We start from the raw sequence: 45113 nt of genomic DNA, 5'->3' as shown, positions 1-45113 counted from the left end.
CCCTCCTGCACGTAGGTATTGGCCACGTCCAGGGAGAGCCAGTGAGTTCACAAAGGCCTTGACATAGTACTGCTCATAGAAGGAATCCCCCCCTCCTTTCCGGCCTCAAGGCCGGTGAGCGTTAGCGAGAGGTGGGGGAGGATGTCAAGGCCACGCCGTTGAGCAGGCCGGCAAGGATCGGCAGGGACAGGAAGTCGGCCAGGAAGCCCAGCCGGAACTTGCCCGCGAGCACGCAGAAAACGCCGGATCCCCGTCACCGGAAATGCGGCTACGATAGCGTTGACCCCCAATCGTTCACCCACACAGGAAGCAAGCGATATGCTGGAACTCAGACCGGGCTGCGAGCATTGCAACAAGGCCCTGCCACCCGCATCCACCGAAGCCCGCATCTGCTCGTACGAATGCACCTTCTGCGCAGACTGCGTGGATACGCTCAGCAATGTCTGCCCGAACTGCGGGGGCGGCTTCGTGCCGCGGCCGGTGCGCCCGGCACGCGACTGGAAGAACGGCAACTACCTCGGCAACGACCCGGCCAGTACCAAGGTGAAGCACCGGCCGGTGGACCTCGAGGCGCATGCCCGCTTTGCCGGGGCGATCGCCCCGGTCCCGCCCGAGCAGCGCTAGCAGTGGTCTGCGCTAGCCTTTGGATTTCGGCTGGAGCAGCTCGCCAGCCTCCTTCACATTCTGCTCGGCGCGCTTGCTGATCACCGCAAGCGCTTCGGCCTGCGCCTTCTGCGCGGTTTCGGCCAGCGCGCGCATGTTCTCCAATGCCTGGTGCAGCTGCTGCTGCACGAATTCACTGTGCTTGGCCATGGCCTCGGCGGGGTTGCCAGCGGTGCTGTACTGCTGAGCGGCCGCCTGCAACTGCTGCATGGTCTGGGCGAAGATCTCCTGCTGCTTCTGCACTACGGCCTGGATACCCTCATAGGCCAGCTTGTTGGCCTCGGTCAGGGCCTCGATGTCCTTGCGGCGCGCTTCAATTACCGCGCTCATGTCCACGCCCGGCAGGCGGAACTGTTCCATCATCTTGGTGAAGTCTGCAAAGGGATTGGGAGGCGTGGCCATGCTGGGTCTCCTTCTGGAAGGACTGGCAGGGTGGCCGGCGGCGGGGATGGAGCGTGCCCTTCGGCCGGGTTCCTGTCCACTATAGCCGGTATCCGCACACTTCTGGCCGTCAATCGAGGAAGACCCTAAAGTTTCCGGACCCCATGCCGTTGGCATCCATAGCCCGCAAGTGCGTCGGCCCGACCGGGCCCGTCCGCGGACGATGAGAGCGAAGAACGCCGCGCCGCTCCCAGGCGCGGACCGGATCTTTGCCGTAACCAGTGCTAATCAGGTAGAAGACATGAAGAATCTAGGCATCGGGGTCCGCCTCGGCATCGGCTTTGGGGTGGTATTGCTGCTTTCTGCGCTCATGACGGTATTCGGCATGATGCGCCTGCAGCAGGTGGCTGAGCGCACGCACGCAATGATGCAGCAGCCGCTGACCAAGGAGCGGCTGGTCAGCGACTGGTACCGCCTCATGCACACCAGCGTGCGCCGCACCACGGCGGTGGCGCGCAGTGCCGACCCGTCGCTCGGCGCATTCTTCGCGGCCGAGACCAAGGCGTCGATCGAAGGCATCGCCGCGCTGCGTGACAAGATCCAGCCGATGCTCAGCTCGGCCGAGGAAATGGCCGCATTCCAGAAGATCCTGAGCGTGCGCGACCCGTACAACAACGGCCGCGACAAGATCACCAGGCTCAAGCAAGAGGGGCTGACTGAAGAGGCCAACCAGGTGCTGGAGAAAGAGTTCGTTCCCGCCGGCGACGCCTACCTGGGCGAGATCCAGAAGCTGCTCGACATCCAGCGCGCCAGCATCGACGCCACTGCGCGCGAGATCAACGGCATCTACGTCAACGCCCGCAACAGCCTGATCGGGCTGGGCGTGGTGGTGCTGGCGATCGGCATCGCGTTCTCGGTATGGCTGACGGCGGGCATCACGCGGCCGCTGCATCGCGCCGTGGCGGTGGCGCGCACCGTGGCGTCGGGCGACCTGACCAGCCGCATCGACGTCGACAGCCGCGATGAAACCGGACAGCTGCTGCAGGCGCTGGCGGACATGAACGCCAATATCCTGCGCATCGTGCGCCAGGTGCGCGCGGGCACGGAGTCGATCGTGTCCGGCACCAGCCAGATCGCGGCCGGCAACACCGACCTGTCGCAACGCACGGAAGAACAGGCCTCGTCGCTGCAGCAGACCGCGGCCAGCATGGAAGAGCTGACCAGCATCGTGCGCCAGAACGCCGACAACGCGCGCCAGGCCAGTACGCTGGCGGTCAATGCCTCGGACATCGCCGAGAAGGGCGGCGACGCGGCGGGCAAGGTTGCCGAGACCATGGAAGAGATCAACGGCGCGTCGAGGAAGGTGGTCGACATCATCGCCGTGATTGAAGGCATCGCTTTCCAGACCAATATCCTGGCGCTCAATGCCGCGGTGGAAGCGGCGCGTGCCGGCGAGCAGGGCCGCGGCTTCGCCGTGGTCGCGGGCGAGGTGCGCACGCTGGCGCAGCGCAGCGCTTCCGCCGCCAAGGAGATCAAGGCGCTGATCGGCGATTCGGTCGATCGCGTCGAGAAGGGGTCCATGCAAGTGACGCAGGCCGGCCAGACCATGGTGGAGATCGTTGCCGCGGTCAAGCGCGTGACCGACATCATGGGCGAGATCAGCGCGGCCTCGGCCGAGCAGAGCGCCGGCATCGAGCAGGTCAACCAGGCGGTGACGCAGATGGATACCGTGACGCAGCAGAACGCGGCACTGGTGGAAGAGGCCGCTGCTGCAGCGGGCTCGCTGGAGGAGCAGGCGCAGCGGCTGAAAGAGGCGGTGTCGACGTTCAGGCTGGCGGTGTAAGCGTACCCTGCTTGTTTTCTCCCCTCTCCCGCAAGCGGGAGAGGGGAGCACCTCCATCACAGCGGACGCTCACCGCGCCTTCAAGAACTCCCCCACCTCCAGCAACACCAGCTCATTGTCGTCCGCCTGGTTCGGCTCGCGGCTGCTGCTGAAGGGCAGGTTGTTGTCGTTGCCCACCACGATATGCGTGGCGTCGACCACGTCGACGTTCTCGATGGTGAAGAACGGGAACGCCAGCACGCCATCCGTCAACGGCTTGCGCGCAAGCTTGCCCGGATCGGCAATGCGCAGCAGGTCGATATAGCCGATCTTGCGCAGCGGCCCACCGGCGTTGGCATCGCTCAGTTCGACCTTGTACACGCGCTTGAACTTCGCCACGTCGTCAAAGCAGTCCGGGCGCTTCTGCTCGGCCGGGCAGGCCTTGTCCGGCGTGCCTTCGCCATTGTCGCGCTCGATGATAAGGCCGGTGGTGGCATCGATCATGTTGAAGTCGCCGATGGCATGGCTGGCGCCTTCCGGCACGTATTTCCAGTGGCGGCCGGTCCAGGCCTGCTGCCTGACATCAAACTCCAGCACGCGCAGGTAGGGCTTGCCGCCTTCGTTCTCGTAGCCCTTGGCGGCCTCGTCCCACAGCGCGCCTTCCAGCAGCGCGTACAGCTTGCTGCCATCGGGCGACGACGCCATGCCCTCGAAGCCCTTGGAGCGCCGCACCTGGAACTTCACGCTGCCGTCCGGTGCGCCAGGCGCGGTGATGGCGGGATGGTCGGGCGAGCGCACCACCTTGCCGTCGACCATGGTGTCGAACACGGCCAGCACCTTGCCGTCCATGTCCGCCTTGATCAGGAACGGGCCGAATTCGTCGCCGATCCACAGCGCGCCGCCGGCGAACTGGAAGCTTTCCGTATCGAAATCCGATCCCGTCAGGTAACGCTGCCTGGTGCCCTCATTGACGATGCGGAACGGCACCTTCTTGTCCGGGTCGTGCAAGAAGATGGTCTTCAGGCGTTGCAGGCGGCCGCTGGCAAAGTCCACCTTGTAGTGGTTCAGGTACAGCATGAAGTCCGGCGAGTTGGCCTTGGCGCCGGCGCCGTTGTCGGTCAGCACCCAGAAACTGCCGTCGGCCATGCGCTTGATGCCGGAATGCCCCTGTGCCGGCTGGCCGCGGAACGGCAGCGACACGCCGGTGGGGCGGCCATTGGACTTGCCTTCGACCGTGCCCGGCGTCTCCACGCGCTGGGCGGTGGTGAACTTGCCGCTGACCTGCAGGTCTGCGGGCGCGTCCTTCGGCACGGCAAGCAGGGTCTGGGCCGGCAGCACCGCGTGGCCGGCCAGCGTGGCGGGGTAGGCAGCAGGGGCCTGCGCCCACGCCTGCGCCGCGCCCAGGCAGCCCAGTGCGATGGCCGCCGGGGCCAGCAGCAAATGACGAGACATTGTGGTTTTCCTTGGCGTTGAAGAGGACAAAACCCTGCATTGTCGGCGTCAAGTTTGACAGAACTGTGATCCGCGGGCCGCACGAACCTGGTCATGCTGCGCTGCAGCGTAACTACGATGCGGGCACTGTGTCGGTGCAATCTGCGAACGGTCGTGCTGCGTAGGCGGCGAAACGCGGGACTGGCGCCCGGATTTCTGCCGATAGCCGCGCAAAAAGCAGTGGGTTTTCAGGCCCCTGAAAGCAAACTGAGGCAAAATTCTATTTTTCGCCTAGTATGCTGCCGCGCTGTGACCCAGCAGGCGGATGTCCCACCACCCGTTCGAGGATCTGAGAGAAGCAATGAGTAACCAGCAACCCACCATCATCTACACGCTGACCGACGAAGCTCCGCTGCTGGCGACCAGTGCGTTCCTCCCGATCGTCCAGACCTTCACCAAGCCGGCCGGCATCGACGTGACCACCAGCGACATCTCGGTGGCGGGCCGCATCCTGGGCGAATTCCCCGAATTCCTGACCGAAGCACAGCGCGTGCCGGACAACCTGGCCGAGCTGGGCAAGCTGACGCAGCTGCCGGACACCAACATCATCAAGCTGCCGAACATCAGCGCCTCGGTGCACCAGCTGGTGAGCGCCATCCGTGAACTGCAGGGCAAGGGCTACAAGGTGCCGGACTATCCGGAAGACCCGAAGACCGACGAAGAAAAGGCCATCCAGAAGCGCTACTCCAAGTGCCTGGGCAGCGCCGTGAACCCGGTCCTGCGCGAAGGCAACTCCGACCGCCGCGCACCGGCAGCGGTCAAGAACTTCGCGCGCAAGCACCCGCACAGCATGGGCGAGTGGAGCATGGCTTCGCGCACGCACGTGGCGCACATGAAGCATGGCGACTTCTACCACGGCGAAAAGTCCATGACCCTGGACAAGGCGCGTGACGTCAAGATGGAACTGGTCACCAAGAGCGGCAAGACCATCGTGCTCAAGCCCAAGGTCTCGCTGCTGGATGGCGAGATCATCGACAGCATGTTCATGAGCAAGAAGGCGCTGTGCGACTTCTATGAAGAGCAGTTCGAAGACGCGCGCAAGACCGGCGTGATGCTGTCGCTGCACGTCAAGGCCACCATGATGAAGGTGTCGCACCCGATCGTGTTCGGCCACGCCGTCAAGATTTTCTACAAGGAAGCCTTTGCCAAGCACGGCGCGCTGTTCGATGAACTGGGCGTGAACGTCAACAACGGCCTGGTCAACCTGTACGAGAAGATCGAGGCGCTGCCCAGCTCCAAGCGTGAAGAGATCATCCGCGACCTGCACGCCTGCCACGAGCATCGCCCGGAACTGGCGATGGTGGATTCGGCCAAGGGTATCTCCAACCTGCACGCGCCCAACGACGTGATCGTCGATGCGTCGATGCCGGCCATGATCCGCATCGGCGGCAAGATGTGGGGTGCCGACGGCCGTCCGAAGGACACCAAGGCCGTGATTCCGGAAAGCACGTTCGCCCGCATCTACCAGGAGATCATCAACTTCTGCAAGACCAACGGCAACTTCGACCCGACCACCATGGGCACCGTGCCCAACGTGGGCCTGATGGCGCAAAAGGCCGAAGAATACGGCTCGCACGACAAGACCTTCGAGATCGCCGAAGACGGCGTGGCCAACATCGTCGACCTGGCCACCGGTGAAGTGCTGCTGACGCAGGACGTCGAGCAGGGCGACATCTGGCGCATGTGCCAGGTCAAGGACGCGCCGATCCGCGACTGGGTCAAGCTGGCCGTCACGCGCGCGCGCAACTCGGGCATGCCGGCCGTGTTCTGGCTGGACCCGTACCGTCCGCACGAAGCCGAGCTGATCAAGAAGGTCGAGGCCTACCTGAAGGACTACGACACCAACGGCCTGGACATCCAGATCATGTCGCAGGTGCGCGCCATGCGCTACACGCTGGAACGCGTGATCCGCGGCCTGGACACCATCTCGGTGACCGGCAACATCCTGCGCGACTACCTGACCGACCTGTTCCCGATCATGGAACTGGGCACCAGCGCCAAGATGCTGTCGATCGTGCCGCTGATGGCGGGTGGCGGCATGTATGAGACCGGCGCCGGCGGTTCGGCGCCGAAGCACGTCAAGCAGCTGGTGGAAGAGAACCACCTGCGCTGGGATTCGCTGGGCGAGTTCCTGGCACTGGCGGTGTCGCTGGAAGACGTCGGCATCAAGACCAACAATGCGCGCGCCAAGATCCTGGCCAAGACGCTGGACGCGGCCACCGGCAAGCTGCTGGACAACAACCAGAGCCCGTCGCCCAAGACCGGCCAGCTGGACAACCGCGGCAGCCAGTTCTACCTGGCGATGTACTGGGCGCAGGAACTCGCCGCCCAGTCCGACGACGCGGAACTGGCCGCGAAGTTCGCGCCGCTGGCCAAGACGCTGACCGACAACGAGCAGAAGATCGTTGGCGAACTGGGCGCTGTGCAGGGCCAGCCGGTGGATATCGGCGGCTACTACATGCCGGAAGCCGACAAGCTCAGCGCCGCAATGCGCCCGAGCCAGACGCTGAACGCCGCGCTGTCGACCGTGACGGCCTGACCGGACTGGCCCGCCTGGCGGGCCGGCAGGTGTCGCAACCCCGGGCCTTGGCCCGGGGTTTTTCTTTGCGCCGCAGAAGGCGTTATGGCTGCTGCGCTTCCATATGGATGTCCCACCCCTGTTCCGGACCGCTCTTCTGGTCCCGGTACGTCCAGAGCGCGCCGCAGTCCTGGCAGACGAAGCTGCTGATGGTGATGGCGGCGGAACCGGCGGGCTTGATGCGTCGGGTATCGGTGATGCGCAGTGCCGCGTGCCCGGGGGCGCCGCGCACGTGGCGTTCAATGGCCTGGCAGGCAGTGCAGAGTGTCATCCGTGTCTGTTCCGTTCGATCGGCCACTGTAGCATGCCGGCGCCTTCGGGGCCGGAAGTGGACAGGTGCATGCGGCGCACACGGGGTTTTCGCCCGGCGAGACCCTCAACCCGCACTTTCCACGTGATTTGTGCCCGATCCGGTGAAGTTCATTGACATGCCTGAGTGGGACCTGTATAAGGATGAGTGCAGGATCTTTCAAGCAGCAACCTAGAAGTCCAGGTGCTTGCCCACACGGCGCCACTTTTTCTCCTTGTGTCTTCCTTGATCGTCATGCCTTGCCGGCGCTTTTGCCGGTGAGAAAAAACTTATTGAGGAATCCAACATGGAAACCGGTACCGTCAAGTGGTTCAACGATTCGAAGGGTTTTGGCTTCATTACGCCTGATGCAGGCGGCAACGACCTGTTCGCGCACTTCTCCGAAATCCAAGGCAACGGCTTCAAGTCGCTGCAAGAAGGCCAGAAGGTGCGTTACGTCGCTGGCGTCGGCCAAAAGGGCCCGGCCGCGACCAAGATCGAGCCGATCTGAATCGCACCGACCTGAGTTGAGCTGAGCGCCGAGGCGCCAGTCCAATGAAAAAAGCTCCGCCAACGCGGAGCTTTTTTATTTCCGTTGCCGCAATTCCCCGCAACGGTGAAATAAAGTCACAACATAGGCTCCGCACTGGCGGGCCTATCGGCTTGGATGCAGCTTGCTGTAGCGGGTTGTCCGCAAATTCAACGCCTTAGATCATATCGCGGTGCGCGATGCAAATCGCCCCAGTTCTCTTTCGCTTGGCTCCTGGCCGGCCCCTGGAATCGGGGCCTCTCAGGAGCACCACATGGCGAAGATCAAGCTGACGAAGAGCGTTGTTGACGCTGCAAAGGCGCAGACCAACGACATCGAACTCCGGGATACGATAGTTCCTGGCTTCATATGTAAGGTAACACCAACCGGCCGCAAGGTGTTCATGCTTCAGTACCGCACGAACTCGGGCATGCGCCGTAAGTCGGCACTCGGACAGTTCGGCGAGTTGACCGTCGAACAGGCGCGGTCGCTGGCCCAGGATTGGCTGGCCGAAGTCCGGCGCGGCGGCGACCCTGGACATGACAAGGCGGAAGCCCGCAAGGCGCCTTCCGTCAAGGAGCTTTGCTTCCGGTTCATGGAGGACCACTCCAGGGTCCACAACAAGCCGAGCACGCAGTACGCCTACCGGCGCCAGATCGACCGCTTTGTCATTCCGGCCTTCGGCAGCAAGAAGGTCCATGAGGTCACACGCCAGGACATCACCGCGCTGACGAAGCGCATGGAAAAATCCCCCATCCTAGCCAACCGGACGCTGGCCTTCATCTGCAAGATGTTCAATCTGGCTGAGCTGTGGGGCTACCGGCCCGACGGCTCGAACCCCTGCCGTCACGTTCCCAAGTACCCGGAGAAGGGCTCGACCCGCCTCATCACCGATGAGCAGATGGTCAAGCTGTTCGCCTACCTGGACAAAGCCGAGGTGGAGCGGCTGGAGCATCCGATCCACCTGCTTGCTGTCCGGCTGCAATTCGAGTTCGCGGCGAGGATGTCGGAGGTCCTGCTTTTGCGGTGAGATTGGCTCGATCTGCCCAACGGCCGGGTGGTGTGGCCGGACAGCAAGACGGGCGATATGTCCAAGCCCTTGAGCGAGGAAGCCCATCGGCTTCTGTCGAACGCGCCTCGCTATGGCGAGTCACCATATGTCTGCCCCGCAATCCTGGATCACAGCAGGCCGCTCAGTCGGGGATCCTACTATGGCGCGTGGCAGCGCATCCTCGATCGCGCCGGGGTTCCAAAGGTCGGCACTCACGGCATTCGCCACCGCGCTGCCACGGATATCGCCAACTCCGGCATCCCGGTCAAGGTCGGTATGGCGCTGACAGCACACAAGACCGTGGCGATGTTTATGCGTTACGTCCACACGGAAGACAATCCTGTCCGCGAGGCTGCTGAACTGGTGGCGAGCCGGCGCAAGATGCTCACTGGGGCGCGGCAGTAGGAAGGAGCGACGACGTGAACCGGCGCAAGGCACCCTTTTCCCTGGCCGCAGCGCCGTCGACCCCGCTAGGCGAGATTCGGGCGATGATCGAGGCGGCACGGCAGCGCGCCGCCTCGGCGGTGAATGGCGAACTGACGATGCGTTACTGGCGTGTCGGCCACCGCATCCATACGCAGGCCTTGGAGGGTCGGCGAGGAAGTGCTGCCCGCGCTGGCAGTGCAGTTGGTAATGGACTACGGCAACAGTTTCGCCGAGAAGAACCTGCGCCGCATGGTGCTGTTTGTCGCAACCTTCCCGGACGAGCAGATTGTCGTATCTCTGATACAACAATTTGGAGCTATACCTGCGCTGGCTCGATAGGAATGAGCGGGAACCGCAGGAGGCCTCGCCGCTGGGCATCATCCTCTGCACTGGCAAGAAATCCGAGCAGATTGAGTTGATCGAGCTGAACAGGTCGGGCATCCATGTAGCCGAGTACTTGACCACCTTGCCGCCACGCGAGTTGTTGGCCGAGCGGCTACAGCAAGCGGCCGCGCGTGCCCGGTTGCAGATCGAATAGCGCGACGATGAACAGGGGAAGCACCGACCAGAGGCGGGCGTATTCGGATGAACCGTAGATTGCTGGCAGCAGCTTGGTGGTCCACTCCGGCGGATAACATTCGCTAGTCTTCGTCTCGCGGCAAGTGACTGCACTTCGCGAATCATTCCCGCCGGAGAACCTTCCGGCCGCGGCGGTACGGAGCCACAGCACCGCCCATTCTATGGACACGATGTCCATAACACATTGCGCCAGATCCTCGTTTGCTCAAGGGTCAATTTCAACAGCCTGCCAAACGAATGTTCGATGTATATCGAGGAAGACGCGCGGACCGGGCGGCGCTTTCATCCCAGGTGTTGATCTGGCCGGCCAACCTCCGTCCGCAGGAATAGTGTAGGTCGCGCACATGCGTGGATTGAAAACTATTGAAGCCTACACGGTACTCAGCTCCTGAAAATCCAAGTGCGGTGGGTACGCTGCCCTTTGTCACTGATATATTGCTTCTACCGTGGACTGCAGCATTAGCGTTGGTCGTTGCTTACTCATGTATTTCCATTTTTTAAGGTTATTCGTTGTCTGATGGATCATTGATGCCCTTGAAGAAGGTATAGGTATTGTATGCGTATACCGTGTTGACCGACGCTTCTAGTCCAGCGCCATAGGGATGAAAAGGCCGAGTCCGTCGAAGATCAGATATTTGCGAATTCATGCGCCAAAGACAAAAAAATCATCGCTAACTTAGCGAAACCCACCGGATTTTTGGCGGCACAGACCATCAAGACATCGTCGACAAAAAACTGGGTTTTGAATTGCTCGAGAGCTCGGAATTATACAATATCAGAAACATAAGATTAATAGAAATAAGCGAAGTTATGTCTAAAGTATTGCCATGAAAATCGGATATAGACCGTATTACGTTGTAATATTGAACATCACTTTTCAGTTTTTTCCCCCATGCCCGCTGCCGACCTGGATCTGACCGACGCCGCGCTGCAGGCCGAACTGGCCGAGTTGCGCACGCGCTTTCCCGAGACCCGCGCGCTCTACCGCGAGGTTTGCGGCCTGCTGTTCTTCCGCTACGGCGTCACGCCCACCGCCAACAAGCTCTACAGCCTGGTGCGCAAGGGCAGCATGGGCACGCCCGCCGAGGTGTTGCAGGCGTTCTGGCAGGAACTGCGCGGGCGCACGCGCGTCACCATCGACCATCCCGACTTGCCGGATGCGTTGAAGGAAATCGCGGCCGGGGCGGTCCAGACCATCTGGCAGGCGGCCAACGAGGCCGCCACCGGCGAGCTGGCCACGCTGCGCGCCGAGGCCCGCCATGCGGCCAGCGTCGCCGAGGCCGAGCGCGACGCGGCACTGGCCGAGACCGCGGCCGCGCGCGAGGATGTCGTGGCGATCTCGGCGCAGCTGGCCGAGGCGCGCGAGGCGCACGACGCCGTACAGGCGGACCTGGCCGCCGAGCGGCAGGTCCACGCGGCGACCCAGGCGCGGCTGGAAGCGGGGCGGGCGGAACTGGACGCCGCCGGGCGGCAACTGGCGGACCTGCGCACCCAATTCTCGACCGAGCTCGAGCGGGCCCGCGAGCAGGTGACGCTCGCCCAGGAACGGGCCGAGGCCAGTGAGCGACGGAGCCTGCGCGAACTGGACGCGGAGCGCACCGCGCGCCAGAAGAGCGATCGCACGGCCGAAGCGTTGCGCGGCGAACTGGTGGCGGCGCGCAGCGAGGCGCGCGACGCGGCCGTGGCGCAGGCCGAAGTCCGCGCCCGGCTCGAGGCGCAGGGCGCGGCGCTCGCTGATCGGCTCGCGAGCGCCGAGCAGGTACAGCGCAAATCGGCGCACGACCTGGACGCGGTGCAGGCGGAGTTGGGCGCGGCGCAGCGCCGGGCCGAACGGGCCGAGGCCGAAGCGGCGCTGTCGCGCCAGCTGCTGGCAGAATTGCGGGTGGCGCCACCCGGGCGGGGGGAGAGTGGTGGCGGGCGGCGGCGCAAGGCCGGCGGCCCGGCGCCAACCGACAAGGCGGCGCCAGGCGAAAAGCTGGACGAACAGCAGGAAGACAAGCAGGGCGCGCCGAGGGCCGCCTCCAACCCGGATGACGGCAGCGCCAGCAGTGACGACAACGATGACAGCAAAAACTGAGCGGGCGGCGGCGATCCGCTGGATCCAGAATGAGATGGCCGACTACGGACTGACCATGGAGGAGCTGGAAGCGGCGGGGTGCTTCGATCCGCCGCCCCCTCCGCCACCGCCGCCACCCGCACCAGCGCCACCGCCCGTGGTCTGCTACCGCAACGCCGCGGGGCAGAGCTGGGACGGGCAGGGCGAGATGCCGGACTGGCTACGGCGGGCGGTCAATGCGGGGCAGAGCGTGGAGTTTTTCCGGGTCGGATAGTCACCGGGTTCGCCGCTTGCCGCTGCCCGCGCATTCCGGAGCACCTCCCTTGCGCTATCATCCGGCCCATCTGGTCCACAGCAAACGACAGGAGCAGCCAATCATGCGACACATCGGTCAGACCGTCTCGTTCATCCGTCCCGACGGCCAGTCGGTCAACGGCTACCTTGCCAGGCCGGATCTCACCGACGGCGCCCCGGCCATCATCGTTGTCCAGGAGTGGTGGGGGCTGAACAACCAGATTCGCGGCGTGGCCGACCGCCTTGGGCGTGCCGGTTACTACGCGCTGGTGCCTGACCTCTACCGCGGCGCCAGCACGGCCGAGCAGGAAGAGGCCCACCACCTGATGTCCAAGCTGAACTTCGGCGACGCCGTGGCGCAGGACATCCGTGGCGCCGTGCAGTACCTCGGCACCCTGAGCAGCCGCATCGGTATCACCGGCTTCTGCATGGGGGGTGCGCTGACGCTGCTGTCGCTGAACGCCATCCCCGAGCTGAAGGCAGGTGTGCCGTTCTACGGCATGCCGCCGCTGGAAGCCATCGACCCTGCCAATATCAAGGTGCCGGTGCTTGTTCACTCGGCTACGCAGGACGCGTTCTTTGCGGCCGAGGCCTTCGACAAGCTCGAGGAGAAGCTGCGCGCCGCAGGCGTCGACGCGACGTTCCACCGTTACCTCGCGCACCATGCCTTTGCCAACGAGGAAGCCATCGGCGACGGCCGCATCGCCGGTACCCAGTACGACGCTGCTTGGGCGCAGGTCGCCTGGGACCGCACGCTGACGTTCTTCGCGCGCCACCTCTGGCGCTGATCATCGCCAGCCGGGAAGCATCCCGTCTGCGGCCATGCCGCCCTGAACCCGGATGACGGCAGCGATGGCAACGATGACAGTGAAAAATGAGCGGGCGGAGGCGATCCACTGGATCCAGGCCCGGATGGCGGAGTACAGGCTGACCATGGAGGAGTTGGAAGCGGCGGGGTGCTTCGATCCGCCGCCCCCTCCACCACCACCGCCGCCACCCGCGCCCCCGCCGGTGGTCTGCTACCGGAACGACCAGGGAATGAGCTGGGACGGGACCGGAGAGATGCCTGACTGGCTGCGGCGGGCGGTCAATGCGGGGCAGAGCGTGGAGTTTTTTCGGGTCGGATAGAACTGACCGAAAGGTTGCAGCCTTGCAGCGGGCCGAATCCGAGGGGGCGTTCGAACGCCAACTGCTGGCCGGGTGGGGGATGCCAGATCCAGCAGGACTGCTAAGTTCGGTCTAGCGTCGTGCTTGTCAGAGCCAAACTTCTCCCTATAATGCGGCGCCTACAACGATCGACAACATCGAACATGAAGCGCTGCATTTTTGCCTTGGGACTTGTCGTCCCCGTGACACTGCTTGCTGCCCCGGCCAAGCCATCAAACGCCAGCGCAGCACCACGCAATCCTCTGGCCTTTTGCTACCTAGCTGGCCTGGAATACTCCGAAGGCGCCTATGTCGGCAACGCCACGTGCACGCGCACGGCGCAGGACAAGCTGGACGACGTCCGCAAACGGCCTCTGGTGTGGGAGCGCGCCGGTAAGGCCGAGCGGCGGATAGCCAAGCAGAAGTAGCAATTGTCGGCGCCGCCTGCACCTCACCTCCGGGCCGCCGACGCACAGGTGTTCAGCCCCGGATCCCCAATGAATAGTTTCACAATCACGAAATTATTGGGTTGTGACGATGGACCCCGCGGGCAGTCGACGGTCGTCTCTAGTCGACCCTTCTCCGACGTTCGTTCTGGCGAGGTTGAACGGCTGCAATGGCTGATGAGCGGGGATCCTGGCTTTGCCTACCGGAAGGTCCGGTGAGCGTCCGTGAGCGGTCATTCAAGGCGGTGCGTTGGTCGTCTTTTCATCTAGGCCGAACCGGATCCTCGAGAATGCTTTGAAATATAGCGCGTGAACGCCAGCGCGGGAGCCGGCGCGCAGCCGATCGATGGCCTCGGCCGGAAGGGAGAACGACGTGGGCAGTTTGTTCAGGTAGGCCAGTTCCGCTTTGTCCGTCAACTATGAGCGGGTAGCAGGAGCAGCCTGGGCCGGAGCAAGAGCTCTTCTTAGGGAAATCGCCGTCCGCCTACCATGCCAACGACGCCAGTCCGCGGAATTCTGTGCGGTATCCCACATAGCACCGAATAGTTGGTGACCGTGCACTCTTAGCCTAGATGGGTGCACGGCGTAGTAATCCTCCCCGGAGCGCGGTGCATCCTTACCCCGCCGGCTGGGAGCCGGCGGGGCATTTTTTAGAAGAGGTTGGAACTTCCTCTTCTAACGCACCTTGCGTTCGCATCGGCGAGTAACCCAACAGTCAGCGCGAGTATGTACAAGGATTGACGCGTCATTCTCATGCCCTCCTTTTAAGCTTGAATAGAGCGATCTGCCTTCACCGGCGATCGGCCAATCGAGGCAGCAACGTGTCCAACGGCCCAGACAGCAAATGCGGGGCTAATTCCAAAGTTCGCTACTTCCCTTCCGGTATTGCTGGCGCCTTCTCCGCCCGCGTTGGGTCAGCTACGATTCTGGCGCCGACGTCCTGCAGCAGCCGTTGGAAATCGGGCGATGCCATGATGATCTTCCCAGCGGCGGCGCGCAGCCGATCGACGGCTTCGGGCGGGATGGAGAACGACGTAGGCAGTTCGTTCAGGTAGGCCAGTTTCGCCTTGTCCGTCAACTGGGCGAACGACACGTCGATGGCATAGATTGTCGCGTCTGGCGTGCGTAACGCGGTCGCTACTGCGGCATCCTTGTTCGCGGCAAATGCGGAGGACTTTCGGACTTGGCGCATGGATTGGCCTCCTCCTTCAGATGACGAGTCGCGCGCGCGGCCGGACGGAGCGGGTCGCTGGCATCGACAAAAGGCTTGATCCATGCGGGTGGCTCGTAGCCGCAGGTGCCGCCGTAGTTGTTCAGTGTAATAGGCGTGAGCACCACTGGTACTGCCGACGACGCGGCAGCGGCACGGGAAAGCCGAATCGCATTCAGATCCGAGCAGAGCACGTCGAAGGTGGCCTGTGTAAAGGGCAGGCGAGCCCCAGTGGAGATGTCCGTGGCCGACGCAATGATGAACGGACCCTTTCCACGATTGAGGTCGCCGAACGTCGCGCCATGGAACAAGATCTCGTCGTACAGGTCTGCCGCCAGCTCCGAGCGGCCCCAGCCGCTCGACCAAAGGGATGGCCAGTAGGCCGGATTGAGCGTGCGCCATGTAATCGTGCCTTGCACGTCGCGCTTGAGGAAGCGTTGTTCGTAATCGTCGAACAGCTTTTCGCCATATAGGCCATAGGCGAGCGCCGTAAAGCTTCCGCCCGACACGCCGGTGATGACGCCGACGTGGTCGAGCAGGCGAGACCTCTTGCCTGTCGGTCCGACGACTTCGGTATTACGCAGGAACTCAAGGACGCCGTACGAGAATGCGGCAGCGCGTGTTCCGCCGCCCGAGAAGGGCAGAATCACCAGGTTCTCGTTGTCCGTTGCGTACTGTGGGCGCGTAAAAAGCCGATGGCCGGCATTGGGGTCAGCGTGGGTGATCGGCGGGTTGACAGGCCGGCTGGCGCAGCCGCCCAGCAGGAGCAACAACGCAAGTATCAGCAATGCAGGCATCTGCATTCGTGTCATGGATACTCCGGATCGGCCCATGCATGCCTCGCTGTCACGAGCGAGTGTGCGAACCTGGAAATCGGTTGCTACCGCCAATTAGAATAGTCGGAAATCCGGTGTGGCTGCTAATGCATAAGCCAAATGGCGGGCGCTACCGCAAGGAGAATCCGATGCGATTCGGAATTGGAGGAAGCCAAACCTCGTTGGCGTCCCTCGGATATCGGATCCGTATGTTCTTATCCGCACTCTATCGGGCTGCCCCCGGCTTTCCCCCGGTCTCGATCAGCGGAATCGCGCCTTCCTTTTCCGCCAGTTCCGGCAGTTCGTGCATCGGGCCTGCGGGGCGGCCCACCAGCGAAGCGGCCAATGGGATCCTGATGTTCGGCGTCTCGACCTCGGTGATGACCGCAGCGGTGATGGATATGATCACAACATGGCCAGGCTGCCGCAGGGCGAACGGCCGTAGGTCAGGAAGGCAGAAGCCGGGGCCAGAGAGCCTTTGTGGTTCCCTTGAGTTTTCAGCAGGTGGCCACCCAAAGCCTTTTACAAAGCTGATTCCGGCGCCTAAGCTCTTTTACGTGCGTACGTACCCCATTCCCCGGGGACCATCATGGCCACGCCAGGCCGCGCGAAGATGTCGAATGCAATCGCGGATGGCGGCAAGTTCGTCCAGGCTCTCGTCTTGCAAGGTCGCGGCGCGCTGGGCGCGCACCAGGCAGGCATCTAACGCAGGTTTCGCGGAAGCCGGCTTGATGCCTGACTGGATTGCACGTGTATCGTGCTCACGCCTTTCCCCATTCCGATCCAGACGCCCGGCTTCGCCGGCCAGAAGGAGAGCGCGCCATGAGCAATGAAGCAGAGAAGGACCGGCTCGACGAAGCGCAGGCGGGCCGCGCGGCCTGGAAAAAATGGGGGCCCTACCTCAGCGAGCGGCAATGGGGGACGGTGCGCGAGGACTACAGCGACAACGGCGACGCCTGGAACTACTTCACCCATGACCAGGCCCGCTCGCGCGCCTACCGGTGGGGCGAGGACGGCCTCGGCGGTATCAGCGACGACCACCAGGTATTGTGCTTCGCGCTGGCCCTGTGGAATGGGCGCGATCCGATCCTGAAGGAGCGCGCCTTCGGCCTGGCCAACAGCGAGGGCAATCATGGCGAGGACGTGAAAGAATACTACTTTTATCTCGATTCCACGCCGACGCACTCGTACATGAAGTATCTGTACAAGTATCCGCAGGCCGCCTATCCATACAACGACCTCGTCCAGACCAACCGCAGCCGCAGCAAGCACGAGGCCGAGTACGAATTGCTGGACACCGGCGTGTTCGACGACAACCGGTATTTTGACGTCTTTGTCGAATACGCTAAGGCGGCGCCTGAAGACGTGCTGGTGCGAATCAGCGTCTTCAACCGCGGCCCGGACGCGGCGCCGCTGCACCTGTTGCCGACCCTGTGGTTCCGCAACACGTGGTCGCAGCGGGGCGGCGGTTCGAAGCCGATCCTCGAGCGCGTCGATTCCTCCGGGCAAGCGGCGGTCCGCGCCCGTCACAGCGACCCGTTGTTTCAGGAATCGCTGGGCGAGTATTACCTCTACTGCGACGCCGACGTGCCGCTGCTCTTCACCGAGAATGAGACCAACAACGCCCGGCTGTTCGGCACGGACAACGCGTCGCCCTACACGAAGGACGGCATCGACAACTTCATCGTGCATGGCGAAGCCGCGGCGGTGAATCCGGCGCAGCACGGAACCAAGGGGGCACTCCACTATCAACTCAACGTCGGAGGCGGCGAGTCGCAGGTCGTCCGCTTGCGGTTGACGACCCGGGCGCCGGCCGCGGCCACCGCGCCCTTTGATGATTTCGACGCGGTGTTCGCCGCAAGGCTGGAGGAAGCCGATGCCTTCTACGCGTCGATCACACCCGTTGTGATTCGCGACGACCCGGACCGTGTGAGCGTCATGCGCCAGGCGCTTGCCGGCATGTTGTGGACGAAGCAGTACTTTTACTATGACCTTGGCCTCTGGCTCGACGAGCACGGCGCGGGTGCCCGCTTGCCGCAACTGCAACGCAAGCGAGTGCGCAACAGCGAATGGGCGCACATGTTCAACGACGACATCATCTCGATGCCGGACAAATGGGAGTATCCCTGGTACGCCGCGTGGGACCTGGCGTTCCACATGATTCCGCTGGGCATGGTCGATCCCGACTTCGCCAAGCAACAGCTCGACCTGATGCTGCGCAACGACTACCTGCATCCGAACGGCCAGCTCCCTGCTTACGAGTGGAACTTCGGCGATGTCAACCCGCCCGTGCATGCGTGGGCGACGATGCAGCTCTACTTGTTCGACAAGGAGCGTCACGGTGGCAGGGGCGACGTCGAGTTCCTCAAGTACGCCTTCTCCAAACTGCTGGTCAATTTCACGTGGTGGGTCAATCGCAAGGACCGCGCCGGTGCCAATGTCTTCGAGGGCGGTTTTCTCGGGCTCGACAATATCGGCGTGTTCGACCGCTCATCGCCACTGCCCACTGGCGGATACCTGGATCAGGCCGACGGGACCGCGTGGATGGTGTTCTTCAGCGAGCAAATGCTGCGCATCGCGGTCGAGCTCGCGTTGCAGGAGCCGCTCTACGAGGAGTTCGTCGAGAAATTCTTCCAGCACACGGTGCTCATTGCCGGCGCGCTGGACCGCGTTGGTGAGCAGAACGACGAAATGTGGGACGAGGAGGATGGCTTCTTCTACGATGTGTTGCGTTTCCCGGACGGCGGCGCCACGCGCCTCAAGGTGCGCTCCATCGTCGGGCTGCTGCCACTGGCCGCCGTGGCCGTGTTCGAAGAGGACATCCTCGCGAAGATGCCGAAGTTCCGTGAGCGTGCAGGGCTGTTTCTGAGACGCCACCCCGAGCTCGCCGCCAACATGCATCTGCCCCAACAGCCCGGCGTAGCCAATCGCCGCATGCTGGCGATCGTTGGCGAGCAGAAGCTGCGCCGCATCCTGGCGCGCATGCTGGACGAGGGCGAGTTCTTCGGCCCGCATGGCATTCGCGCGCTGTCGCGCTTCCACCTCGAACACCCCTACGTCTTTCACCACGCGGGCCAGGAGCATCGCGTGGCCTATGTGCCGGGCGATTCCGACACTGGCATGTTCGGTGGCAATTCCAACTGGCGCGGGCCGGTGTGGATGCCGATCAACTTCCTGCTCTACACCGCGCTGATACGCCTGTACGCCTATTTCGGCGAGGATTTCAGGGTTGAGTGCCCAACCGGCTCGGGGCAGATGATGACGTTGCTCGAAGTGGCCAAGGAATTAGGCGAACGCCTGAGCCGGATCTTCCTGCGCGACGGCGACGGCCGCCGACCGGTGTATGGCGCGGCGAGCAAGTTCCGCGACGACCCACACTGGCGCGACCTGGTGCTGTTTCATGAATATTTCCACGGCGACACCGGTGCCGGGATCGGCGCGAGCCACCAGACCGGCTGGACCGGTTGCGTCGCGCGCATCATCCAGGCGAATTCCGTGCTGTCGAAGGACATGCTGCTCATGCCGGGCGCGGAGGTGGCGGCCTTGCGCGCGCTGAGAGCCCCGCATAGGGCCCCGGGGTCTGCCATCCCCGGCAAACCTGTCAGTCCCGAGAAGGCTACGTAGGCCACGCAAGCCACCAAGGCGACCAAGGCCATCGCGGCCGGGAAGCGACGAAACCCGCGGAGCCCGCGCGATGCCCCGCCTGCCGGGCCAGGGAACGAAGGAGCACACCATGGAAAGTTACTACGCCAGCAGAAACCTGCCCCATCCGGCGATCCCGGAGCTGAAGCCGCTGGGCTTGCTGAAAGGCCAGACCGCGCTGGTGACCGGCGCCAATTCCGGCATCGGCCGCGCCATCGCGGTCGCGCTCGGCAGAGCTGGCGCCAACGTGGTAGTCAACTACGTGGCTAACCCCGCGGACGCCGAGGCGGTGGCCGAAGAGATTCGCGGCGGCGGGCAGCGCGCGATCACCGCACTGGCCGATGTAGCGGATGAGGCGCAAGTACAAGCTATGTTCGCCACGGCAGTGCAAGAGTTCGGCACTGTCGACATCCTCGTCAGCAATGCCGGCATGGAGCGCAACGCGCCGTTCCACGAGATGACGGTGGCGCAATGGGACGCGGTGATGAGCGTCAATCTGCGCGGCGCATTCCTGTGCGCACGCGAGGCGGTGCGCGAGTTCCTCCGCCGCGGCGTGCGCCCGGGCATTTCAGTGGCGGCCGGCAAGATCATCTTTACCAGTTCGGTGCACGAGATCATCCCGTGGGCCGGCCATGTCAACTACGCAGCCTCCAAGGGCGGCCTGATGCTTCTGATGAAGAGCCTGGCTCAGGAGGTTGCCGAGAAGCGCATCCGCGTCAATTCCATAGCGCCGGGCGCAATCCGGACGCCGATCAACACGGCGGCATGGTCTACGCCCGAGGCCTATGCCGAACTGATGAAGCTCGTGCCCTACAAACGTATCGGCGAGATCGAGGAGATCGGTCATGCCGCGGTCTGGTTGGCGTCGGACTTCACCGACTACATTGTCGGCACGACACTTTTCATCGATGGCGGGATGACGCTGTACCCTGGGTTCGAAACCGGGGGTTGACGGCCGTGCCGACGCCTCGCTATCCGGCGCTGTACCAGCTCAACACCCGGGTCCGGCTGACCGAGTTGTCGCTGTCGCTCGGCCGTGCGGCCACGCTGGATGACATCACCGGCGCCGAACTGGACCGTCTGGTGGAGATGGGTTTCGACTGGCTCTGGTTGCTGAGCGTTTGGCAGACCGGACCTGCGGCGCAGCGCATCTCGCGCAGCAGCGCGGCGTGGCGGCATGAGTTCGAGCAAACGCTGCCCGACCTGCGGGAGGAGGACATCGCTGGATCCGGCTTTGCGATCACGCGTTACACCGTGCACCGCGACCTCGGCGGCGACGAAGCGCTGGCGCGCCTGCGCACGCGCGCGCGACAGCGCGGGCTACGCCTGATGCTCGATTTCGTGCCGAACCACATGGCCCCGGATCACCCATGGGCCGACGAGCACCCGGACTATTTTGTCCATGGCAGCGAGGAAGATCTGGAGCGTTCGCCCCGCAACTATTGCCGCGTGGCAACGAAGAACGGACCGCTGCTGCTTGCCTACGGCAGGGACCCCTACTTCGACGGCTGGCCCGACACGCTGCAACTCAACTACGGCAATCCGCAATTGCAGCAAGCGATGATTGGCGAACTGGAGCGCATTGGCGGCCAGTGCGACGGCGTGCGCTGCGACATGGCCATGCTCGTACTGCCCGAAGTGTTCGAGCGCACCTGGGGTATCCGGCCCGACCTGTTCTGGCCGAAGGCGACCGAGTCGGTGCGGCGCCAGCATCCCGACTTCCTGTTCATGGCCGAGGTTTACTGGGATATGGAATGGACGCTGCAGCAGCAGGGCTTCGACTACGCCTATGACAAGCGCTTGTACGACCGCCTGCGCGAACAGCGCGCCCGGCCCGTGCGCGAGCACCTGTGCGCGGAGATGGAGTATCAGGACAAGCTGGCGCGATTTCTGGAGAATCACGACGAGCCGCGCGCGGCATCAACTTTTGCACCCGAAGTCCATTCGGCTGCCGCGGTACTGACCTTCCTCTCGCCAGGCTTTCGATTCTTCCACCAGGGACAGTTCGCGGGCCGGCGCACACGTATCTCGCCGCATCTGGTCCGCGCCCCGGAAGAAGCGGTGGACGGAGCGCTCGCGCAGTTCTATGACCGGCTGCTTGCCGTGTTGCGGCAACCGCTGGTTCGCGATGGAAATTGGTCTTTACTGGAATGCGTTCCGGTCTGGGCCGACAACACCACGTCGGACAACTTCATCGCGTTCCGTTGGATCCGGGCTCCGCACGAGTGTATGTTCGTGGCCGTTAACTACTCGCCGCAGCAAAGCCAATGCTTCATGCGAACTCCCTTCACGGAACTGGGGCAGGGGACCGTACGACTCCAGGACCGGCTCAGCCCCGCTGTCTATGATCGACCGGCAGACGACCTGCGCGACCGTGGTCTTTTCCTGGACATGCCGCCCTGGGGCTACCATGTCTTTGATGTGCAATGGATTGACTGACGGGGGAGTTTGGCCGCGGGGACTGCATCAACCAGTCTCGCAGGGCGCGCTCCGGCGCGGTCGCCCCCGCCAAGCTGCGAGGGGCCGGAAACGACTCACTGCTGCTTTCCTCCCTTGATGTTGCCGGCCACGCCTCCCGCGACGGCACCTACTGCGGCGCCGGTCCACCCGCTTCCTCCCGCGATGGCGGCAATGCCTGCACCGGCTAACGCACCCACGCCCGCGCCGGTCACCGTCCCTTGTTGTTGCGGCGTCATGTTGGTGCAGCCGACAACGCCGGCGAGGACGAGCGCCATGCCAATCCCTTCGAGTCCTTTCATGTGTGTCCCCTACTTGTTGCTCTGCAGTCCGGGCACGACCATTTCGAACCATATCGTTTCGATGACCGGCCGCTGCAGCCGATCCGAATGCGCGGCGTACCAGCGGTCGAGTCCTTCGCGCACCGTGTCGAGCGTCTGGCCCTTCAGCCCCCTCGCAAGACGCGGAATGACGCTTTGCGAATCGGCTGGTGGTTTGCCTGCATGAAAGGCGATATCAACCTGGGCGAGATTGGCGATGCCGACGAGGTAGGCCTTTTTCGTCTGTTCCGATGACTCGGTCCACTGCTTGCCGGTGATCAGGGGGATTTCTTCCGCGCGGAGAGTGCCCGATACCATCGCCAGCGTCACGCATCCCACGGCCATCGCCGCGCGCAGTTTCAGTTTCATCAACATCGCGTTCTCCTCGGCGTTTAAGGCGGCGAGCGCGTCATGTCCGTATGATGGCCCTGGCACACCGAGACGAAGCAATCTCATTGAGGTCGCACCGAATCCTAGGCCATGGGATTGATTTGCCTCGACGTTTAACTATAGGAGCCAGGCAGGCGTTGAGTTAATAAATCGCAAGGTAAACACGCGGCCCCGAACCATTGATATGACGGCGACGGTACGCGGCTTCCCGATGCCGGAGAAGCGCCGTGCGTAATACTTTTCGCTCGCCGGCCGAGACCGATTGAGCCTTGGTGCGGCAGCTCGCAGTGTGGGAGCCTGGCGCGGTGGATGCGCGGCGGACGCTATGATAGCGTGGCCCCCACGGCGTCGCGAACCTCTGAATCCAAGGCGCTTCTGTGCATCAACTTTCAGATCGCGCCATGCAAAGGACCGACGCCTTGATGGCTGTTAGCGGCTAATCCCCCGTGATCCAGCAACTAGCGCAAGACCGGTGGTTGTCATGTTCTAGACTCAAGGTATCGATGGTCAGGCGCGGAAGGGCTGACGGGCGCGCAACGACCTTCACGGAAGGCTGGCGGCGCCCACCGTGTGGCTGGGCGTTGCCGCCATGCGCGCGGAGTTTTTCGTCATGAACGCGTCCCGGCTGTTCGATATCCTTGCTGGACTCCTGTTCATGCTGGCCTTTGCCTTACAGGGTGTCCAGGGCGCTGAACCGCAATCGCCGACAGGCGCCTCCGCTCCGGCCGCTCCCCCACCCGCACTCATCGTAGACGCCAAGGCAGAGCGGAACAAAGCCATCGAGAAGGTGCGCCAGTAACGTAGGCTTTGAAGAGAAGGGGGAGTCAAGGTGAACGCAAAGAAGTCGCGGGGAAAAGCCAAGGCGGCAGTCGCCGAGGTAGAGGAGGAGGCCCCGGTATTTCGCACACGCGCAGAGCGTCTAGCCGCCGGTAAGGCTTTGCGCGATAGTGTTTCGCGCGTCAGTCACGCGGACTGGACACCGCCAGCCCATGGCCGGGACCCCATAGAGCTTCTCGAAGCATCGAGTCAGGACCGACTGCCGGAACTGGTACCAATCCGCTACGGCCGCATGCTCCGTAGCCCTTTCACGTTCCTGCGCGGCTCCGCCGCACTCATGGCGCACGATCTCGCCACCACCCCAAGCACAGGAATTCGGGTGCAAGCCTGCGGGGACTGTCACCTGCTGAATTTTGGTTTGTTTGCCACGCCGGAGCGCAATCTAGTCTTTGATCTGAATGACTTTGACGAAACCCTGCCCGCCCCCTGGGAATGGGATCTCAAACGGCTGGCAGCCAGTTTTGCGGTCGCCGCACGCGACAACAAGTTGTCAGATGCGGATGCCCGGAAAGCCGCCCTGGAGTGCGTGCGTGCGTATCGGGAGCGTCTGCGGGAGTATTCCCGGATGGACCCTCTGGAGGTCTGGTACGCGCGCCTGGACTCGGAAACCCTCATTGCGATGGCGCCCGATGAAAAGGCGAGGAAGTTCCGGGAGCAAATGGCTGCGAAAGCCCGCCAGCGTGTCGTCGAACACCTCTTTCCCAAGATTGCCGAGGAAGCGGGTGGGCGACTCCGCCTTGTCGACCAACCACCCCTTGTCTATCACGTCACTGACGCTGACATCGAGGAAGGGTTTCGTGAGGGGCTGATCGACTACCGGCAGACGCTTTCCGACGAGCGGCGCGTCCTGCTGGATCGCTACCGCCTGGAAGACTTCGCCCTGAAAGTGGTGGGTATTGGCAGTGTGGGAACGCGCTGCTTCATGGGACTGTTTTCCGACGAAGAAGGGCATCCCCTGCTCCTCCAGATCAAGGAAGCCTGCCGGTCTGTTCTTGAGCCCTACGCGGGCAAGAGCCGCTATGACCTACAGGGGCAGCGCGTCGTCATGGGGCAACGGCTGATGCAGTCCTCCAGCGACATCTTTCTGGGATGGGCGCGGGGGCGACAAGGCAATGACTATTTTTTGCGCCAGTTGCGCGACATGAAGATGTCTTTTCCCGTCGAAGGCATGGCTCCCGTGCAGTTCAACCGCTATGCCGAGGTCTGCGGCTGGACGCTTGCACGTGCCCACGCCAAGTCCGGGGATGCCACGACCATCAGTGGCTATCTGGGCAAGGGCGACACGTTTGACCAGGCAATGGGCGCGTTCGCTCTTGCCTATGCGGATCAGACGGAGCATGACCACGCGGCCTTGGTGAAGGCGGTACGCACAGGACGGGTCGCGGCTCTCGTCGAGGAGGAGTAGAGATCAGAACGCAAGCCGCCATGAAAGCCGCACCCAAAGAAGATCCTCCGGCCGCCGCGCCGCCTGACTCCCTGACTCTTGCTGCAATGAGGCTAGGGTTGTGCATTGGGGCGGTGGCGCTGTTCACCGGTTGCGGGTCTATCGGCCCCAAAACCATTCCCATGGATCGTTTCGATTACAGCACGGCGGTCGCCGATTCGTGGAAGCAGCAAATGCTCTTGAACATTGTCAAGCTGCGCTACATGGATTTGCCGGTCTTCGTGGAAGTCGCGTCCGTCGTTAGCGGCTACTCGCTGCAAACCGGCGTGACCGTCGGCGGCACGCTTTCGTCGGAGCGGGCGGTCCAGGGCAACTTCTTCTCGTCGGGGGTACAGGGCATCTACACTGACCGGCCCACCATCACCTACACGCCGGCGACCGGGGAGAAGTTCTTGCGTGGACTCATTACGCCAATTGACCCAAAGAACATTTTCTTCATGCTCCAGGGAGGTTATGCGGCGGACTTCATCCTGAGTCTGACCGTCGAGTCGCTCAATGGCGTGCGTAATCGCTCGATGGCTGGCGGCGCGCTGAGGGAGGCGGATCCTGAGTTCCGGCGCGCGCTCGCGTTGATGCGCGAAGTGCAGGCCGCAGGTGCGGTCGGGATGCGGGTGGAGGAGGACAAGACCAAAGGCTCGACCGCTGTGCTGTTCTTCCGGCGTGACGACGTGCCGCCTGACATCTTGGAAAAGACGGCTGAAATCCGGCGGTTGCTCAAGCTCCCTGCCGACGCGCAAAGGCTCACGCTCACCTATTCCCCGGCGCGCGGAGCGGCCAACGAACTGTCAGTGAACAGCCGCTCGATGCTACAAGTCATGATCTCCTTTTCGAGTTACCTGGACGTACCGGAAGCGCACTTGAAGGAACACAGCGCGGTGCCCGCGTTCGAGCACGCGTCCACGGAGAGCCGGGAGGATAGGGTTCGGATTCACAGCGGCAAGGACAGGCCGCCTGACACGTTTGCCGCCGTGCACTACCGCGACTATTGGTTTTGGGTCAACCACGGCGACTTGCAAACAAAACGCGCCCTCACGGCGGTCATGTTTTTCTTCACGCTGGTCGAAACTGGCGGCAACGAGAGGCTGCCGTTAATCACAATCCCGGCACAGTAGGAGCGCATACGGTGCCGATTTTACGTGTACCTCAGTGGTCGGCGGTGACGCAAGAAGTATGGCGATTTCATGCAGGACACCAGGGGCAGTGGCGCTCCAGCGCGCCCGGTTTCATCGCTCCTGCCGCGCTCGCCACTGAGAGACGCTGCAGCCAAAGTGCCCGTTAAACCAGCGCGAGAAGGCACTCAGGGACGCAACACCAGCCAGATGAACATCATGGAGCTGATGACGCCCGCTGACGTGGCCGGCACTTCGCTGACCAATCCGGCGATCCAGGCGGCTTACAACGACATGATCGTGCCGTCGAACCCGTCGTGGCATGTGGAACACCTGAAGCGGCTGACCGCCGCCGGCATCCAGCCGCACTTCATGCTCGGCAGCCTGACCCAGTTGGAAACGGTTGAGCGCCTGATCCGCCGCGGCGTGTACACCGGGCCGCTGGTCTTGAACTATGTGGCGATCGGCGGCGGCCAATCCGGCCTGCATCCGGCCGACATGATCGAGTTCGTGCGCCGCACCCCGGATGGCGCCGTGCTCACGCTGGAGACGCTTAATCGCAATGTAGTGCCGATGAACACCATGGCCATCGCCATGGGCCTGCACGTGCGGGTCGGCATCGAGGACACGCTGTTCGGGCCGGACGGCGAGCGCGCGACCTCCGTGCAGCAGATCGAGAAGATGGTGCGCATCGCACGTGAGCTCAACCGCGAGGTCGCCAGCAGCGAAGACGCCCTGGTATTCGGCTAGAGCCAGGCGCAATCTGCGAACGACTGCCGGAACATGTCGAATCGAAGCGAATCAGCAAATATGCCGTCCCGGAACTGGACCGCATAGCCTTTGTTTCCGATATTCCGCGAAGCAGTGTCGGCAAGATCAATAAGAAAGAACTACGCGAGCGCTCTGCCTGATCAGGATGGGGCGGCTTTGATATACCTGGCCCCTCAATTTCTTCTCATCCAGCCCTCCCCGGCCGGTGAGGTGCGAAGAGCGGTCATGCAGGGGGGGCTGGCAATCGTCTCTTCCTCGGCCGATTCTGTCGCTCGTTGAAGGATCCATGAGCGGCGGAAACTGGCACAGCCGACGTTTGAATGACAAGGTGACGGTGTGGGCGAGTGGCTCGTCAGGGCAGGCTACGGCTTTACGCTGTCCCTGATCGCGATCAATGGGACAGACTGTAAGACGGTGGGTGAGCAGGATGACACGCCGTCGCGTCGGCGCGATAAGGCACGATAACGGTGCCTTATCACGATCCGTTAGGTTCCGAAGGAACCCGCGCAGATTCGACCAGATGAATGGCAGGCTGCGCCGCACGACCTGAGCCCTCGGAAGGGGGGGCAACAAGGTTGCCATGTTTGTTAGCTCGTGCGCTATCTGCGCATGGACGCAGGCCGTATTGCTTCATAGGGTAATCGCCTATGTTCGATATCGGAAAACTGCGCCGGATCAGCTACTATCAAATGCTGCGGGGGTCCATTCAACGAACTCGCTTTCATTCCTCTCGACACCGTTGCCATGCAAGACAAGTCTGACGCGACAAACTTCGTGCCGTTCAACGTGCCCCTGTGCGATGGCCGGGAAGTGCTGGTGCGGGAGATTACCGAAGACGACAAGGTCGGCCTGTTGGCGGCATTCAACAGGCTTTCTGCCGATGCGCGTTACGCCAGATTCATGGCTGCCATGCAACAACTGCCGGAAGCGATGCTCGAACAAGCGACGCATCCGTCGGTTGAGCGCGAGATTGCGCTGGTAGCGCTTGCCACGGAAAACAAGGTGTCGTCTATTGTGGGTGGAGCACGCTACGCCGCGGCGCCGGGCAGCGATACCTGCGAGTTTGCGGTGACTGTCGCCGATGACTGGCATCGGCTCGGCCTGGCCAGCCGACTGCTGGGTACACTGATCGACATCGCTCGGAGCCGCGGCTATCGATGCATGGAAGGGTATGTTTTGTCGTCGAATACCGCGATGCGGCGACTGGCTAAACGTTTTGGATTTGCCGATTTAGCGTGTCCAGACGATGCCACGCTGCGCGTGGTGACGCTTGCGCTTTAAGGCAGCGAGAGTAGGTGCTAGGTGCATGCGTCTTGCTGCGATGTCTTCCGTTTGAGGTGATCTATATGAACGCGTGCCCTTTGCGCTAGCTTCTCGCGTGCTCGTTTAGACAGGATGGGCTGCAGTTGTATATTCGGCCCTGTTGCAGCAGATACCGCTGCTGCGGGCTAGTCCGCGTTGCATTTGTACGACGAGATCAAGGCTGCCATTACCCACCCCGCCAAGCCTCGCTGCCCCAGCCGGCCCCAGACAAACTGGCCGATGCCACCAATAGAGCGGTGAAGAAGCTGGCCTCGGTCGAGCGGCTGAGCGCAGATGCGGCGCTGGTCGTGGGTAATCTTCCGCGGCGTTTGCGCGCTTCATTGCGCAGGAGCCAAAGCGCTGGAAGTCCTCCATACTAGGGGTGTCGCCCTCCGTCGGAACGAGCATTCGTGGGGTCGCATCGTCTTGCGATATAGGACGCCATCACCTTACATGGCCCCCTAAGACTACGAAAAGGTCAAGTCTGGCTTGCGCTAGGGCCGAGCAGCCTGCCAATCACCGAACGTAGAGGAGGAGGCGAAGCTGGAGATGAAAGCGCCAGGCTTGCTCCTCGCCCTGTCAATCGCCGTGGGGACTGAGCCGCACGCCGGTGCAGTTGGATGCGAATATGACATGCAGTGCAAAGGCGAGCGCATTTGCCAGATGGGCCAGTGCGTCTCTCCTGTGTCGACAGGCTCGAACGCAGACCGACCTATCCAACCATCTTCCGCCACAAAAATCGTCCCGACACCCGAGCCACCTGCAAGGGTTCGTCCGGCGACGGGGAATGTCCCAGCAACCGGGCAGCCAGCGAAGACTGCTCCAGCGAGGAAGATTGGCCCGGCGTCTGAACAGCCCGACCAGCCCTCGGTGGCCAAAAGCGTCCCGACGCCTCAGCAACCCGCCGTGGCTTCTCCCGCCATGACGAATACTCCAGCACTTTCGACTGAGTTTCGCTCTTGCTGCACTAAAATCGGCAAACTGCCCCTCGACCGAGAGCTGAGCTCGGAGGGCATTGCCGCTACCCCGAGTGATTCCTGTCATGGGATAACCATTGATGGAACGGCTCTCCCAGGTACTCTGTGCAATTGAAGTACTCACGTTGCGGTTCAAGTGAACTGCCTCAGTAAAGCGGCGCACAGGAGACACGCCCAACGTGACGTCAAGCTAGTTAAGGCAGAAGCATCCGTTGGCCGGCCTGCTCCGCGCGTCGCCACCGATGGCCTGGACGATGATCATGGTCCGGTCACGCCCGCCGCGTCCGTCAAAATTCTGGATGGACTCGCGCGGTAGGGCAAAGCGAAATATCCTGCTTGGTCCAGCCCCCACAAGTGCCAGTAGATTTCTTTCTCGGTCAACATCTGCCGGAACTTTGTCGGCTTGCCGTTTGCGTCAACGCCTGCCGCGTAGATCTTGAGGCCGGGCGGCTGCTTCGAGTAAATCTAACAAGTGGTGCCGCATGATCGTTCTCCACTGGGTCGGCGGATCCGCGCCAGTTCAGCATAGCGCACGCAGAGTCCGATACGATTGGTCATTCATCCGGCGGTCCGTGGGGGAAATTTTTCTTATCTCGTCATCCGAAAAAATTCAGTTCTGTTGCGTCCGGGGCTGACGTTAGAGTTCGGAACAAGACGCACATCGGGGCCTGGCTGCCGCGCTTCCGCCGGCAGTCATTGACTGCCTCAAGGGCATGACGTGCAGCCGGACGATGCTCGCCAGTCGGAAGAGGGAGGTTGGTCATGGAGACTCGAAGGCGCTGGTGGCACCCATTGCGCTCACTACCATGGCTACCGCTACCAGCGGCTGACCTCGCAGGGCCCGCATGCGCCGGGCGGCAAGTACGATTATGTCGTCAACGGAAAGCTCTTCGGCGGCTTTGCCGTGATCGCCTGGCTGCTCCGGTACGGGAATACCGGCATCAAGAGTTTCATGGTCAGCCACGACGGGCGTGTCTTCGAGCGGGATCTCGGCGCGAGCAGCGCTGCCAGGGCGGCGGCGATCGAGTCATTCGACTCGGGGCCGGTCTGGACCGAGGTGACGCCATGACACGCGGCTTGCCTGCCGTCGTCGATGCTGTCGACGGCATATTCCGACGACTGGCCTAACTGCGGAGGTGAGTCATGTCTATTTTGTTGCTTGGAAACCTCGACGCCAAAGCCACGGATGAGGAAATTCGCGCCTTCCTGGTGAAATATGGATTTCCGGAATACCACAGCATTGAGCATATGGAAGGCGACGGCACCCGACCCGCTGTCAGGCTGGCCTTCGACACGCTCGACGACGTAAGCCTGGAAAAGCTGAAAGGCCGTATCCACGACATGTTCTGGAGAGGCCACAAGCTAAGTGCGCTTGTGATGAGAGAGCGCTTCAGTTGAGGCGCGACTGGAAGCGTTGGCTGGTGACCTACTGCAAGGCTAGCAAACGGAGGATGGCATGAAAGGCAAGACACTACTGACCGCGGCGGCAATGCTGGTGGCAACCACGGCAACGTGGGCGCAACCCGAAACCCGCGTGGATGTCACCCAGTCGCCCGGACAGGCGACCGCGACCGGCACCGCGAAGCTCACCGCCAAGATCGTCAAGATCGACGCGCCGACGCGAACGGTCTCGCTGAAATCCGCCGATGGCAAGACCACGGATCTCGTCGTGGGGCCGGAGGCGAGGAACTTCGAACAGCTCAAGGTCGGCGATACCGTCACGATCGAGTACAAGGAAGCCCTGACCATGAGCCTCAAGAAGGGTAAGGGGCCGCTTTCAATGAACGAGCGCGAGATCTCGGACCGTGCGGCGCCGGGATCAAAGCCAGGAGGCACAGTCGGCCGGGAGGTGACCGTCACGGCGGACGTTGTCGCGGTCAACACCAGCGCCAAGACCGTCACCCTGAAGGGTCCGAAAGGACGCACCGTGGACCTCGTGGTTGAGGATCCGGAACGTCTCAAGGGCATCAAGAAGGGCGACCGGGTTGAAGCGGTCTATACCGAGGCCCTTGCTGTGTCCGTGCAGCCGGCCGCAGCCAAGTAGCAGCACAGGATCATCCCAGGAGAGGCCAAGCCCGCTGACCGTGCGGGCCCCTTCCTTCCTAGCGTCCGCGGTCGGGGCGCGGTCAATGCGGTGTCGCCACGGTGAACCGACCCCCGCTTACTTGGCCAACCGTGTCACAAAATTCCCAGCGGAGAACGGCATGGATGCAGCAAAGCAACTGGTTCACGCGCGTGAAGTTGGCCTCAAGACCGGCATGGTGCTGCAAAAGCGCCTGAAGAATGCGCAGGAGGCCTATAGTGGCCGCGTGCAGCAAGCCGTTGGGGAGCCGGGCGCCGGCCCGACCAACCCGATGGCCGGCATGGACCCGATGAGCAGCTACGCCTATGCCATCGACAGCATGCAGCGTGCCATCCTGTTCTGGGACACGCTAAGGCAACGGGGCAACAACTTTGTCGAAAACACCATGCAGGGCCTCAAGCCGGTCCTGCATTTTGGCTACGAGACCGTCTCGGATGGGCGTCAGTTGGAACGGCCCGTCAACTATGCGCTGTTGAAGATCACTCCGCCCGATGGCGTGACGATCGATGACAGCCGCCGCCCCTATGTCATCATCGATCCGCGCGCCGGTCACGGCCCGGGCATCGGCGGCTTCAAGGACGACTCGCAGGTGGGAGTGGCCTTGCGGGCCGGCCACCCGGTCTATTTCGTCATCTTCTTTCGCGATCCCGAGCCGGGACAGACCCTGCTGGACGTATGCGAGGCCGAGCAACAGTTCATCAAGCGGGTGCGCGCGCTGCATCCGCACAGCGCCAAGCCAGCCATCATCGGCAATTGCCAGGGCGGCTGGGCCGCGATGATGCTGGGCGCCTCGGACCCGGATGACACCGGGCCCATCGTGATCAACGGCGCGCCCATGTCGTACTGGAGTGGTGCCTGGAGCGAGGGCGAAGGCGACAACCCGATGCGCTATTCCGGCGGACTGCTGGGTGGGACCTGGCTGGCCTCGTACACGGCGGACCTCGGCAACGGCAAGTTCGATGGCGCTTGGCTGGTGCAGAATTTCGAGAACCTGAATCCAGCCAACAGTCTCTGGGACAAGTACTACAACCTGTATAGGAAGGTCGATACCGAGCCGCCGCGCTTCCTGGAATTCGAGCGCTGGTGGGGCGGCTACTACCTGATGAACCGCGAGGAGATCGAATGGATCACGCGCAATTTGTTCGTCGGCAACAAACTCTGGAGCGGTGATGTCAAGGGGGCCGGTGGCAAGGCGTTCGATCTGCGCGAAATCCGCTCGCCGATCGTGCTGTTCGCCTCGATGGGCGACAACATCACCCCCCCGCAGCAGGCCTTTAACTGGGTCGTGGACATCTACGGCAGCACCGAGGAGATCAAGGCCCGCGGCCAGGTGATCGTCGGCTTGATGCACCGGAGCGTCGGCCATCTCGGCATCTTTGTCTCCGGCAAGGTCGCGCAGAAGGAGCACGCGCAGATCGTCTCGGTGCTCAAAAGCATTGAACTGCTGCCGCCGGGCCTCTACGCCATGCGGATCCATGAGCGCAAGGGCAGCGCTGGCGTGGCGTACGAGGTCGAGTTCGAGGAGCGCTCGCTCGAGGAGATCGCCAGCAGGCTCAACCGCTTTGAGCGCGTGGACGAAAAGCCGTTCGAGGCGGTCGCCAATCTGTCGGACTTCACGCAGCGCGCCTACGAGCTGTTTGCGCAGCCTTACGTCCAGGCCATGTCCAACGAAATGACAGCGCGGATGCTGCGCGAATTCCATCCGCTGCGCATGCAGAACTGGCTATTTTCGGACCTGAACCCGTGGATGGCATGGTTGAAGCCCGCGGCCGACGCGGTCAGGGCCAGCCGGCAGGCGCTGGACCCGGACCATCCGCTGCGGCAGCAGGAACAAGCGGGGGCGGAAATCCTCAGCGCGGGATTGGACGCCTACCGGGCCGTGCGCGATGCCATGACTGAGTACACGTTCTTCAACGTGTACGCCAACCTGTTCCCGTTCCTGTCAGGGAGCGAGCCTCCCGCCCGCGCGGGCACATCAGCCGCTACCGCCCCGCAGGACCTGCCGGAAGTCAAGACGGCGCTGGCCGCAGTTGGGCGTGGCGGATACGCCGAGGCCCTCGCCCGGCTCGCCTGCCTGCTGAGCCGAAAGGGCGAACCACTGCCGCTGTCCAGGCTAGAGTTGCGCAAGGAACTGGTGACGGACTATGCGGATCTGCTGCCGGAACTGGCGCCCGACGCCTGGCGCAAGATCCGCGGTCAGCAGGAACTGATCGCGCGGTACGCGCCCGAGCAGGCGCTTGAGACCCTGCCGACGCTACTCAGGAATCATGCCGACCGGCAGCGGCTGCAGGCCTTGGCGGAGAAGCTGCGTACCGATGAGCGCCTGCTTGGCACCACCCTCACGCCCGAGCAGGCAGTCATGCTTGAAAAGATCCACACCGTGCTTGGCGCCAAGCCGGAACGCGTGCGCGGCACGGCCGTCGCGCTCAAGCGCGCGTCCTAGCGCGCCTTGTGTCGCCTGCATCGCGGGCGACCGACACCAATGACCCTGACGCAGGAGCAAACCGTGAACGCCAAGCATGAGAAGTACCAGCGTCTGATTGATTATTGCAAGACGATCCCGCCCACGCCTACCGCGGTGGCGCATCCGTGCGACCAGTCTTCGCTCGAAGGCGCGGTGGAGGCCGCACGGCTGGGCCTGATCGCGCCGATCCTGGTCGGGCCACGTTCCCGCATCGAGGACGCTGCGCGCGCAGCCGGCCTTGACATCCGCGATTTCCCGATCGTCGATGCCGAGCATAGTCATGCGGCAGCGGCTACGGCCGTGCAGCTGGTGCGCGAAAGCAAGGCCGAGGCCCTGATGAAGGGCAGTCTGCACACCGATGAGCTGATGGGGGCCGTGGTCAAGGCCGACAGCGGCTTGCGCACCGCCCGGCGCATCAGCCACTGCTTCGTGATGGATGTGCCGGGGCATGAGGACGCTCTGATTGTCACCGACGCCGCCGTCAATATAGCGCCGACGCTCGCCGAGAAGGCCGACATCCTGCAGAACGCGATCGACCTGGCCCACGCATTGCGGGTCAAGGAGGTGCGCGTTGCGATTTTGTCCGCGATGGAGACGGTCAACCCGAAGGTGCCGTCCACGCTCGATGCCGCTGCCCTGTGCAAGATGGTCGACCGCCACCAGATCACCGGCGCGGTGGTCGACGGACCGCTTGCCCTGGACAACGCGATCAACCTGGATGCGGCGCGGATCAAGAAGATCGACTCGCCGGTGGCGGGGCGCGCCAATGTCCTGCTGGTGCCGGACCTGGACGCCGGCAATATGCTCGCCAAGAGCCTGACCTTCCTGGCCGGCGCCGACGCCGCGGGCATCGTGCTGGGCGCGCGGGTGCCGATCATCCTGACCAGCCGTGCCGACTCCGTCACGACCCGGCTGGCGTCCTGCGCGGTGGCCGCGCTGGTGGCCAAGGTACGCCGGGAATCCAGCCAGGTGGCGGGGTGATGCCATGGCCGAATTGATTTTGGTCCTGAATGCGGGTTCATCGAGCATCAAGTACTGTGCCTACGATACCCATGACGACTCACTGAGGCTGGTGCTGCGCGGGAGCATCGAAGGGCTCTACGCGGCACCGGCATTCCACGCCACCGACGCCGTGGGCGCTGAGGTCGAGACCAGGCGGTGGGACGCCGGTACCGCGCTCGGGCACGAGGGTGCCATTGCCTTCCTGGCGGACTTCCTGCGCGGCCATGGGGAAGGGCATACGCTGAGCGCGGTCGGGCACCGGGTGGTGCACGGCGGGGTACGCTTCACCCAGCCGGAAAGGGTGACCGACGCGCTGCTGGCAGAGTTGGACACGCTATGCCCGCTCGCACCCCTGCACCAGCCACACAATCTCAAACCGATCCGCATCCTTGCCGAGCGGCGCCCGGAACTGCCCCAAGTGGTCTGCTTCGACACCGCCTTCCACCGGGCGCAGCCGGAAGTGGCACAGGCATTCGCATTGCCCGCGGAGGTAACCGCGCGAGGCATCAGGCGCTACGGCTTCCATGGACTGTCCTACGAGTACATCGCCAGTGTCCTGCCAAGGGTCGATGCAGGCGCGGCGGCGGGCCGCACTGTTGTGGCCCACCTCGGCAACGGCAGCAGCATGTGCGCGCTGGTGGCGGGACGCAGCGTGGCCAGCACCATGGGCTTTACCGCGGTGGACGGCCTGCCGATGGGAACGCGCTGCGGCAACCTTGATCCGGGTGTGATCCTGTACCTGATCAGCGAACTCGGGATGGATGCCCGCGCCATCGAGGACCTTATCTACCGCAAGTCCGGCCTGCTCGGTGTCTCCGGCCTGTCCAGCGACATGCGCGCGCTGCTCGCCAGCGACGATCCGCAAGCCCACTTTGCCGTCGAGTTGTACACCTACCGTATTGCCCGGGAGCTTGGTTCGCTGGCCGCCGCGGCCCAGGGACTGGATGCGCTGGTCTTCACCGCCGGCATTGGCGAGCATGCTGCGCCAATCCGCGAACGCGTATGCCGGCTGGCGACATGGCTCGGGGTGAGCGTCGATCCCGCGACGAATGCCAGCGACGGACCGCGCATCAGCGCGGCCTCCGGAAGTGTGCCTGTCTGGGTTATTCCGACCAACGAGGAATTGATGATCGCCAGGCATACGCGGGAGGCGATCGCGGCGCCGACGCGATGACGCCACAACCGCTGACCAAGGGAGCGACATGGTCATCGCCGGCCCCCCCGGGGGCAACGTAGCGCGTTCGGGAGACTCTCGATTCTCGATTGGTTAGCGCGCGGTTGGCCGCAGCATGTGGGCGAAAGTGAGGCCGGCGCTGCCGTAAGGTGGAGATAGGGCTTGGCAGAAGATTTGTGTTTAAGAGGTGCCAACCGCCTGTTTGACCGCTTCTACCGTGCCGACGGGGCGCGCAGCGACAGCCCGGCAGAACCTCGGGCTGGGGCTGGCCATCGTCAAGTGACCGCCACCAGCACGGCGGCCGCTTGTTCGCGCAGGTGGGACCCCACGCGATGCGGATCGGGATGATGCTGCCGGTCAGCCCGGCGGTGCCCGAAGCGAGCTCGCGCGTCCCGCCGCAGGCTGACGGAGGGCCGATTGCAAGTTTGGCAGAGTTGGGAAGTTTGGTAGCCCCGCTGCCGCGCCGCTTCAATTCTTGAATTCGTGCGGCGCATCGTATATTTTCGAGGGGCATTCCGGTGGTTGCCGCCGTGCCGGCCGGTGCGTGTCACGATGATCGGGTTCATACAAGCCGCACACGATAACGCATGCCCGGAACAACGGCTGTCAACCCCGTCCGCGCAGTGCGCGCGTGACCCTGCGCAGTTGCTTATCGCTGCCCCCTTGCTCCTGCCCATCAGAAAGGAGCTGCCATGGATGCAGTCCGGACATTGCTCGAAACCCAGCCGCTGCTCACGCTGTTCCTCACGGTTGCACTGGGCTATGTCATCGGCGAGATCAATATCAAGGGCGTGTCGCTCGGTTCGGGCGCGGTGCTGTTCGTGGGGCTGGCGATCGGCGGGTTCGCGCCGAAGTCCGCGCCGCCTGCCATCCTTGGCACCCTAGGGCTGCTGCTCTTTCTCTATGGCATTGGGATCCAGTACGGGGAGCAGTTTTTTAAGGGTCTGACCAGCCCCGATGGCATCAAGGCCAACGCCGCTGCGGTCCTTGGCGTGGTTGGCTCCGGACTGGTCGCGGTTGCGTTGGTGCCGCTGGTCGGCGTGAAGCTAGACGAGTCGCTAGGCATGTTCGCCGGCGCGGGCACCAGCACGGCAAGCCTGCAGGCCGCGATGGCGGCGATGAAGAGCGACGGCGCCGCGGTGGGCTACAGCGTCGCATACCCAGTCGGCGTGGCAGGGCCGATCCTGTTTCTGTATGCCCTCACCGCGCTGCTCAAGCCGAATATCGTGCGGCCGCCGCCAAAGCTGATCGAGACCGCCGAGATTGTGCTGTCAAACGCGGCGTTTATCGGCGCGCGGCTGTCGGAGCTCGTAGCCGCCCTGCCGGACGGGGTGGCGATTGCCGCCGTGCGTCGCGCCCACCACAACCAGCCGTCCGCCGACGACCTGGTCCTGCAGGCCAACGACGTGCTGCTCGCGACCGCCACCGACCCGGCCGTGCTGCGTGAAGCCACCTCGCTGTGCGGGGAACTGCAGCCGGGCCGCATGACGAGCCATCGCGAAGACTTGGACTATATGCGCGTGTTCGCCTCAAGCCGGCTCGTGGTCGGGCACACGCTGCGCGATATCCGTTTTCCCGAAGGCACGGTCTGCTCGATCGCCCACGTGCGGCGCGGCGATGCCGACCTGATGCCCAGCGACGACCTCATCCTCGAGTTCGGTGACCGCGTCGGCCTGCTGGTCAATCGCGCCCACATGAAGCCGATTCGCGTGCTGTTCGGCGACTCCATCAAGGGCACCGCCGAACTGAGCTTTATCTCGATCGGCATCGGCGCGGCCCTCGGGCTGCTGGTGGGGCTGATCCCGTTGCCGATTCCCGGCGTCGGCACGCTGGCGCTGGGGCTCGCCGCGCTGCTGCTGGTCGCCCTCGTGCTCGGCCGGGTGCGCCGTCTCGGGCCGTTCGTCTGGACCATGCCGCTGTCGGCCAACCTGGTCCTGCGCAACTTCGGGCTGACCATCTTCCTCGCACAGGTGGGCATTGCATCCGGGCCGAAGTTCTTCGCCACCATCGGCGTGACCGGGGTGTCCTTCCTGATCTATGGCGTGGTGATTCTGCTTGCCCTGCTGCTGATCACTGCGATTTTCTGCCTCTGGGTCTTCAGGCTGCCGTTCGACCTGGCGGTGGGCGTGATCTGCGGCGCGACCGGCAATCCCGCCATCCTTGCCTTTGCCAACCGCGTCGCGCCCACCGACCGGCCCGACCTCGGCTACTCGATGATCTTCCCGTCAATGACCATCGTGAAAATCCTGTTCGTACAGGTCGCCGCCACACTGGCTGGCGGATAGTGCAGGGCAACCTGGGCGAAGCGCGCCATGCGATTCGCCGCGGAGACACATCATGGAAATCGCCGTCTTCAGCGCAAAGTCCTACGATCGTCAACATCTCGATGCCGCGAATGCGGCCGAAGGCCATCAGCTCAAGTACTTCGAAGTTCCCTTGGACAGTGAGACGGTGGGCCTCGCCGCGGGCCACGGCGCAGTGTGCATCTTCGTCAATGACCGGGCCGATGCGACCGTGCTGGAAGCGCTCGGACGCGGTGGCACCAAGCTGGTCGCGCTGCGCTGCACCGGGTTCAACAACGTCGACCTGAAAGCCGCGCAGGCGCTCGGGATCAAGGTAGTGCGCGTTGTCGACTACTCGCCCAACTCGGTCGCCGAGCACGCGGTGGCCCTGCTGATGGCGGTCAACCGCAAGATCCACCGGGCCTACAATCGCACGCGGGACTTCAATTTCTCGCTCGAAGGCCTGATGGGCTTCGACCTGTGCGGCAAGACCGTGGCCGTGATCGGCACCGGCAAGATCGGGCGCGTGTTTGCGAAAATCATGGTCGGGTTCGGTTGCAACGTGATCGGCTACGACAAGTACCCGTCCCCGGAATTCGAGGCCCTTGGTGGACGCTACGCGTACGAGGGAGAAATCGGCGCAAGCGCGGACTGCATCTCGCTGCACTGCCCGCTCACGCCCGAGACCCATCACATCATCAACGCCGAAACGCTGTCGCGCGCCAAGCCGGGAGCCTTGCTCATCAACACTAGCCGCGGCGGGCTGATCGACACGGAAGCGGTCATCGAAGCGCTCAGGAGCGGGCAACTCGGCGGGCTGGCGATCGACGTGTACGAGCAGGAGGCGGACCTGTTCTTCCGCGACCTGTCCGGCACCATCGTCGACGACTCCGTGCTGCAGCAGCTAATCACCTTTCCTAACGTGATCGTGACCGGGCACCAAGCCTTCCTCACGCGCGAGGCCGTGACGACCATTTGCGAAACAACCTTGCGCAGCGTGACGGAGTTCGAAAGCGGCAAGTCGCTCACGAACGAAGTCGGCGCCAGTTGAACACGGCTGTCGGCCTCATGTCGCGCCCCGCTAATGGCTTAAACCGCTCCCCGAAAAGCCCGCCGCCCAATCCACGATCGCGCGCACTCGAGACGCCAGATGCCGGGGGAACGAATACAGCGCCACCGGCAAATCTGGCCACCGCCACGGCGCCAACAACTGCGACCACCAGCCGGCCAGCACGGATCGTGCGGCGTGCCGTGCGCGGCTAGCGAGTCGGGACTGGCACACAGCACCTCCGGCACATCCACCAGCCGCTGACCACCAGCGACGAATCGCGCGGATACCCGCGCGCACCCCCTGCCGAATACCACGTGCAAAGTCAGACCGCCGCCCGCCCCGCCTGAGCAAGCTTGGGAGAACGTTGGTCAAACCGTGGAAGTCAATCAAATACAAGGCACCGTAAATGGACGCTGCCAGGGATGCCATGCCAACGCTCGAATCGAAGCTCAACGGCGCATCGCCAGGCCCAAATCATCGTCCGGGCGTCGTCGCAACATGGCTGCAACGTTGCTTGCGCATTTCTATTCGGGCGACGACGCGCCGCGGAGAGAGGCCTACCATTCGTGGCGCAGATACGACGGCGGGGTAACCGGATTTTCATGGAAATACGGAAAACCGACCCGCAACCATCGCTTTGTTCCTACACTCAATGCGGTGGAGCATTCTGGAGAGCCACGTGTTAATCCCAAGAAAAATCCTTTCTGTCTGCGTGGTGACAATGCTGGCGTCCGCATGCTCGACCACGCCCATACCGGCGAGTGAGGCGACGCCGGTACCTTCAGAGAGACTTAGCGGTTTGCAAAGCCCACCGCCCGGCGAGTTTACGACGTTAGTCGTGACCCGAGATCAAGGGTTTTACGGCAGCGCTTGCGATACAGTCCTATCAGTTGAAGGGAAGGAAGTGGGGCGACTCAGATCGGGTGAAGTAGCTCGGTTCTACGCCAAGCCGGGGACGATCATTCTTGGCGCTCAGACTTCGGCAATGTGTCTCGGTGGGTTGAAGGAGAGGGAGGTAAAGCTCAATCCAGCCTCGACGATCCGTTATCGCATTTCGATCGATTCGAGCGGCGGCTTGGATCTGTCGCCGACCGCATTCTGACGGGAAAGTCTCTTCACGGCACGACGGACTCTGGAGCGCTGACGGATCCCTCGGTGGCGAACTGACGCGCGGGCGACCGGTTTGGCACCCACTTCGTCGGCAATGAAGATACTGCTGAGGTAGTCGCCGCTCTCGCGTGGCATGTTCCAGTAGCCTGTTGCCGAGAAAGTCCACGGTGCGCCGGTAGCCTGCGCGGCGGCGTCTGTCGTAGGCGATGGCGGTTCCTGTGCGTGGACACCGCCGACGGGAAGCGTGGTGGCTAGCAACAAGAATGCGGCTCGCATCTCAGCCACCCAGCGCAATGACGGCCGCGGTCAGCGCGACCCCCAGCGCCGTCACGCCCGAGCCAGTGACCCAAGCGCCGATGCCTGCATGGCGGCCCAGCGCCCATCCGGCGACGAATAGCATGGCGAGGGTCAGCAGGCGCGAGATGAGTAGCGCCTGGCGGACGTCTGCGAGTAGCACGAATGGCAGCGCTACCGGAAACGTGGTCAGGACGACAATGCAGAAGATTCGCACGGACGCAAGCAGGTTGGCCGCATTCAGACGCGGACGGGCTGGCAGGGCCGTGGCTCCAGCGAGCCGCGCCCGCATGGTCTCAAGTTCCGCATCGGTAACGAGCGACCTCATTTTCCGGGGCAGTGCATCACGTATAAAACCGAGGGCCGCCGTCCGGTCACCCGCATTGCTGACAGCAATGGTGAGGGAGAGTCGCTGGCCGCGACCCGCTAGTGTGCGAACCAGGAACATGACCGCGTCGACCACCCCCCAGGCCAGATTGCACCCCAACGCGGCATACAGCATGGTGCGACTTTGCATTCGGCCCGCCCGTGCCGCTCGACACCGCGCCGACAAAGGTGAGCGCCATAAAACAGGCCGAAGCACATCTCGGAGACGAGGTCCACCACATCCGGCACCGGTTCCCGAATCTCGGCATCCTCCGGCGCCACGGTCGTGTGTGCGCTAATAGTTGTCTTGGGTGTATCTGCCATGACGAACTCCCGAAACCATTATCAATGGTCGGACAGAGTGGCAGGGGCCAGTCAGCGCACTGGTCTTGGGTAATCCCGGTAGGATTGAGCCACGACAACCCGACCCAGGTTAGTTACTCGTTAGCCCAGATGCTCGAACCAGTGTGATGATTGCTAGTGGAGTTCGCTGGTTCCAGTACTCGGCCGCCTTCAGGATTTTTGTCTCGTGAGTCGAGTGAGGCCAGTCGTCCCGGCTTCGGAGACCGCGGACGCTGCGATGTTGCTGCTTCAAGTTATCGAGCCATTGCGGGCCGTTCGGTTATCGCATGGCGGATTCGACTGAGCGCGCCTGGCTCGCCAGCGATGAACATGGCGCTGCGTTGCTTGCCCGCATCTGTGCTTCTGCGCCCTGAGCATGGGCGACCTGCACCTGATATTGGCTGTTCTCGGCGGCGCGGCGCTGAAGGAACTCATTCTCCTGTTGCATGACTTGGGCGCTTTTCGCGATGATCGAAACTGTTCAGCCCGCTGCCGTCGTGATGTCGGTGTACCGCGATGGGCATCCGAGGCGATCGAGGCGCGTAGGCCCGCAATTCACGACAGCTGGCCATGCCGATGCGCCAAGTGGCTAGCTCTTCTTCGGCTCGTTACAGCGGAAGGTAAGTTCGGCCTCCTGCGGCGTCCAGCCGCGCGCCCCGCGCGTCTTGCTATCCACTTGCTCCATCTCCTTGCCTTGGCCTGCGCAGTACTCGCTCGCGCGATTTAGCGTGAGCGCGCGGACTTCGGCCCACGACGAGAAACCGCCGCGAACCTCGGAGCCAACCATGTACGTGCCATTGCCTGCCGGCACGACGCTGGAAACGCTCTGGCAGGCAACCAGCATCAGGCTCGCAGATGCGAGCGCTACTAGCAGAATCTTTTTCACTCTCCCTCCCCTCGTTTGAGCGCCAGATTTCCCCACAAGAGCACCATCGTGGCGACCCCACTTTGGTGGGGTGAGAGAAAAACAGCCACGCGGCCGGCAAAACGATCGTAGGCCCGGAAATCGAACCGACCAGGCAAACCCGCCTGACCGGATCATCAGCCCAACGTTGCGTCGACGATTGCGGCGAGCGCCGGATGTACACTGCCACCGTGGCTCTCCATCGCTCCTGGCGGTTCGTTGGACAGCCCACCGCGCTCTCCGCTGAAGCCAAGCTTCGGGGGGCGCTTCCGTTTCGGCACCAGGCAAACCCTCTGCTACCATCGACGGCATCTACCCGCCAGGAGATCTCACGATGGACCTCACGACCGCAGTTGCCAGTGCCAGCACAGCACTCGACCTTCTCAAGACCGCACTGAAGGCCCGCGACCAGGCTTTGACCGAGAAGGCCGTCGCCGACATGGTCGACCAACTGCGCAACGTCAACATGGCGGCCCTGGAAGCTTCCCAGGAAGCGCTCAAGGGCATCAGGCAAGCGCGAGCGGCTGACCAACGAATCGCGGAGCTAGAGGCCGAAGTGCGCGAGCTGCAAGCGAAAGCTGATGAGCGGGATCTCTATGAACTCATGGCCATCGGAAGCTTCTCGTTCGCATACGCGTTGAAGGAACCGCCTGCCAACGGTCAAGATCGTCACTACCTGTGCCAAGCCTGTTTCGATGCGGGCAAGAAGCTAGTCTTGCAGCGAGCCGGAGGTTCGTCGATCTTGAGGTGCCCCGGTTGCAAGGCCGAAGTGCGGAGCGGCGTACTGCAGGGCGAACTGCAGGCCGAACAAGAGCGTGCCATAGCTGCATCCCGCCGCATCAATATGGGCGCCGGCTTCTAACTCCCGCGCTCGGGTTCGTTTATCCCTTTGCGTCGAGGCGCCGATGACCACCACCGAAGATGGAGATGACCGCACCACAGCCGTAGGCCTCGCCCGGTTTGCGTATGAATACATCGCCGCCGCGAGGATTGTTGATGAGCATCTCGGCAAAGGGAGTGCCTACGCAGTTGTCTCACCGACGCCCGCTTACTTCCTGGCACTGCATGGTATCGAGCTAACGCTCAAGGCCTATCTGCGACACCACGGCGTGACCACGAAGGAGTTGCGCAACAAACCCTATATGCACGACATCTATTCGTGCCTCAACAAAGCGAACGAGTTCGGACTGCAGAACCTCTTTGCGCTCGATGAACTAGACGAGAAGGCCTTGAAGCTGCTCGTCGAGTTGAATGAATACCAGGGACTCCGATACATCAAGACTGGCGCAAAGGAGTTTCCCCTCTGGAGCATCGTGGAGCCACTGGCCGTCCGTCTTCATCAAGCCGTCGCCCCTAATGTAGGGTTTGAATCCTTCACCGTCTCGTTCTCTGGACGGACAACCCCGCAAGAGGATAAAGAGAGCGCGATCCGGACTCTTGCGGAGATCCTCGCCTCGTTCGAGAACGATGAACGAGCGTAGTGCTCGCGCTCCCACGGCGCAGCATCGAGACCCATCGTGCCGTCGATCACCAGGTCGATAAGTTCGGAGGCGTGCTCGATGACAGTTCGCGCTTGAGAAATCCGCCCATCAGAGACCTCTTTAGTTTCTAAAGAGGTTCGCTTTTTGCCAGGTTGCTTCGGCACGCGAATGGCGATGAGCATCGCCTTCTGCCCCTTCGTGAGATCGCGCCGCTCGAGATTCGCGTCCGCAATGTACGCATCCTGGTCCTCGCCCTGGGTTTGCCCGAACGAAAACGCCCACCGAGCATCGAGGTAACTCGGTGGGCGCTACGGCCTGCCCCTGCGCGAAAGGCGTGCGATGAAGGCGCGCATGACAGACGGCCGCCCTTTTTCTGCATCGGGGGAGTCAGCGGCGAGCCCCCGTCGATGCCTGGAAGCGCTGCCAGGCCTCGAGCAATCAAACCCTCAGGGCGCCGGCGCGGCGAACGTTGCCTTGCGCGTGGCGGCGAAATCGCTCATCAGCGTACCGACTCGTTCTTCGGCGCGCACCGTGACCAGGTTCTTCGAGAAGTTGTCGCCGTCGCTGTTGCTGAACTCGAGCGCGGCGCGTTGCCGATCGAGGATGGCCACGTAGCGGTTGTCCAGCACGACGAAGTCGGTCGCCGGGATCTGCGAGAGCGCGGCCACGCGCAGTGCCCAGATGACCTGTTGCGTGGTGCCGGCCGGTGCGCCTACCAGCAGGTAGTTGCCGTCGGCGTTCTTGCTGCCGCGAATCGCGCGCCAGGCGCTGGTGTGCATCAACACCGCGCTGGGCAAGTAGCCGGAGTCTTCCAGTTCGCCCAGGACTTGCAGCACGGCGTCGAAAAGCAATGGGGCGACGAGGTCGACATGACCACATTCGTGAACGCGTTCGGCGATCAGCCCGAGAAGATGCGGCTGCTGGAAGAGATATTCATCTCGCACGGCATTCCACGTATGAAACTCAACCACATTCATCTGGGCAGCGGCGACGATTGCTTCTGCCGAATCAGCAGTGAGTAATGCGGCATGGCCAGGCCAAAGGGATTGCGGTTGCTCGGTGAGGCCGGGCAGCGCCGTTTCCGCGTGCTTCTGAAAGAACGTCGGCGCATCAATGCCATCCGGCGCGCGCACCAAGGATAGCGGCCGATCTTTGAGGTGGGGCAACATCAGCACCGCCACGCTCTCGTAGTAGCGAACCAGCTCGACCTTGGTGATGCCTGTGGATTTGTCGATCACACGGTCCGGATTGGTGACCTTGATGGCGCTCACGCCGCGCGGCGTCACGGTAGTCTGGACAGCCTCTCGCCGGATCGACTTAGCTGGATGATCGGCGCGCAGGCCTTTGAACGAGGCTTGACGCACCTGGCCTTCAGGGGGTCCACTCGGAAAACTCGACTTCTGCAACGAGGGTGGGTTTTACCCAACGCACAGCGGCTTCTCGGCCTCCACCCCATCGCCGGCTGGAACGCGCCTCCGTCGAAAAGGGACTTCGCTCAATTTCCAAGGCGGCCAAGCGCCTCCTGAGCTCTGTCG

The 45113-nt window shown here is 63.1% G+C and carries 37 protein-coding genes and 8 pseudogenes; 33 read left to right on the top strand and 12 right to left on the bottom strand.

Translation table 11 applies throughout. The features are described 5' to 3' along the window. Positions 1-142 precede the first annotated feature (142 nt). Positions 143-247, bottom strand: a pseudogene (locus tag ACW4E8_RS38055) (SulP family inorganic anion transporter); the annotation flags it as partial. A gap of 71 nt (positions 248-318) precedes the next feature. Here ACW4E8_RS38055 and ACW4E8_RS38050 point away from each other — a divergent pair. Further along, complete coding sequence (locus ACW4E8_RS38050; protein ID WP_456809187.1) at positions 319-624, top strand: DUF1272 domain-containing protein; 306 nt, start codon at positions 319-321, stop codon at positions 622-624. A gap of 12 nt (positions 625-636) precedes the next feature. Here the strand turns inward: ACW4E8_RS38050 and ACW4E8_RS38045 are convergent, their stop codons facing one another. Then, positions 637-1065 carry a phasin family protein gene (locus ACW4E8_RS38045; RefSeq protein ID WP_456809186.1) on the bottom strand — a complete coding sequence of 143 codons (429 nt, stop codon included), beginning with the start codon at positions 1063-1065 and terminating at the stop codon, positions 637-639. A gap of 280 nt (positions 1066-1345) precedes the next feature. Here ACW4E8_RS38045 and ACW4E8_RS38040 point away from each other — a divergent pair, with 280 nt between their 5' ends. Further along, positions 1346-2887, top strand: a complete 1542-nt coding sequence (locus ACW4E8_RS38040) for a methyl-accepting chemotaxis protein (protein WP_456809185.1) — start codon at positions 1346-1348, stop codon at positions 2885-2887. Between the two features lie 69 nt (positions 2888-2956). On the opposite strand, the gene ACW4E8_RS38035 is transcribed toward ACW4E8_RS38040, so the two are convergent. Beyond that, complete coding sequence (locus tag ACW4E8_RS38035) at positions 2957-4318, bottom strand: esterase-like activity of phytase family protein (protein WP_456809184.1); 1362 nt, start codon at positions 4316-4318, stop codon at positions 2957-2959. 340 nt (positions 4319-4658) lie between these two features. On the opposite strand from ACW4E8_RS38035, the gene ACW4E8_RS38030 reads away from it, so the two are divergent. After that, a complete protein-coding gene (locus ACW4E8_RS38030; protein WP_456809183.1) occupies positions 4659-6896 on the top strand; it encodes an NADP-dependent isocitrate dehydrogenase in 2238 nt (745 codons plus the stop codon). 82 nt (positions 6897-6978) lie between these two features. Here ACW4E8_RS38030 and ACW4E8_RS38025 read toward each other — a convergent pair whose 3' ends face one another. Further along, positions 6979-7206 carry a hypothetical protein gene (locus ACW4E8_RS38025; protein ID WP_018308943.1) on the bottom strand — a complete coding sequence of 76 codons (228 nt, stop codon included), beginning with the start codon at positions 7204-7206 and terminating at the stop codon, positions 6979-6981. A 325-nt stretch (positions 7207-7531) separates the two neighbouring features. Between ACW4E8_RS38025 and ACW4E8_RS38020 the strand changes: the two genes are divergently transcribed. From ACW4E8_RS38020 to ACW4E8_RS38000, 5 genes and pseudogenes are all read left to right on the top strand, one after another. Then, positions 7532-7735: a cold-shock protein gene (locus ACW4E8_RS38020; RefSeq protein ID WP_010812830.1), complete on the top strand. Its 204-nt coding sequence runs from the start codon at positions 7532-7534 to the stop codon at positions 7733-7735. Between the two features lie 292 nt (positions 7736-8027). Then, positions 8028-9209, top strand: a pseudogene (locus tag ACW4E8_RS38015) (tyrosine-type recombinase/integrase). 83 nt (positions 9210-9292) lie between these two features. Continuing rightward, a pseudogene (locus ACW4E8_RS38010) lies at positions 9293-9479 on the top strand (hypothetical protein); the annotation flags it as partial. Then, entirely contained in the window at positions 9408-9569 is a 162-nt protein-coding gene (locus ACW4E8_RS38005; protein WP_456809190.1) for a hypothetical protein, read from the top strand. The pseudogene ACW4E8_RS38010 and the gene ACW4E8_RS38005, both read left to right, overlap by 72 nt. After that, positions 9535-9768, top strand: a pseudogene (locus ACW4E8_RS38000) (PDDEXK nuclease domain-containing protein); the annotation flags it as partial. The gene ACW4E8_RS38005 and the pseudogene ACW4E8_RS38000, both read left to right, overlap by 35 nt. On the opposite strand, the gene ACW4E8_RS37995 reads toward ACW4E8_RS38000, so the two are convergent. Next, a complete protein-coding gene (locus ACW4E8_RS37995) occupies positions 9727-9987 on the bottom strand; it encodes a hypothetical protein (RefSeq protein WP_456809182.1) in 261 nt (86 codons plus the stop codon). The pseudogene ACW4E8_RS38000 and the gene ACW4E8_RS37995 overlap by 42 nt on opposite strands. Before the next feature lie 714 nt (positions 9988-10701). Between ACW4E8_RS37995 and ACW4E8_RS37990 the strand changes: the two genes are divergently transcribed. The 5 genes from ACW4E8_RS37990 (at position 10702) to ACW4E8_RS37970 (ending at position 13733) form a co-directional block, all read left to right on the top strand. Further along, positions 10702-11886: a DNA-binding protein gene (locus tag ACW4E8_RS37990; RefSeq protein WP_456809181.1), complete on the top strand. Its 1185-nt coding sequence runs from the start codon at positions 10702-10704 to the stop codon at positions 11884-11886. After that, entirely contained in the window at positions 11870-12139 is a 270-nt protein-coding gene (locus tag ACW4E8_RS37985; RefSeq protein WP_456809180.1) for an H-NS histone family protein, read from the top strand. The genes ACW4E8_RS37990 and ACW4E8_RS37985 overlap by 17 nt, the downstream gene beginning before the upstream one ends. Positions 12140-12242: 103 nt before the next feature. Next, entirely contained in the window at positions 12243-12947 is a 705-nt protein-coding gene (locus ACW4E8_RS37980; protein WP_456809179.1) for a dienelactone hydrolase family protein, read from the top strand. Positions 12948-13020: 73 nt separating this feature from the next. Beyond that, the gene (locus ACW4E8_RS37975) at positions 13021-13287 is read left to right on the top strand and encodes an H-NS histone family protein (RefSeq protein ID WP_456809189.1); all 267 of its coding nucleotides are present in this window, start codon (positions 13021-13023) and stop codon (positions 13285-13287) included. A 182-nt stretch (positions 13288-13469) separates the two neighbouring features. Then, entirely contained in the window at positions 13470-13733 is a 264-nt protein-coding gene (locus ACW4E8_RS37970; RefSeq protein WP_456809178.1) for a hypothetical protein, read from the top strand. An 886-nt stretch (positions 13734-14619) separates the two neighbouring features. Here ACW4E8_RS37970 and ACW4E8_RS37965 read toward each other — a convergent pair. Beyond that, entirely contained in the window at positions 14620-14943 is a 324-nt protein-coding gene (locus ACW4E8_RS37965; RefSeq protein ID WP_456809177.1) for a hypothetical protein, read from the bottom strand. Beyond that, the gene (locus ACW4E8_RS37960) at positions 14889-15773 is read right to left on the bottom strand and encodes a patatin-like phospholipase family protein (RefSeq protein ID WP_456809176.1); all 885 of its coding nucleotides are present in this window, start codon (positions 15771-15773) and stop codon (positions 14889-14891) included. Before ACW4E8_RS37960 ends, ACW4E8_RS37965 begins: the two co-directional genes overlap by 55 nt. 338 nt (positions 15774-16111) lie before the next feature. Here ACW4E8_RS37960 and ACW4E8_RS37955 point away from each other — a divergent pair. From ACW4E8_RS37955 to ACW4E8_RS37940, 4 genes and pseudogenes are all read left to right on the top strand, one after another. After that, positions 16112-16183, top strand: a pseudogene (locus tag ACW4E8_RS37955) (two pore domain potassium channel family protein); the annotation flags it as partial. Between the two features lie 415 nt (positions 16184-16598). Further along, entirely contained in the window at positions 16599-19400 is a 2802-nt protein-coding gene (locus ACW4E8_RS37950; RefSeq protein WP_456809175.1) for an MGH1-like glycoside hydrolase domain-containing protein, read from the top strand. A gap of 70 nt (positions 19401-19470) precedes the next feature. Beyond that, on the top strand, positions 19471-20370 hold the full coding sequence (locus ACW4E8_RS37945) for an SDR family oxidoreductase (protein ID WP_456809174.1): 900 nt from the start codon (positions 19471-19473) through the stop codon (positions 20368-20370). A gap of 5 nt (positions 20371-20375) precedes the next feature. After that, entirely contained in the window at positions 20376-21857 is a 1482-nt protein-coding gene (locus ACW4E8_RS37940; protein WP_456809188.1) for an alpha-amylase family glycosyl hydrolase, read from the top strand. Positions 21858-21952: 95 nt separating this feature from the next. Here the strand turns inward: ACW4E8_RS37940 and ACW4E8_RS37935 are convergent, their stop codons facing one another. Both ACW4E8_RS37935 and ACW4E8_RS37930 read right to left on the bottom strand, forming a co-directional pair. Beyond that, positions 21953-22177: a hypothetical protein gene (locus ACW4E8_RS37935; protein WP_022539972.1), complete on the bottom strand. Its 225-nt coding sequence runs from the start codon at positions 22175-22177 to the stop codon at positions 21953-21955. A 9-nt stretch (positions 22178-22186) separates the two neighbouring features. Next, positions 22187-22570: a hypothetical protein gene (locus ACW4E8_RS37930; RefSeq protein ID WP_456809173.1), complete on the bottom strand. Its 384-nt coding sequence runs from the start codon at positions 22568-22570 to the stop codon at positions 22187-22189. A gap of 583 nt (positions 22571-23153) precedes the next feature. Here ACW4E8_RS37930 and ACW4E8_RS37925 point away from each other — a divergent pair. The 14 genes and pseudogenes from ACW4E8_RS37925 to ACW4E8_RS37860 all read left to right on the top strand — a co-directional run bounded on the left by ACW4E8_RS37925 (position 23154) and on the right by ACW4E8_RS37860 (position 39846). Further along, a complete protein-coding gene (locus tag ACW4E8_RS37925) occupies positions 23154-23384 on the top strand; it encodes a hypothetical protein (RefSeq protein WP_456809172.1) in 231 nt (76 codons plus the stop codon). 30 nt (positions 23385-23414) lie between these two features. Beyond that, a complete protein-coding gene (locus tag ACW4E8_RS37920; protein ID WP_456809171.1) occupies positions 23415-24827 on the top strand; it encodes a DUF2252 domain-containing protein in 1413 nt (470 codons plus the stop codon). A gap of 20 nt (positions 24828-24847) precedes the next feature. Beyond that, a complete protein-coding gene (locus ACW4E8_RS37915) occupies positions 24848-25978 on the top strand; it encodes a hypothetical protein (protein WP_456809170.1) in 1131 nt (376 codons plus the stop codon). Between the two features lie 207 nt (positions 25979-26185). Further along, positions 26186-26725: a 3-keto-5-aminohexanoate cleavage protein gene (locus ACW4E8_RS37910; RefSeq protein ID WP_456809169.1), complete on the top strand. Its 540-nt coding sequence runs from the start codon at positions 26186-26188 to the stop codon at positions 26723-26725. Positions 26726-27490: 765 nt separating this feature from the next. Then, positions 27491-28027, top strand: a complete 537-nt coding sequence (locus tag ACW4E8_RS37905; protein WP_456809168.1) for an N-acetyltransferase family protein — start codon at positions 27491-27493, stop codon at positions 28025-28027. A gap of 1794 nt (positions 28028-29821) precedes the next feature. Continuing rightward, positions 29822-30094 (top strand): annotated as a pseudogene (locus tag ACW4E8_RS37900) (DUF2950 family protein); the annotation flags it as partial. A gap of 74 nt (positions 30095-30168) precedes the next feature. Further along, positions 30169-30423, top strand: a complete 255-nt coding sequence (locus ACW4E8_RS37895) for an RNA-binding protein (protein ID WP_456809167.1) — start codon at positions 30169-30171, stop codon at positions 30421-30423. Between the two features lie 58 nt (positions 30424-30481). Beyond that, positions 30482-31069, top strand: a complete 588-nt coding sequence (locus ACW4E8_RS37890; protein WP_456809166.1) for a hypothetical protein — start codon at positions 30482-30484, stop codon at positions 31067-31069. A gap of 160 nt (positions 31070-31229) precedes the next feature. Further along, a complete protein-coding gene (locus tag ACW4E8_RS37885) occupies positions 31230-33551 on the top strand; it encodes a DUF3141 domain-containing protein (protein WP_456809165.1) in 2322 nt (773 codons plus the stop codon). 39 nt (positions 33552-33590) lie between these two features. Then, on the top strand, positions 33591-34553 hold the full coding sequence (locus ACW4E8_RS37880; protein WP_456809164.1) for a phosphate acetyltransferase: 963 nt from the start codon (positions 33591-33593) through the stop codon (positions 34551-34553). Positions 34554-34557: 4 nt separating this feature from the next. After that, positions 34558-35748: an acetate/propionate family kinase gene (locus ACW4E8_RS37875; RefSeq protein ID WP_456809163.1), complete on the top strand. Its 1191-nt coding sequence runs from the start codon at positions 34558-34560 to the stop codon at positions 35746-35748. A gap of 692 nt (positions 35749-36440) precedes the next feature. Beyond that, positions 36441-38033: an aspartate:alanine exchanger family transporter gene (locus ACW4E8_RS37870; RefSeq protein WP_456809162.1), complete on the top strand. Its 1593-nt coding sequence runs from the start codon at positions 36441-36443 to the stop codon at positions 38031-38033. Between the two features lie 52 nt (positions 38034-38085). Then, positions 38086-39081, top strand: a complete 996-nt coding sequence (locus ACW4E8_RS37865; RefSeq protein WP_456809161.1) for a 2-hydroxyacid dehydrogenase — start codon at positions 38086-38088, stop codon at positions 39079-39081. A gap of 375 nt (positions 39082-39456) precedes the next feature. After that, positions 39457-39846, top strand: coding sequence for a hypothetical protein (locus ACW4E8_RS37860; protein WP_456809160.1), 390 nt, complete (start codon positions 39457-39459; stop codon positions 39844-39846). Between the two features lie 622 nt (positions 39847-40468). Here ACW4E8_RS37860 and ACW4E8_RS37855 read toward each other — a convergent pair. Next, positions 40469-41175: pseudogene (locus tag ACW4E8_RS37855) on the bottom strand (hypothetical protein). Positions 41176-41782: 607 nt separating this feature from the next. Next, positions 41783-42079, bottom strand: coding sequence for a hypothetical protein (locus ACW4E8_RS37850; protein ID WP_456809159.1), 297 nt, complete (start codon positions 42077-42079; stop codon positions 41783-41785). Between the two features lie 352 nt (positions 42080-42431). Between ACW4E8_RS37850 and ACW4E8_RS37845 the strand changes: the two genes are divergently transcribed. Further along, positions 42432-42959 carry a hypothetical protein gene (locus tag ACW4E8_RS37845; RefSeq protein ID WP_456809158.1) on the top strand — a complete coding sequence of 176 codons (528 nt, stop codon included), beginning with the start codon at positions 42432-42434 and terminating at the stop codon, positions 42957-42959. 43 nt (positions 42960-43002) lie between these two features. Beyond that, positions 43003-43578: a hypothetical protein gene (locus ACW4E8_RS37840; RefSeq protein ID WP_456809157.1), complete on the top strand. Its 576-nt coding sequence runs from the start codon at positions 43003-43005 to the stop codon at positions 43576-43578. A gap of 446 nt (positions 43579-44024) precedes the next feature. On the opposite strand, the pseudogene ACW4E8_RS37835 reads toward ACW4E8_RS37840, so the two are convergent. After that, positions 44025-45113, bottom strand: a pseudogene (locus ACW4E8_RS37835) (phage major capsid protein); the annotation flags it as partial.

The organism is Cupriavidus sp. CP313 (assembly GCF_054072015.1).
The sequence above is the reverse complement of the archived record's forward strand: the minus strand, read 5'-3'. Positions and strand labels throughout refer to the sequence as shown.

Bases quoted from the DNA above. Each gene is read 5' to 3' on its own strand.
- ACW4E8_RS38050 (WP_456809187.1), top strand. From the start codon at position 319: ATGCTGGAACTCAGACCGGGCTGCGAGCATTGCAACAAGGCCCTGCCA.
- ACW4E8_RS38045 (WP_456809186.1), bottom strand. From the start codon at position 1,065: ATGGCCACGCCTCCCAATCCCTTTGCAGACTTCACCAAGATGATGGAA.
- ACW4E8_RS38040 (WP_456809185.1), top strand. From the start codon at position 1,346: ATGAAGAATCTAGGCATCGGGGTCCGCCTCGGCATCGGCTTTGGGGTG.
- ACW4E8_RS38035 (WP_456809184.1), bottom strand. From the start codon at position 4,318: ATGTCTCGTCATTTGCTGCTGGCCCCGGCGGCCATCGCACTGGGCTGC.
- ACW4E8_RS38030 (WP_456809183.1), top strand. From the start codon at position 4,659: ATGAGTAACCAGCAACCCACCATCATCTACACGCTGACCGACGAAGCT.
- ACW4E8_RS38025 (WP_018308943.1), bottom strand. From the start codon at position 7,206: ATGACACTCTGCACTGCCTGCCAGGCCATTGAACGCCACGTGCGCGGC.
- ACW4E8_RS38020 (WP_010812830.1), top strand. From the start codon at position 7,532: ATGGAAACCGGTACCGTCAAGTGGTTCAACGATTCGAAGGGTTTTGGC.
- ACW4E8_RS37995 (WP_456809182.1), bottom strand. From the start codon at position 9,987: ATGGACATCGTGTCCATAGAATGGGCGGTGCTGTGGCTCCGTACCGCC.
- ACW4E8_RS37990 (WP_456809181.1), top strand. From the start codon at position 10,702: ATGCCCGCTGCCGACCTGGATCTGACCGACGCCGCGCTGCAGGCCGAA.
- ACW4E8_RS37985 (WP_456809180.1), top strand. From the start codon at position 11,870: ATGACAGCAAAAACTGAGCGGGCGGCGGCGATCCGCTGGATCCAGAAT.
- ACW4E8_RS37980 (WP_456809179.1), top strand. From the start codon at position 12,243: ATGCGACACATCGGTCAGACCGTCTCGTTCATCCGTCCCGACGGCCAG.
- ACW4E8_RS37975 (WP_456809189.1), top strand. From the start codon at position 13,021: ATGACAGTGAAAAATGAGCGGGCGGAGGCGATCCACTGGATCCAGGCC.
- ACW4E8_RS37970 (WP_456809178.1), top strand. From the start codon at position 13,470: ATGAAGCGCTGCATTTTTGCCTTGGGACTTGTCGTCCCCGTGACACTG.
- ACW4E8_RS37965 (WP_456809177.1), bottom strand. From the start codon at position 14,943: ATGCGCCAAGTCCGAAAGTCCTCCGCATTTGCCGCGAACAAGGATGCC.
- ACW4E8_RS37960 (WP_456809176.1), bottom strand. From the start codon at position 15,773: ATGACACGAATGCAGATGCCTGCATTGCTGATACTTGCGTTGTTGCTC.
- ACW4E8_RS37950 (WP_456809175.1), top strand. From the start codon at position 16,599: ATGAGCAATGAAGCAGAGAAGGACCGGCTCGACGAAGCGCAGGCGGGC.
- ACW4E8_RS37945 (WP_456809174.1), top strand. From the start codon at position 19,471: ATGCCCCGCCTGCCGGGCCAGGGAACGAAGGAGCACACCATGGAAAGT.
- ACW4E8_RS37935 (WP_022539972.1), bottom strand. From the start codon at position 22,177: ATGAAAGGACTCGAAGGGATTGGCATGGCGCTCGTCCTCGCCGGCGTT.
- ACW4E8_RS37930 (WP_456809173.1), bottom strand. From the start codon at position 22,570: ATGTTGATGAAACTGAAACTGCGCGCGGCGATGGCCGTGGGATGCGTG.
- ACW4E8_RS37915 (WP_456809170.1), top strand. From the start codon at position 24,848: ATGAAAGCCGCACCCAAAGAAGATCCTCCGGCCGCCGCGCCGCCTGAC.
- ACW4E8_RS37910 (WP_456809169.1), top strand. From the start codon at position 26,186: ATGAACATCATGGAGCTGATGACGCCCGCTGACGTGGCCGGCACTTCG.
- ACW4E8_RS37905 (WP_456809168.1), top strand. From the start codon at position 27,491: ATGCAAGACAAGTCTGACGCGACAAACTTCGTGCCGTTCAACGTGCCC.
- ACW4E8_RS37895 (WP_456809167.1), top strand. From the start codon at position 30,169: ATGTCTATTTTGTTGCTTGGAAACCTCGACGCCAAAGCCACGGATGAG.
- ACW4E8_RS37890 (WP_456809166.1), top strand. From the start codon at position 30,482: ATGAAAGGCAAGACACTACTGACCGCGGCGGCAATGCTGGTGGCAACC.
- ACW4E8_RS37885 (WP_456809165.1), top strand. From the start codon at position 31,230: ATGGATGCAGCAAAGCAACTGGTTCACGCGCGTGAAGTTGGCCTCAAG.
- ACW4E8_RS37880 (WP_456809164.1), top strand. From the start codon at position 33,591: ATGACCCTGACGCAGGAGCAAACCGTGAACGCCAAGCATGAGAAGTAC.
- ACW4E8_RS37875 (WP_456809163.1), top strand. From the start codon at position 34,558: ATGGCCGAATTGATTTTGGTCCTGAATGCGGGTTCATCGAGCATCAAG.
- ACW4E8_RS37870 (WP_456809162.1), top strand. From the start codon at position 36,441: ATGGATGCAGTCCGGACATTGCTCGAAACCCAGCCGCTGCTCACGCTG.
- ACW4E8_RS37865 (WP_456809161.1), top strand. From the start codon at position 38,086: ATGGAAATCGCCGTCTTCAGCGCAAAGTCCTACGATCGTCAACATCTC.
- ACW4E8_RS37845 (WP_456809158.1), top strand. From the start codon at position 42,432: ATGGACCTCACGACCGCAGTTGCCAGTGCCAGCACAGCACTCGACCTT.
- ACW4E8_RS37840 (WP_456809157.1), top strand. From the start codon at position 43,003: ATGACCACCACCGAAGATGGAGATGACCGCACCACAGCCGTAGGCCTC.